The 56,098-nt window shown below is 65.0% G+C and carries 51 protein-coding genes and 1 pseudogene (2 of these 52 only partly in view); 26 read left to right on the top strand and 26 right to left on the bottom strand.

Annotation, left to right across the window (positions count from 1 at the left end; translation table 11 throughout):
* The 8 genes from hflK (POS17_RS30440) to cfaB form a co-directional block, all read left to right on the top strand.
* On the top strand, positions 1-1,123 hold the 3' portion of the coding sequence (gene hflK / locus POS17_RS30440; protein ID WP_060841829.1) for a protease modulator HflK. The gene continues 821 nt to the left of window position 1, outside the view; only the last 1,123 of its 1,944 coding nucleotides appear in the window; the start codon falls outside the window, past its left edge; the stop codon is at positions 1,121-1,123.
* On the top strand, positions 1,120-2,160 hold the full coding sequence (gene hflC, locus POS17_RS30435; protein WP_060841828.1) for a protease modulator HflC: 1,041 nt from the start codon (positions 1,120-1,122) through the stop codon (positions 2,158-2,160). The genes hflK (POS17_RS30440) and hflC overlap by 4 nt, the downstream gene beginning before the upstream one ends.
* Entirely contained in the window at positions 2,157-3,215 is a 1,059-nt protein-coding gene (hflK, locus tag POS17_RS30430; RefSeq protein WP_060841827.1) for a protease modulator HflK, read from the top strand. Before hflC ends, hflK (POS17_RS30430) begins: the two co-directional genes overlap by 4 nt.
* Positions 3,212-5,113, top strand: a complete 1,902-nt coding sequence (locus tag POS17_RS30425) for a cation-translocating P-type ATPase (protein WP_060841826.1) — start codon at positions 3,212-3,214, stop codon at positions 5,111-5,113. The genes hflK (POS17_RS30430) and POS17_RS30425 overlap by 4 nt, the downstream gene beginning before the upstream one ends.
* A 139-nt stretch (positions 5,114-5,252) precedes the next feature.
* On the top strand, positions 5,253-5,504 hold the full coding sequence (gene bufA2, locus POS17_RS30420; protein ID WP_016966257.1) for a BufA2 family periplasmic bufferin-type metallophore: 252 nt from the start codon (positions 5,253-5,255) through the stop codon (positions 5,502-5,504).
* A 65-nt stretch (positions 5,505-5,569) separates the two neighbouring features.
* Positions 5,570-6,415 (top strand): MNIO family bufferin maturase, encoded by an 846-nt coding sequence (gene bufB / locus POS17_RS30415; RefSeq protein ID WP_060841825.1) that lies wholly within the window; start codon positions 5,570-5,572, stop codon positions 6,413-6,415.
* Positions 6,406-7,194, top strand: coding sequence for an HvfC/BufC N-terminal domain-containing protein (locus tag POS17_RS30410; RefSeq protein WP_060841824.1), 789 nt, complete (start codon positions 6,406-6,408; stop codon positions 7,192-7,194). Before bufB ends, POS17_RS30410 begins: the two co-directional genes overlap by 10 nt.
* Before the next feature lie 85 nt (positions 7,195-7,279).
* On the top strand, positions 7,280-8,467 hold the full coding sequence (cfaB, locus tag POS17_RS30405; protein ID WP_060841823.1) for a C17 cyclopropane fatty acid synthase CfaB: 1,188 nt from the start codon (positions 7,280-7,282) through the stop codon (positions 8,465-8,467).
* A 19-nt stretch (positions 8,468-8,486) separates the two neighbouring features.
* On the opposite strand, the gene cls is transcribed toward cfaB, so the two are convergent.
* Complete coding sequence (cls, locus tag POS17_RS30400) at positions 8,487-9,926, bottom strand: cardiolipin synthase (RefSeq protein ID WP_060841822.1); 1,440 nt, start codon at positions 9,924-9,926, stop codon at positions 8,487-8,489.
* Between the two features lie 132 nt (positions 9,927-10,058).
* On the opposite strand from cls, the gene POS17_RS30395 reads away from it, so the two are divergent.
* A complete protein-coding gene (locus tag POS17_RS30395; protein ID WP_016966262.1) occupies positions 10,059-10,583 on the top strand; it encodes a DUF3617 domain-containing protein in 525 nt (174 codons plus the stop codon).
* Between the two features lie 82 nt (positions 10,584-10,665).
* On the opposite strand, the gene thrS is transcribed toward POS17_RS30395, so the two are convergent.
* The 8 genes from thrS to folE2 are packed head-to-tail and all read right to left on the bottom strand — an operon-like array spanning position 10,666 to position 18,229.
* Entirely contained in the window at positions 10,666-12,555 is a 1,890-nt protein-coding gene (gene thrS, locus POS17_RS30390; protein WP_060841821.1) for a threonine--tRNA ligase, read from the bottom strand.
* A gap of 26 nt (positions 12,556-12,581) precedes the next feature.
* Entirely contained in the window at positions 12,582-13,916 is a 1,335-nt protein-coding gene (locus POS17_RS30385) for a dihydroorotase (RefSeq protein ID WP_060841820.1), read from the bottom strand.
* A gap of 2 nt (positions 13,917-13,918) precedes the next feature.
* Positions 13,919-14,479, bottom strand: coding sequence for a gamma carbonic anhydrase family protein (locus POS17_RS30380; protein WP_060841819.1), 561 nt, complete (start codon positions 14,477-14,479; stop codon positions 13,919-13,921).
* Complete coding sequence (gene hisI / locus POS17_RS30375) at positions 14,469-14,912, bottom strand: phosphoribosyl-AMP cyclohydrolase (RefSeq protein WP_060841818.1); 444 nt, start codon at positions 14,910-14,912, stop codon at positions 14,469-14,471. The genes POS17_RS30380 and hisI overlap by 11 nt, the downstream gene beginning before the upstream one ends.
* The gene (locus POS17_RS30370) at positions 14,909-15,793 is read right to left on the bottom strand and encodes a metal ABC transporter substrate-binding protein (protein ID WP_060841817.1); all 885 of its coding nucleotides are present in this window, start codon (positions 15,791-15,793) and stop codon (positions 14,909-14,911) included. Before POS17_RS30370 ends, hisI begins: the two co-directional genes overlap by 4 nt.
* 11 nt (positions 15,794-15,804) lie before the next feature.
* Positions 15,805-16,671 (bottom strand): metal ABC transporter permease, encoded by an 867-nt coding sequence (locus POS17_RS30365; RefSeq protein WP_060841816.1) that lies wholly within the window; start codon positions 16,669-16,671, stop codon positions 15,805-15,807.
* Positions 16,671-17,336 carry a metal ABC transporter ATP-binding protein gene (locus POS17_RS30360; protein WP_060841815.1) on the bottom strand — a complete coding sequence of 222 codons (666 nt, stop codon included), beginning with the start codon at positions 17,334-17,336 and terminating at the stop codon, positions 16,671-16,673. The genes POS17_RS30365 and POS17_RS30360 overlap by 1 nt, the downstream gene beginning before the upstream one ends.
* Positions 17,336-18,229 carry a GTP cyclohydrolase FolE2 gene (gene folE2 / locus POS17_RS30355; RefSeq protein ID WP_060841814.1) on the bottom strand — a complete coding sequence of 298 codons (894 nt, stop codon included), beginning with the start codon at positions 18,227-18,229 and terminating at the stop codon, positions 17,336-17,338. The genes POS17_RS30360 and folE2 overlap by 1 nt, the downstream gene beginning before the upstream one ends.
* A 129-nt stretch (positions 18,230-18,358) precedes the next feature.
* Between folE2 and POS17_RS30350 the strand changes: the two genes are divergently transcribed.
* On the top strand, positions 18,359-19,582 hold the full coding sequence (locus POS17_RS30350; protein WP_060841813.1) for an N-acetylmuramoyl-L-alanine amidase: 1,224 nt from the start codon (positions 18,359-18,361) through the stop codon (positions 19,580-19,582).
* 83 nt (positions 19,583-19,665) lie between these two features.
* On the opposite strand, the gene POS17_RS30345 is transcribed toward POS17_RS30350, so the two are convergent.
* Positions 19,666-20,046, bottom strand: a complete 381-nt coding sequence (locus POS17_RS30345; protein WP_060841812.1) for a hypothetical protein — start codon at positions 20,044-20,046, stop codon at positions 19,666-19,668.
* A gap of 120 nt (positions 20,047-20,166) precedes the next feature.
* Here POS17_RS30345 and dksA point away from each other — a divergent pair, with 120 nt between their 5' ends.
* From dksA to POS17_RS30325, 4 genes are all read left to right on the top strand, one after another.
* On the top strand, positions 20,167-20,571 hold the full coding sequence (gene dksA / locus POS17_RS30340) for an RNA polymerase-binding protein DksA (protein ID WP_060841811.1): 405 nt from the start codon (positions 20,167-20,169) through the stop codon (positions 20,569-20,571).
* 29 nt (positions 20,572-20,600) lie between these two features.
* Positions 20,601-21,809 (top strand): zinc metallochaperone GTPase ZigA, encoded by a 1,209-nt coding sequence (gene zigA / locus POS17_RS30335; RefSeq protein WP_060841810.1) that lies wholly within the window; start codon positions 20,601-20,603, stop codon positions 21,807-21,809.
* Complete coding sequence (locus tag POS17_RS30330; protein ID WP_060841809.1) at positions 21,809-22,516, top strand: DUF1826 domain-containing protein; 708 nt, start codon at positions 21,809-21,811, stop codon at positions 22,514-22,516. The genes zigA and POS17_RS30330 overlap by 1 nt, the downstream gene beginning before the upstream one ends.
* A 168-nt stretch (positions 22,517-22,684) precedes the next feature.
* Positions 22,685-23,647 carry a CobW family GTP-binding protein gene (locus POS17_RS30325; RefSeq protein ID WP_060841808.1) on the top strand — a complete coding sequence of 321 codons (963 nt, stop codon included), beginning with the start codon at positions 22,685-22,687 and terminating at the stop codon, positions 23,645-23,647.
* Positions 23,648-23,654: 7 nt separating this feature from the next.
* On the opposite strand, the gene POS17_RS30320 is transcribed toward POS17_RS30325, so the two are convergent.
* On the bottom strand, positions 23,655-24,047 hold the full coding sequence (locus tag POS17_RS30320) for a DUF3301 domain-containing protein (RefSeq protein ID WP_060841807.1): 393 nt from the start codon (positions 24,045-24,047) through the stop codon (positions 23,655-23,657).
* Positions 24,048-24,164: 117 nt separating this feature from the next.
* Between POS17_RS30320 and pdxY the strand changes: the two genes are divergently transcribed.
* On the top strand, positions 24,165-25,037 hold the full coding sequence (gene pdxY / locus POS17_RS30315) for a pyridoxal kinase PdxY (protein ID WP_060841806.1): 873 nt from the start codon (positions 24,165-24,167) through the stop codon (positions 25,035-25,037).
* A 21-nt stretch (positions 25,038-25,058) separates the two neighbouring features.
* Here pdxY and POS17_RS30310 read toward each other — a convergent pair whose 3' ends face one another.
* Both POS17_RS30310 and POS17_RS30305 read right to left on the bottom strand, forming a co-directional pair.
* The gene (locus POS17_RS30310; RefSeq protein WP_060841805.1) at positions 25,059-26,453 is read right to left on the bottom strand and encodes an APC family permease; all 1,395 of its coding nucleotides are present in this window, start codon (positions 26,451-26,453) and stop codon (positions 25,059-25,061) included.
* 262 nt (positions 26,454-26,715) lie between these two features.
* Positions 26,716-27,201, bottom strand: coding sequence for an acyl-CoA thioesterase (locus POS17_RS30305; RefSeq protein WP_060841804.1), 486 nt, complete (start codon positions 27,199-27,201; stop codon positions 26,716-26,718).
* 288 nt (positions 27,202-27,489) lie between these two features.
* On the opposite strand from POS17_RS30305, the gene POS17_RS30300 reads away from it, so the two are divergent.
* Entirely contained in the window at positions 27,490-29,253 is a 1,764-nt protein-coding gene (locus tag POS17_RS30300) for a cation:proton antiporter (protein WP_060841803.1), read from the top strand.
* A 53-nt stretch (positions 29,254-29,306) separates the two neighbouring features.
* Here POS17_RS30300 and POS17_RS30295 read toward each other — a convergent pair whose 3' ends face one another.
* The 4 genes from POS17_RS30295 to uvrD all read right to left on the bottom strand — a co-directional run bounded on the left by POS17_RS30295 (position 29,307) and on the right by uvrD (position 33,638).
* Positions 29,307-29,714 (bottom strand): SMI1/KNR4 family protein, encoded by a 408-nt coding sequence (locus POS17_RS30295; RefSeq protein WP_007927598.1) that lies wholly within the window; start codon positions 29,712-29,714, stop codon positions 29,307-29,309.
* Between the two features lie 136 nt (positions 29,715-29,850).
* The gene (locus POS17_RS30290) at positions 29,851-30,726 is read right to left on the bottom strand and encodes a Tim44 domain-containing protein (protein WP_047306692.1); all 876 of its coding nucleotides are present in this window, start codon (positions 30,724-30,726) and stop codon (positions 29,851-29,853) included.
* Positions 30,727-30,907: 181 nt separating this feature from the next.
* Entirely contained in the window at positions 30,908-31,348 is a 441-nt protein-coding gene (locus tag POS17_RS30285) for an EamA family transporter (protein WP_060841802.1), read from the bottom strand.
* A gap of 106 nt (positions 31,349-31,454) precedes the next feature.
* Entirely contained in the window at positions 31,455-33,638 is a 2,184-nt protein-coding gene (uvrD, locus tag POS17_RS30280) for a DNA helicase II (protein WP_060841801.1), read from the bottom strand.
* Positions 33,639-33,885: 247 nt separating this feature from the next.
* On the opposite strand from uvrD, the gene POS17_RS30275 reads away from it, so the two are divergent.
* The 3 genes from POS17_RS30275 to POS17_RS31400 all read left to right on the top strand — a co-directional run bounded on the left by POS17_RS30275 (position 33,886) and on the right by POS17_RS31400 (position 38,216).
* Complete coding sequence (locus POS17_RS30275) at positions 33,886-36,750, top strand: GGDEF domain-containing phosphodiesterase (protein WP_060841800.1); 2,865 nt, start codon at positions 33,886-33,888, stop codon at positions 36,748-36,750.
* A gap of 167 nt (positions 36,751-36,917) precedes the next feature.
* Positions 36,918-37,784 (top strand): transcriptional regulator HexR, encoded by an 867-nt coding sequence (gene hexR / locus POS17_RS30270; protein ID WP_011064325.1) that lies wholly within the window; start codon positions 36,918-36,920, stop codon positions 37,782-37,784.
* Positions 37,785-38,003: 219 nt separating this feature from the next.
* A complete protein-coding gene (locus POS17_RS31400) occupies positions 38,004-38,216 on the top strand; it encodes a PA3496 family putative envelope integrity protein (RefSeq protein WP_016966283.1) in 213 nt (70 codons plus the stop codon).
* On the opposite strand, the gene POS17_RS30265 is transcribed toward POS17_RS31400, so the two are convergent.
* Positions 38,158-39,120 (bottom strand): LysR family transcriptional regulator, encoded by a 963-nt coding sequence (locus tag POS17_RS30265; RefSeq protein ID WP_060841799.1) that lies wholly within the window; start codon positions 39,118-39,120, stop codon positions 38,158-38,160. The genes POS17_RS31400 and POS17_RS30265 overlap by 59 nt on opposite strands.
* A gap of 190 nt (positions 39,121-39,310) precedes the next feature.
* Here POS17_RS30265 and POS17_RS30260 point away from each other — a divergent pair, with 190 nt between their 5' ends.
* The 4 genes and pseudogenes from POS17_RS30260 to POS17_RS30245 all read left to right on the top strand — a co-directional run.
* Positions 39,311-40,726 carry an acetyl-CoA carboxylase biotin carboxylase subunit gene (locus POS17_RS30260; protein WP_047306688.1) on the top strand — a complete coding sequence of 472 codons (1,416 nt, stop codon included), beginning with the start codon at positions 39,311-39,313 and terminating at the stop codon, positions 40,724-40,726.
* Positions 40,727-40,826: 100 nt separating this feature from the next.
* The gene (oadA, locus tag POS17_RS30255) at positions 40,827-42,635 is read left to right on the top strand and encodes a sodium-extruding oxaloacetate decarboxylase subunit alpha (protein ID WP_060841798.1); all 1,809 of its coding nucleotides are present in this window, start codon (positions 40,827-40,829) and stop codon (positions 42,633-42,635) included.
* 270 nt (positions 42,636-42,905) lie between these two features.
* Positions 42,906-44,180: a type II toxin-antitoxin system HipA family toxin gene (locus tag POS17_RS30250; RefSeq protein ID WP_082729965.1), complete on the top strand. Its 1,275-nt coding sequence runs from the start codon at positions 42,906-42,908 to the stop codon at positions 44,178-44,180.
* A pseudogene (locus POS17_RS30245) lies at positions 44,177-44,440 on the top strand (helix-turn-helix domain-containing protein); the annotation flags it as partial. The gene POS17_RS30250 and the pseudogene POS17_RS30245, both read left to right, overlap by 4 nt.
* Positions 44,441-44,530: 90 nt before the next feature.
* On the opposite strand, the gene POS17_RS30240 reads toward POS17_RS30245, so the two are convergent.
* Both POS17_RS30240 and POS17_RS30235 read right to left on the bottom strand, forming a co-directional pair.
* Positions 44,531-45,367, bottom strand: coding sequence for an amino acid ABC transporter permease (locus POS17_RS30240; protein ID WP_060841795.1), 837 nt, complete (start codon positions 45,365-45,367; stop codon positions 44,531-44,533).
* Positions 45,364-46,185 (bottom strand): ABC transporter substrate-binding protein, encoded by an 822-nt coding sequence (locus POS17_RS30235; protein ID WP_047306683.1) that lies wholly within the window; start codon positions 46,183-46,185, stop codon positions 45,364-45,366. Before POS17_RS30235 ends, POS17_RS30240 begins: the two co-directional genes overlap by 4 nt.
* A gap of 110 nt (positions 46,186-46,295) precedes the next feature.
* On the opposite strand from POS17_RS30235, the gene POS17_RS30230 reads away from it, so the two are divergent.
* A complete protein-coding gene (locus POS17_RS30230) occupies positions 46,296-47,195 on the top strand; it encodes a homocysteine S-methyltransferase family protein (protein WP_060841794.1) in 900 nt (299 codons plus the stop codon).
* A gap of 184 nt (positions 47,196-47,379) precedes the next feature.
* Here the strand turns inward: POS17_RS30230 and POS17_RS30225 are convergent, their stop codons facing one another.
* The 3 genes from POS17_RS30225 to POS17_RS30215 are packed head-to-tail and all read right to left on the bottom strand — an operon-like array spanning position 47,380 to position 49,171.
* Positions 47,380-48,051, bottom strand: a complete 672-nt coding sequence (locus tag POS17_RS30225) for a GNAT family N-acetyltransferase (protein ID WP_060841793.1) — start codon at positions 48,049-48,051, stop codon at positions 47,380-47,382.
* Between the two features lie 19 nt (positions 48,052-48,070).
* Complete coding sequence (locus tag POS17_RS30220; protein WP_060841792.1) at positions 48,071-48,517, bottom strand: GNAT family N-acetyltransferase; 447 nt, start codon at positions 48,515-48,517, stop codon at positions 48,071-48,073.
* Between the two features lie 30 nt (positions 48,518-48,547).
* Positions 48,548-49,171, bottom strand: a complete 624-nt coding sequence (locus POS17_RS30215; RefSeq protein ID WP_060841791.1) for an FMN-binding negative transcriptional regulator — start codon at positions 49,169-49,171, stop codon at positions 48,548-48,550.
* Positions 49,172-49,274: 103 nt separating this feature from the next.
* Between POS17_RS30215 and pdxR the strand changes: the two genes are divergently transcribed.
* Both pdxR and POS17_RS30205 read left to right on the top strand, forming a co-directional pair.
* Positions 49,275-50,825: a MocR-like pyridoxine biosynthesis transcription factor PdxR gene (gene pdxR, locus POS17_RS30210; RefSeq protein ID WP_060841790.1), complete on the top strand. Its 1,551-nt coding sequence runs from the start codon at positions 49,275-49,277 to the stop codon at positions 50,823-50,825.
* A gap of 40 nt (positions 50,826-50,865) precedes the next feature.
* Positions 50,866-52,077, top strand: a complete 1,212-nt coding sequence (locus POS17_RS30205) for a YeeE/YedE family protein (protein WP_060841789.1) — start codon at positions 50,866-50,868, stop codon at positions 52,075-52,077.
* 169 nt (positions 52,078-52,246) lie between these two features.
* Here POS17_RS30205 and POS17_RS30200 read toward each other — a convergent pair whose 3' ends face one another.
* The 3 genes from POS17_RS30200 to POS17_RS30190 form a co-directional block, all read right to left on the bottom strand.
* Positions 52,247-53,347, bottom strand: a complete 1,101-nt coding sequence (locus tag POS17_RS30200; protein WP_060841788.1) for a polyamine ABC transporter substrate-binding protein — start codon at positions 53,345-53,347, stop codon at positions 52,247-52,249.
* Between the two features lie 12 nt (positions 53,348-53,359).
* Positions 53,360-54,391: a histone deacetylase family protein gene (locus tag POS17_RS30195; RefSeq protein ID WP_060841787.1), complete on the bottom strand. Its 1,032-nt coding sequence runs from the start codon at positions 54,389-54,391 to the stop codon at positions 53,360-53,362.
* A 163-nt stretch (positions 54,392-54,554) separates the two neighbouring features.
* A protein-coding gene (locus POS17_RS30190) for an ankyrin repeat domain-containing protein (protein WP_060841786.1) crosses the window boundary here: on the bottom strand, positions 54,555-56,098 show its 3' portion. The gene runs 382 nt beyond the window's last position; only the last 1,544 of its 1,926 coding nucleotides appear in the window; its start codon lies beyond the right edge, outside the window; its stop codon occupies positions 54,555-54,557.

The raw sequence follows: 56,098 nt of genomic DNA, 5'->3' as shown, positions 1-56,098 counted from the left end.
ACCGCTGCTCAGTCTGCAGCATGAGTTGCACAACCGGTTCGGCATCGATCTGCGGCAGATCTGGGCGTTTACCTACATGCGCCGGGCACTGTTGCCGGTGCTGGCGGTGGTGCTGGCAATCGCTTGGCTGTTGACCGGCGTTCATGAGCTTTCGCTGCAAGATCGCGGCATTTATGAGCGCTTTGGCAAGCCGGTGCAAGTCTTCGGCCCAGGCCTGCATGTGGGGCTGCCCTGGCCGCTGGGCCGGGTCATCAGGGTGGAAAACGGCGTGGTCCATGAGTTGGCCACCAGCGTCGGCGACAGCCCGCAGCCGGTCCAGCTGACCCCGGCCGAAGGCCCGGCGCCAGCAATTGCCAACCGCCTGTGGGACGCCAGCCACGTGAATGACAAATCCCAGGTCATCGCCAGTGGCAGCGGCCAGCAGCAGAGCTTTCAGATCGTCAACATGGACGTGCGCTTTGTCTACCGCATCGGCCTGGATGACAGGGCGGCGCTGGCCGCGACCTACAACAGCAGCGATGTGCCGACCTTGATCCGCAGCACCGCCAGCCGGGTGCTGGTGCACGACTTCGCTTCGCGCACCCTCGACGGCCTGTTGGGCGAGGACCGCACCGGGCTGGCGGACGACATCGGCAAGGCCGTGCAGGCCGACCTGAGCCAGCTGGACAGCGGCGTGGAAATCCTCGCCACCGTGGTGGAGGCCATCCATCCACCGGCCGGTGCCGCCAATGCCTATCACGGCGTGCAAGCGGCGCAGATTGCTGCCCAGGCGCTGATCTCCCGGGAGCGGGGCTCGGCCGCCGAGCAAACCAATCAGGCGCAATTGCAGGCCAGTGTGGCGAATGACCAGGCCCGGGCCGATGCCCGTGAAGTGCAGGCCACGGCCCAGGCCGCCGACCTGCGCTTTGCCGCCGAGCAGCAGGCCTACGCCAGCGCCGGGCAGGCCTTCGTGCTGGAGCAATACCTGAGCCAGCTGAGCCTGGGCCTGAGCCAGGCCAAATTGCTGATTCTCGATCATCGTCTGGGGGGCGCCAGCGCGCCGACCCTCGATCTGCGTACATTCACCCCGCCCGCCGACCCAATGGCGCGGGGCAAAGCCGCTCAGCCAGGAGCCGTCCATTGAGCCAGTCTGCCCACTCCCACGATCACGCCGCTCATGACCATGGGCACGGCCATCATCACCATCATGGTCATCACCACCATCATCACGGCGCGCCGGCCGAGGCCGGGCCCTTCCCCTGGCGGCGCATGAGCTGGGCGCTGCTGCTGGTGCTGTTCGCCGTCGCCGCCGCGAGCCTGGTGCAGGTGCGCTCCGGCGAGGCCACGGTGATCACCCGTTTCGGCAACCCGGCACGGGTGCTGCTGGAACCGGGCCTGAGCTGGCGCTGGCCGGCGCCGTTCGAAGCGGCGATTCCGGTGGATCTGCGTCTGCGCACCACCTCCAGCGGTTTGCAGGATGTGGGCACCCGCGACGGTTTGCGCATCATCGTCCAGGCCTATGTGGCGTGGCGGGTAAAGGGCGACCCGGACAACGTGCAGCGCTTCATGCGTGCCGTGCAGAACCAGCCCGATGAAGCGGCGCGGCAGATCCGCACCTTCGTCGGCTCCGCGCTGGAAACCACCGCCAGCAGTTTCGATCTGGCCAATCTGGTGAACACCGATGCCGGCCAGGTGCGGATCGCTGACTTTGAAGCGCAATTGCGCAAGCAGATCGATCAGCAACTGCTGGCGACATATGGCGTGCAGGTGGTGCAGGTGGGCATCGAGCGCCTGACCCTGCCGTCGGTGACCCTCACTGCCACGGTGGATCGCATGCGCGCCGAGCGGGAAACCATCGCCACCGAGCGCACCGCCATTGGCAAGCGTGAGGCGGCGCAGATCCGTTCCGCTGCCGAGCGCGATGCACGGATTGTCCAGGCCGATGCGAGGGTGAAAGCCGCGGATATCGAAGCCCAGTCGCGGGTGGAAGCGGCGCAGATCTATGGTCGCGCCTACGCCAGCTCGCCCCAGCTGTACAACCTGCTGCGCTCCCTGGACACCCTGGGTACCGTGGTGACGCCGGGCACCAAGCTGATCCTGCGCACCGATGCCGCGCCGTTCCGGGTACTGGTGGACGGCCCGCCGAGCCTGCCGAACAAAGCCTCCGGATCGCAGCCATGAACAAGGTTCCACGTGGAACAAATGAACTGAGCAGCCCGTGGATCCAGGCTGGTCGTCTGGCGTTTATCGCGCTGTACGTGGTCACGGTGCTGGCGGCGGTGGCCTGGGCGATATCCAATGTGCGGCAGATCGATCCGCAGAACCGGGCCCTTGTGTTGCACTTTGGCGCGCTGCAGCGGGTGCAGAACGCCGGTTTACTCCTGGCCTGGCCGCAGCCCTTCGAACAGGTGGTGCTGTTGCCCGCCGCCGACCGGGTGCTGGAACGCCGGGTCGAAGGCTTGCTGCGTTCCGACGCTGCCCTGGAAGGGGACCGGGTGGCGAGTCTGGCCACCCCCTTGAACGACGCCCTGGCCGGTTCAGGCTATCTGCTTACCGGCGATGCCGGGGTGGTGCAACTGGATGTGCGGGTCTTCTACAAGGTCAGTGACCCTTTCGCCTATGTGCTGCAGGGCGAGCATGTGCTGCCGGCCCTGGATCGCCTGGTGACCCGCAGCGCCCTGGCCCTGGCCGCCGCCCGTGATCTGGACACCATCCTGGTGGCGCGTCCGGAGTTGATGGGCACGGACAATCAGGCTGCCGAACGCCGTGAGCGGCTGCGGGGCGATCTGTTGCAAAGCATCAACCAGCGGCTGGCGCAACTGACCGCCAGCGGCCAGGGCATTGGCCTGGAAGTGACGCGGGTGGACGTGCAGTCGAGCCTGCCACAACCGGCGGTGAGTGCCTTCAATGCGGTGCTGACCGCCAGCCAGCAAGCCGACAAGGCAGTGGCCAATGCCCGTACCGAGGCCGAGAAGCTGACCCAGAGCGCCAACCAGCAAGCCGATCACAGCCTGCAGGTGGCCCATGCCCAGGCCAGCGAACGCCTGGCCCTGGCCCGGGCCCAGACCGCCACGGTGCAGAGCCTGGCCCAGGCACAACGCGATGGCACCGATCCGGAAATGCTCCTGCGCATCTACCGCGAGCGCCTGCCGAAGATTCTCGGGCAGGCCGGCTCGCTGACCACGGTCGACCCCAAAGACGATTCCCGCCTGATCATTCAGGGAGCCGAACAATGACTGCTTCAACCCAGGCGGCCCCCGCCAGCATGCTGACCACCGCCGAGCAACGCAGCGCCGCGCGCCAACTGACCCTGGCCATGCTGGCCCTGGGGCTGTTGGGGCTGGGACTGCTGTGGCGCTGGCAGGCCCCGCAGCAGGAGGGCGTGAGCCAGTTGCTGCTGGGGGTGGCGTCCTTGCTGGTGGCGGTGCCGGTGATGCGCTCGGCCTGGTTCAGCCTGCGTTATCCCAGCCTGCACGGCATCACCGATCAACTGATCGCCCTGGCCATGCTCGGCGCCTGGGCCACCGGCGATCTGCTGACCGCCGCCTTGCTGCCGATCATCATGATCTTCGGCCACGTGCTGGAGGAGCGCAGCGTGATCGGCTCCCAGGAAGCCATCGACGCCCTGGGACGCCTGACCCGCAGCCTGGCGCGCAAGGTCCAGGCCGACGGCAGTGTGCTGGAAGTGGACAACGCCAGCCTCAAGGCCGGTGATCGGGTGGAAGTGCGCGCCGGCGACCGAGTGCCTGCCGACGGCGTGGTGCTGTCCGGCCAGGCCAGCCTGGACACCGCGCCGATCACCGGCGAGTCGGTGCCCCTGGAAGCCACGGTGGGCATGCAGGTATTCGGCGGGGCGATCAACCTGGATGGCTTGTTGCGCCTGCAAGTGACCCGCACGGGTGAAGAGTCGACCCTGGGCAAGGTCATCGGCCTGATGCAGAGCGCTGAACGGGCCAAGCCGCCCATCACCCGTTTGCTGGAACGCTATGCCGGCAGTTACCTGGTGCTGGTGCTGCTGTTGGCGGCGGTGACCTGGTTCATCACCCGCGATGCCCAGGCCATGCTCGCGGTGCTGGTGGCGGCTTGTCCCTGTGCCCTGGTGCTGTCGGCACCGGCCACGGCCATTGCCGGGATTGCCGTGGCCGCGCGCCACGGCATCCTGATCCGCAGTTCGGCGTTTCTTGAAGAACTGGCGGACCTGACCTCCCTGGTGGTGGACAAGACCGGCACCCTGACGTTCGGCACCTTGCGCCTGCAGGCCATCGACAGCCCTCGGGAAGACCAGCGAGGCCTGCTCAATCTGGCCGCCAGCCTCGGCTCGGCCAGCAGCCACCCGGTCAGCCGGGCCTTGGCCGGGTTGGTGCCCCAGGAAGACCAATGGCCGCTCGGCGACATCCATGAACGCCAGGGCCTGGGCGTGGTGGCCCGTACCGGGGAGGGCGAAGCGGCCCTTGGACGCCCGGAGCTGTTCAGCCAGTTGAGCATCACTACCAGCCCGGTGCCGAGGCATGACGGACCGATTGCCGGGCTTGCGCTGAATGGCGAGTTCCTCGGTTGGCTGCTGCTGGCCGACAGCGTCAAGCCCGAGGCTCAGCATGCGCTGGAGGAGTTGCGCGAGCTGGGACTGGGGCGGCAGTTGCTGCTTACCGGCGACCGGCAGAGCGTGGCGGACAGTCTGGCCCTGGAGGTGGGGATCAGCGATGTCCAGGCCCAGGCCCTGCCGGAAGACAAACTCAAGCGCGTGCTGGGGGAGATCGACAAGGGCTTCCGGCCGATGGTGGTGGGGGACGGCATCAACGATTCCCTGGCGCTGAAAGCCGGGGTGGTGGGCGTGGCCATGGGGGCCGGTGGCGCCGACATCGCCCTGGCTTCGGCGGACGTGGTGCTGATCGGCAGCGACCTGCGACGCCTGGGCACCTGCGTGCGCCTGAGCCGCGAATGCCGGCGCACCTTGCAGGTCAATGTGATCATCGGCCTGGGCTGGACCCTGGCCATCGTCGCCTTTGCCGCCTTTGGCTGGTTGGGAGCGGCGGGGGCCATGATCGCTGCGCTGCTGCATAACCTCAGCACCTTGCTGGTGCTGGGCAATGCCGGTCGTCTGCTGCGGTTTCAGGAGCCGCTGCTCAAGCTTTAGCCGCCGGCTTGCCGGCGAAACGCGGCTGTGCAGTTTTTTTTCATCCCGGCTGTAACGCCGGGATGCCTCCTCTCTCTAGTGCTATGACGGGATTGCACAAGCTGCCCGTCGCCCCCTTGCGACTATTGAGGAATAAAAAATGAACATGAAGAAAACCGCTGCCGGTGCTGCCCTGGCCTTTGCTGCCGCCACCATGTTTGCCGGTGTCGTGACTCAAGTGTCTGCTGCCGATGCCCAGGTGCACTGCTACGGCGTCAACGCCTGCAAAGGCCAGAACGACTGCAAGACCAAGGACCACGCCTGCAAAGGCATGGGCGCCTGCAAGGGCCAGGGGTTCAAGGCCATGACTCAGGCGGCGTGCGAAAAAGCCGGCGGCAAAGTCGGCGAGTAAGCGGCGAATCCGTGCTGCCGCAGTGGGGCTGACCACCACTGCGGCCACGTTGCGAGGAGTTCGCTATGTCTGACCTTTCTTCCTGCCTCGGCTACGGCCTGGGTTTGCGCAGCGCCTACTACCAGCAGATTCTCGAAGAAGCACCGGACGTCGACTGGTTTGAAGTGGTGTCCGAGAACTTCATGGTCGAGGGCGGCAAGGCTCTGTATTACCTGGACGCCATTGCCGAGCGTTACCCCATCGTGATGCATGGGGTGTCGCTGTCCATTGGCGGCCCCCATGCCCTGGACCTGGACTATCTCAAGCAACTCAAGCAACTGGCCCGACAGGTGGACCCGGCCTGGGTCTCCGATCACCTGTGCTGGAGCCGGGGCAACGCTCATCAGTTGCACGATCTGCTGCCCTTGCCCTACACCGAGGAAAGCCTGGAGTACGTGGCGGGTCGGGTGCGTCAGGTACAGGACGTGCTGGAGCGGCCCCTGGTGCTGGAGAACGTCTCCAGTTACGTGCGCGCCGCGGCCGATCAATTCAGCGAATGGGAGTTTCTCGCGGCCTTGAGCCAGCTCAGCGGCTGCGAGCTGCTGCTGGACGTGAACAACGTCTATGTCAGTGCGCGCAATCACGGTTTCGATCCCTGGCAGTTCATCCAGGGGTTGCCGGCGCAGCGGGTGCGGCAACTGCATCTGGCCGGGCACCAGGACCATGGCGATTACGTGATCGACACCCACGACCATCCGGTGTGCGATCCGGTCTGGGCACTGTATCAACGCACCCTTGAACACCTGGGGCCGGTGGCGACCCTGCTGGAGCGCGACGATCATTTTCCACCCTTGCAAGAGCTGCTCACCGAACTGCACAAGGCCCGCGCGCTCGGGCAACAGGCTCTGGCCGGGAGGCAGCGATGCGCCTGAATGATTGGCAACGGGCTTTCGAAAGCTATCTGCTGGGTGAACAGGCCCAGGCTCGCGCGGCTCTGCAAGAGAGCCTGATCGGTGGCCCGACCCTGGATGTCGAGACGGGCCTGGCGATCTATCACAACGCCTACCTGGCCCGGCTGCAGGAGGTCATGGGCAGCGACTTCCCGGCCATCTGGCACTGGCTGGGGGACGCTGAATTCCAGGCGCTGACCGGCGCCTATATTCGCCAATGCCCGTCCCGGCATTTCAGCCTGCGCTGGCTGGGGCAGGGTTTTGCCGAGTTTATCCAGGGCCATCTGGTGCCGGAGCAGGGCGCGCCCCTGGCGGAACTGGCACGCCTGGAATGGGCCTTCACCCTGGCCTTCGATGCCGCCGAAGCCCAGGTGCTGACGGTGGCCGCCATGGCCGGGCTGGAGGCCGAACAATGGCCGCTGCTGCAACTGCGCCTGGCGCCCTGTGTGCAGTGGCTCGACTGTCGCTACAACAGCCTGGCCCAGTGGCGCGCGGTCAAGGAGCAGGGGGATTTCCCCGACAGTGCCTTACTCGATCAGCAACAGGTGTGCCTGGTCTGGCGAGCGGAGCGGGTCTGCCGGTATCGCAGCCTGACAGCCGAAGAAGCCGCAGCACTGCGGGGCATGATCGAGCAACAGTGGAATTTCGCGGAACTCTGCGCCGAGCTGGCCGTCACTTGCTCTGAGGGGGCCCCGTTGCAGGCGGTTACCTGGCTGAAACAGTGGGTCGAAGAGGGCCTGGTGGTTCGCCGCGAATCCTGAAAAAAACGCTGGAAATTCGATAGCCAGCTATTTTTTCAAGATGGTCTACCCTCATTTCAGACGTCTGAAACAGGGGGGATTTTTCATGCTCGCGCAACTTCCACCGGCCTTACAGAATCTGCAATTGCCCTTGCGCCTGCGGCTTTGGGATGGCCATGAATTCAATCTTGGGCCGGAGCCCAGCGTCACCATCGTGGTCAAGGACCCGCAGCTGGTCGCGCAATTCACCCATCCCAGCCTCGATGCGCTGGGGGGCGCCTTTGTCGAGGGCAAGCTGGAACTCGAAGGTTCCATCAGCGAAGTCATCCGGGTCTGCGACGAGCTGAGCCAGGCCCTGCTGGATGAGGACGGCGACAATCAGCCGGTGCGCACCCTGCACGACAAGGCCACGGACGCGGCCGCCATTTCCTATCACTACGACCTTTCCAACGCCTTCTATCAGCTCTGGCTCGACAGTGACATGGCCTATTCGTGTGCCTATTTCGAGACCGGCAGCGAGTCCCTGGAGCAGGCCCAGCAAGCCAAGTTCCGCCATCTGTGCCGCAAGCTGCGCCTGCAACCGGGGGACTACCTGCTGGATGTGGGTTGCGGCTGGGGCGGACTGGCCCGCTACGCGGCCCGCGAGTTCGGCGCCAGGGTCTTCGGCATCACCCTGAGCAAGGAGCAACTGGCCCTGGCGCGGGAGCGGGTGAGTGCCGAGGGCCTGGACGATCTGGTGGAACTGCAGCTGTTGGACTATCGCGATCTGCCCCAGGATGGCCGCTTCGACAAGGTGGTCAGCGTCGGCATGTTCGAACACGTGGGCCACGCCAACCTGGCGCAGTATTGCCGGACCCTGTTCAACGCGGTGCGCGAAGGCGGCCTGGTGATGAACCACGGGATCACCGCCAAGCACATCGATGGACGTCCCGTGGGCCGGGGCGCCGGTGACTTCATCGAGCGTTATGTGTTCCCCAATGGCGAGCTGCCGCACCTGGCGATGATCTCTGCGCAGATCAGCGACGCCGGGCTGGAAATCGTCGATGTCGAAAGCCTGCGCCTGCATTACGCCCGCACCCTGGACCACTGGAGCGAACGCCTGGAAGACAACCTGGAGGCCGCCGCCCGGCTGGTTCCCGAGCAGGCGCTACGGATCTGGCGACTGTACCTGGCGGGGTGCGCCTATGCGTTCGCCAAGGGCTGGATCAACCTGCACCAGATCCTCGCGGTCAAGGCTCATGCCGATGGCAGCCATGAGTTGCCCTGGACCCGCGACGACCTCTACCACCCTTAGGCCGACCCTGAGCGGCGACTTACAGAATCGGTGAAATCAGCCGCGCGACCCGCATGCCCAGTTGTTGCAGGCGGTGGGTCTGGCGGCTTTCTTCCTTGGCGACTTCCCGGGCCTTGGCGAAGTCGGCCTTGAGCATGTCTTCCACCTCGGTGGCGAAGTCGTCGTCCACGGTGAGCAACATCACTTCGAAATTCAGGCGGAAGGAGCGGTTGTCCAGGTTGGCGCTGCCAATGGCGCTGATCTCGTTGTCGATCAACACCACTTTTTGATGCAGGAACCCGGGCTGATAACGGAAGACCCGGACCCCGGCGCGCACCGCCTCGAAGGCATAGAGGCTGGAGGCGGCGTAGACGATGCGATGGTCCGGGCGCGCCGGCAGCAGGATGCGCACGTCCACACCGCGCAGCACCGCCAGGCGCAGGGCGGCGAACACCGCCTCGTCGGGAATGAAGTACGGGCTGGTGATCCACACCCGTTCGCTGGCGGCGTGGATCGCCTCGACGAAGAACAGCGAGCAGGTTTCGTAGGCATCCGCCGGGCCGCTGGCCAGCAGTTGGCAGAGCACGCCGCCGTCGGGGTAGGCGTCCGGCAGGATCAACGGTGGCAGTTGCCGCGCGGCCCAGAACCAGTCTTCGGCAAAGGACTCCTGCAGGCAGGCCACCACCGGGCCGCTGACCTGCACGTGGGTATCGCGCCAGGGGGCCAGGGGCGGCTTCTTGCCCAGGTATTCGTCGCCGACGTTGTGCCCGCCGACAAACCCCAGCATGCCGTCTACCACCACGATCTTGCGGTGGTTGCGGAAGTTCACCTGAAAGCGATTGAGCCAGCCACTGCGGGTGGCGAAGGCGTGCACCTGAACCCCGGCGTCGCGCAGGGTCTGCACGTAGCTGGCGGGCAGGGAGTGGCTGCCGATACCGTCGTAGAGCAGGTGGATCGACACGCCTTCGGCGGCCTTTTCCAGCAGCAGGCGTTGCAGGCGCCGGCCCAACTCGTCGTCGTGGATGATGAAGAACTGGATCAGCACCGCCGTGTGGGAACGGCGGATGGCGTTGAAGATCGCTTCGAAGGTGGCATCGCCATTGACCAGCAGGCGCAGCCGATTGTTGGCCAGGCACGGCATGCGACCGAGCTTGGGCATGGCCCGCAGCGAGGCATAGGCCTGGGAGGCCCGGGCGGTCAGGGCTTCTTCGACCCAGGGGCGCCAGTTCAGCTCGTTGATGGCCTTGTGCATTTCCACGTTGGCCTGGCGCCGGGCCTTGATGTAGGCGTCGAAGGTGCTGCGGCCGAACACCAGGTAGGGGATCAGGGTCAGGTAGGGCATGAACATCAGCGACAGGGCCCAGGCAATGGCGCCTTGGGCGGTCCTGACGGTGAACACCGCGTGGATCGCGGCGATCAGCCCGAGAAAATGCAGCAGCGCAATGAGATAGCCGAAGATGTGCGGGCCAAAATAATCCATGGGGGCAGCCTTGCTCCTGAAGATTCAATGCCTAACAGACCATGTTCCACGGCGAATGTCGCTATTTTATTCTGCATGCAACGCCGTGCCTTGCTTGAAGTCTAACGGCCACTACTGTCTAGGAGTCATTCGATGAAACTTCGTTTACTGGGTTGGGCGTTGGCGGCGGGAATGGCGCTGCCACTGGCGGCGCAGGCGCAGATGCTGCAACCGGGCTTGTGGGAACTGACCAGCAGCAACATGAAGGTCGATGACCAGAACCTGCCGGATCTGTCGCTGATCCTCGGCCAGTTGCAGCAGCAGATGACCCCTGAGCAACGGGCCATGCTGGAGAAACAGGGAGTGACCATGGGCGGCAAGGGCATTCGCGTGTGCCTGACGCCGGATCAGGTCAAGTCCGATACCATTCCGCTGCAGGACCCGCAGTCGGGCTGCCAGCAGCAGGTCACCGAGCGCAACGGCAACCAGTGGAAGTTTCGCTTCAGTTGTCCCAAGGCCCAGGGCAACGGGGTGGCCAGGTTCATCAGTGATCGCGAGTTCACCACCAACGTGATCGGCACCTTCAATGCCACCGGCATACAGCAAAAAGGCAGCATGGACACCCGCGCCGTGTGGCTCGGCCAGGACTGCGGCACGGTCAAGCCCCGGGCTTCCTGATCCCGCCCCGTAGCCGGTTTGCCGGTGCAGGCGCCCGCCAGAAACCGGGCGCCGGGCCCTGGCCGACAAGCCGGCGCCACGCCTAGACCATGCGTTGCACCGCCTGCTCCAGGGTCAGTTGCCCCAGGTCTTCGCCCTTGCGGCTGCGCAGGCTGACATAGCCTCCGGCTTGCTCCTTGTCCCCGATCACCAGCAGATAAGGCACTTTCTGCAGGCTGTGCTCGCGGATCTTGTAGCCGATCTTTTCGTTGCGCAGGTCGGCACGGGCCCGCAGTCCATGCCGGCGCAGGCGTTCGGTGATGGCCTGGGCATAGTCCGCCTGGGCCGCGCTGATGTTCAGCACCGCCACTTGCTGCGGCGCCAGCCACAGGGGCAGGGCACCGCCATGGTGCTCGAGGAGAATGCCGATAAAACGTTCCAGGGAACCGAACAGCGCTCGGTGCAGCATCACCGGCTGGCGCCGTTCGCCGTGGTCGTCGACGTAGCTGATGGCAAAGCGCTCGGGCAGGTTGAGGTCCACCTGCAGGGTGCCGCACTGCCAGTCGCGGCCGATGGCGTCGCGCAGTACGAACTCCAGTTTGGGACCGTAGAAGGCGCCTTCTCCCGGGTTGAGCCGATAGTCGATCCGCATGCTTTGCAGGGCACCGATCAGAGCGCCTTCGAGCTGGTCCCAGACGTCATCGCTGCCGATGCGATGGGCCGGGCGGGTGGAGAGTTTCACCGCCACCTCGTCGAAACCGAACTCCTTATAGATGTCGAACACCAGGGCGATGGTGCGGGCGCATTCGTCCTGCATCTGTTGCGCGGTGCAGAAGATGTGGGCGTCGTCCTGGGTGAAGTGGCGCACCCGCAGCAGGCCGTGCAGCGCCCCCGAAGGTTCGTAGCGATGGACCTTGCCGAATTCGGCGAGGCGCAGCGGCAGGTCGCGGTAGCTCTTGCTGCCGTGGCCGAAGATCGCCACCGCGCCGGGGCAGTTCATCGGCTTGAGGGCGAAGGTGCGCCGGTCCTCGGTGCTGGTGGTGAACATGTGGTCGCGGTAGTTCTGCCAGTGCCCGGAGGTTTCCCAGAGGCTGCGGTCCATCACGTCCGGGGTGTTCACTTCCTGGTAGCCGGCCTGTTCCTGGCGTTGGCGCATGTAGCCGATCAACTGCGTGAACAGGGTCCAGCCCTTGGCGTGCCAGAACACCGAGCCGGGGGCGCAGTCGTCGAAATGGAACAGGTCCAGCTGTTGCCCGAGCTTGCGATGGTCGCGTCTGGCCGCCTGTTCCTGGCGCGCCAGATAGGCGTCCAGATCCTGACGGGTGGCCCAGCAGGTGCCGTAGATTCGTTGCAGCGGTACGCCGTCGGCGTCGCCACGCCAATGGGCGCCGGCCACCTTGGTCAGTTTGAAGGCGCGCAACTGGCCGGTGCTGCGCACGTGGGGGCCGCGACACAGGTCTTCGAAGTCGCCCTGACGGTACAGCGACAGCACGGCGTCCTCGGGCAGGTCGCGGATCAGCTCGACCTTGTATGGCTCGCCCTGGTCCTGGAAGTGTTGCAGCGCCTGCTCCCGGGACAGCTCGCGGCGGTGCACGCGGTGGTTGGTGGCGGCCAGGCTGTGCATGCGCGCCTCGATCAGCGCCAGGTCTTCGGGGGTGAAAGGGCGTTCATGGGCGAAGTCGTAGAAGAAACCGTCCTCGATCAGTGGCCCGATGGCCACCTGGGCCGTGGGATACAGCTGCTTGACCGCCATGGCCAGCAGGTGGGCGCAGGAGTGGCGCAGCACCTCCAGACCCTCGGGATCGCTCGCGGTGACGAGGCTCAGCCGCGCGTCGCCGGTCAGCAGGTGGTCGCAGTCCACCAGGCGGCCATCGACCCACCCGGCCACGGCGGCTTTGGCCAGGCCACTGCCGATACTGGCGGCCACCTCGAACACGGACAACGGCTGGTCGTACTCACGGCACGCGCCATCAGGTAGGGTGATGCGGATCATCTTCGGGGGTCCTTGGTATCAGGCGGTTAACGGGTGAAGCGCAGGGGCAGGCCCTGACAGTGGTCGTACAGGCGGCCCTGGTGCCAGGCGAGCTGGCCGGACACCAGGGTGGTGGCGACGCTATGGCGAAAGCGCCGGCCGGCGAACGGCGTCCAGGCGCATTGGGCCAGGATCGGCTGGCTGTCCACGGCCAGCCCTTCGGGTTCGGGACGGATCAGCACCAGATCGGCCCAATAGCCTTCGCGCAGGTAGCCGCGGTCGGGAATGGCGAACAGATCGGCCACCCGATGGCTGGTCTTGGCCACCAGGGTGGTCAGCGGCAGGATCCGGTCGGCCACCAGCTCCAGCAGGGCCGGCAGGGCGTGCTGCACCAGGGGCAGGCCCGCTGGCGCGCGGGTGTAGGGCTGCTGCTTCTGCTCCCAGGTGTGGGGCGCGTGGTCACTGCCGATGACGTCCAGGCGCTCGCTGTTAAGGGCCTGGCGCAGGGCATCGCGATCGGCCTGGGTCTTGATCGCCGGGTTGCATTTGATCAGGTGGCCCAGGCGCGGATAGTCGCGGTCATCGAACAGCAGGTGGTGCAGACAGACTTCAGCGGTGATGCGCTTTTGCGCCAGTGGCCGATCTTCGAACAGCGCCAGTTCCCGGGCGCTGGTCAAGTGCAGCACGTGCAGGCGGGTGCCGTGTTTCCTTGCCAGTTCCACCGCCAGGGACGAGGAGCGGTAGCAGGCCTCGGCGTCGCGAATGCGCGGGTGGGCGGCGGCGGGAATCTGTTCGCCGTAGAGTTGCTGCCAGCGTTGTTGCACGACCTGGATGCTCGGGGTGTGTTCGCAGTGGGCCAGGAGCAGGGTTGGCACCTGGCGAAACAGCCGGTCCAGTACCTCGGGGTCGTCCACCAGCATGTTGCCGGTGGAGGCCCCCATGAACACCTTGACCCCGGCGACCTGGGTCGGGTCCAGAGCGGCGACGGTGTCCAGGTTGTCGTTGCTGACGCCGAAGTGAAAGCCGTAGTTGGCCACCGAGGTGGCCGCCGCGCGACGCTTCTTGTCCGCCAGGGCGGCCAGGGTCAGGGTCGCCGGTGAGGTGTTGGGCATGTCCATGAAGCTGGTGATGCCCCCGGCCACCGCTGCCCGCGACTCGCTGTGGATGCTGCCTTTTTCCGGCGCGCCGGGATCACGAAAGTGCACCTGATCGTCGATCATTCCCGGCAGCAGCCAGTGGCCCCGGGCGTCGATTTCCAGGTCGGCGCTGAGGTGGTCGAGGCTGCCGATGGTGTCGATACGCCCATGGCTGACCAGCAGGTCGGCGTCGAATTCGCGCCCTTCGTTCACCAGCCGGGCATTGCGGATAAGGATTCGGCTCATGCTCAGAACTCGTTCTGCAGGGCCTTGTAGCCACGCACCAGATCGACGTTGGTGCGGGCCACGTCTTCGGAAAACTCCGAAGCGCTGATGCTCACCGGAGGGAATTGCGCCAGATCGGTCTTGGGTCCGATGCGGGTGGTGGAGGGCACATAGAAGCCCGGCGGCAGGTCGCGACCGTCCACCACCGAGTTGTGCCGGACCACGCTGCCGTCGCCCACCTCGCAGTTGAACAGCACGCTGTTGAAGCCGATGAACACCCGGTCGCCGACCACGCAGGGGCCATGGACGATGGAGCGGTGGGCGATGGAGGTGTGCTGGCCGATGGTCACCGCCGCACCGGATTTGGAGTGGATCACCACGCCGTCCTGGATGTTCGAGTTGGCGCCGATGGTGATGGCGTGCATCTGGCCGCTGGCGTCCACTTCATCGGCGCGGATCACCGCGTAGGGGCCGACGAACACGTTGTCGCCGATCACCACCTTGCCGCAGATGATGGCGGTCTTGTCGACGTAGGCGGATTCAGCGATCACCGGCAGGTCGCCGGAAGGGTTTTTACGAATCATGGCGCGAGTCCTTCAAGGGGGAACTGATGACTTCCACCGCGCCATCGCGAATGGCGTTGTAGAAACAGTTGGGGCGGCCGGTGTGGCAGGCCGGGCCGTGCTGATCCACCTGCAGCAGTACGGCGTCGCCGTCGCAGTCCAGGCGCGCTTCGATCAGGCGCTGGCGGTGGCCCGAGCTTTCGCCTTTGCGCCACAGGCACTGGCGCGAGCGCGACCAGTAGCAGACCTGGCCGCTGGCCAGGGTTTCGGCCAGGGCCCGGCGGTTCATCCAGGCCAGCATCAGCACCTCGCCGCTGTCGTGTTGCTGGGCGATGGCAGCGATCAGGCCGTCGCTGTTCCAGGGCAGGGCATCGAGCACCGCGGTCAGTGGCCAGCGACTGCCCGTGGCAGCGCTTTCCAGGTCCAGCAGCGATAGCGGCGGGCGCTGGATCATGGCCGGCTCAAGGCGTCGTACAGGGTGTTGAGGTTGTATTCGAACAAGCCGATGAAGGTGCTGGCCGGGCCGCTGGCCGCCAGGGCGTCGGAGTACAGGGTGCCGCCGATGCGGGCGCCGCTTTCCTCGGCGATCTGCTGGAGCAGGCGGGCGTCCTTGATGTTTTCCATGAACACCGCCTTGACCTTGGCGTTGCGGATCTGGGTGATCAGCGCCGCGACTTCGGCGGCCGAGGGTTCACGCTCGGTGGACAGGCCCTGGGGCGCCATGAAGTCGATGCCGTAGGCCTGGCCCAGGTAGCCGAAGGCGTCGTGGGAGGTGACGATCTTGCGGTTGCCCGCAGGCAGGGCGCCGAGCTTGGCCTTGGCTTCGGCCAGCAGGCGATAGATCTGTTGCAGGTAGGCCTGGCTGTTGCGCTGGTAGTCGGCCTGGTGGGCCGGGTCGGCGGCGATCAGCGCCTGGGTGATGTTGTGCACATAGAGTTCGCTATTGGCCAGGTTGTGCCAGGCGTGCGGATCGGGAATCTGTTCACCGTCCTCGTCCAGGGTGCGTGGAATCACCCCGCGACTGGCGGTGATCACTGGCGTCTTGCTGGCCGAGCTGGCCACCAGGCGATCCAGCCAGGGCTCGAAGCCCAGGCCGTTCTTGATGATCAGCCGGGCCTTGAGCAGGGCCTTGGCATCGTCCGGCGTGGGTTCGTAGGTGTGGGCGTCCTCGTCGGCGCCCACCAGGTTGGTGATCTGTACATGCTCGCCGCCGACCTGGCGGGTCAGGTCGGCGAGGATGCTGAAGCTGGTCACCACGGCCAGCTTGTCCGCGGCCTGAGCGCTGGACCAGGACAATGGCAGCAGCAGGCTGAACAGCACGAGTAGAGCGCGCATCGGGAAACACCTCATGGGGATGTGAGCAGGGGTGGGCGGTGCAGCAGGCCGTGCACCGGACCGAACACCACGGACAGCAGGTACAGGCCGCCGGCCACCAGGACGATGGCCGGCCCGCTGGGCAGCGAGTAATGGAACGACAGCAGCAGGCCGAGCCAGACCGACAGGCAGCCGAGCAGGGCGGCGATGCCCAGCAGCCTTGGCAGGCGTCGGCTCCAGAAGCGTGCGGCGGCGGCCGGCAGCATCATCAGGCCGACCACCATCAGCGCACCGATGGCCTGAAAACCCATCACCAGATTGAGCACCACCAGGGTCAGGAACAGGCCATGGGCCAGGGGGCCCAGGCGGCTGACGCTGTGCAGGAACAGCGGGTCGAGGGTGTCGAGCAACAGGGCCTTGTAGATCAGGGCCAGGGCCAGCAGGCTGAAGGTCGAGACCAGGAGCATGCCGTTGAGGGTCGGCCCGTCCACCGCCAGGGCCGAGCCGAACAGCAGGTGCAACAGGTCCAGGCGTTTGCCCGCCAGCCCGAGAATCAGCACGCCGCTGGCTAGGGATATGGGGTAGATAGCGGCGATGCTGGCGTCTTCCCGCAGGCCGGTGCGGCGGGTGATCCAGGCGGCCAGCCCGGCCATGCCCAGGCCGGCGCCGAGCCCGCCGAGGGTCAGGGCCGGGAGGCTGAGGCCGGCGAACCAGAAGCCCAGGGCCGCACCGGGGAGAATGCCGTGGGCCACCGCGTCGCCGATCAGGCTCATGCGCCGCAGGATCAGAAACACCCCCAGAGGCGCGATGCTGCAGGCCAGGACCAGGCCGCCGAGCAGAGCCCGGCGCATGAACAGGAACTCGCTGAAGGGCTGCCAGAAATGCGCGGCGAACTGCATCAAGCCACCTGTGCGCAGGGTGGTTGGGCGATCAGCTCTTGGCTGGGGCCAAAGACGCAGCCGCTGCTTTTTACCAGCAGGGTCCGGGGGATGTGCTGGCGCACGGCGGCCAGGTCATGGCAGACCACCAGCAGGGTCCGGCCCTGAGCGTGCCAGTTGTGCAGGTGGCGCCAGAGCAGGGCCTGGCCTGTTTCGTCGAGGGCGGCGTGGGGTTCGTCCAACAGCAGTATCGGTGCTTCGGTCAGGCTCAAGCGGGCGAGCAGGGCGCGTTGCAATTCGCCGCCGGAAAGGGCCATCAACGGGCGTTTTTCCAGGCCGCTCAGGCACCAGTCTTCGAGTACCGTGCGCAGCTTTTCTCCCCGGGCCCTGGCCGGTTCACGTTTGCCCCAGAAGCCACCGGCCACCAGTTCTTCCAGGCTGATGGGGAACTGCCGGTCCAAGTGTTGCTGCTGTGGCAGGAATGACAGACCGCCGCGCGGCGTACCCAGGTGGACCTTGCCCGAGAGTGGCTTCTGCAACCCGGCGAGGACTTTCAGCAAGCTGCTCTTGCCCGACCCGTTGGCGCCGATGATCGCGCTCAGGCTGGCCTTGGGCAGGTGCAGATCCAGCGCCGGGGTCAGCGGTTGCCCCGGGGCGCCCCAGCGCAGGTTTTCGCAGCGGATCATCAGGCCTCCCAGTTCCAGCGGCTTTCCGCCACGGCGTCATGGGCGTGCAGGCTTTCGGCATGCACCACCCGCAGGTGGAAGGCGTTGATTCCGGGTGAGCGACGCAGGGCCAGGTTCAAGCGGCGGGCGGCGTCTTCGCAGAACATCAGGTTCTGTCCGTTGGCCAGGGCAAAGGCTTGCTCATCGGCGCGCTTGACTGCGGTTTGCACAGCGGTGCCCAGGGCGCTTTCTGCATCGTTGATCAAGGCCATTAGCGGCAGTTCGTCAATGAAATCATCCAGGCGCAAATGCAATGCCGCGTTGCTGCGCTGGCTGTGGGGCGTGGCGACGATGCCTTGGGACGAACCCAGCCAAGCCAGGACGTCGGTGTGTTGCAGTGGCCGATCGGCAAAATCATCAATGAATTGCTGCTGGATCAGTTGCCGCGCCAATGCCGCCGAGCAGGGGCAGGTTGAGGAATAAGGCACGTCGATTTTTAGTTCCACGTGGAACATCGCGTTTTTCAGCCGCGCTTCAATGCTCAGCGGGTAGCTTTTCCAGCCGGCCAAAGGGCTGACCAATGCCGGGCGTTTCAGCAGCAGATCCAGCTTAATGCTCAGGTAGGCGCTATGCGCCAGACCTTCATGGCTATCAAGGAAACGCTGCAAAACCCGGCGCAGCAGCGCCGGGGTGAGGCTTTCCTGTTCGAGCATTTCCAGGGCCAGGTACAGGCGCGACATATGAATGCCTCGCGCTTCGCCATCGTCGAGGCTGACACCGGCATCGGCCTTGGCAGCGGTTCGCTGGCCGTCGATCACTACAGGTAAGGCAATGCCGCACATGCCCACCCATTCCAGGGGCAAGGCTTGGCGTGAGGCCTGCGCGGCGATATCCGGCAGAGTCAGCGCGTTCATGGACAGGTCCGTCGTGGGAAATAATTCGACATGTTATATTATAACAATACGTCCGATGGGAAGTTTTTCCTCGACGGTTGTTCATCCTGCCTTGTGAGTACGGACGCTCCTTTTTTTGCGGTATTTGCCATGCACAGACGTCAATTGCTCAACCTGCTGTTGGCCGGTACGGCCCTGATGTTTCCCTGGAGTGTTCACGCCGCGCAGATTCGCCATGCGCGTTTGTGGAAAGACGCCGAAAAGCTGCGGCTGGTGCTCGATCTGAGTGGCCCGGTGCAGTACAAAACCTTCAGCCTCAGCGCCCCGGAGCGTCTGATCATCGATGTCGGCAGCGCTCGCCTGGAGGGTGACTTCAGCCAGTTGAACCTGGCCAACACCCCGATCCGCGCGATCCGCTCCGGGCCTTTTGGCCGGGGCGACACGCGGATCGTCCTTGACCTGACTCAGCCGCTGCAGCTCAACAGCTTTCTCCTCCCGCCCCAGGATGGGCAGGGGCACCGGCTGGTGCTGGACCTGTCCGCCCCCGGCAAGGCAGCGCTGCCGACCGTCGTGGCCAGCGCGCCCGTGGTCAGACCCGAGGCGGCGCCGGGCAAGCCTCATCCCAAGCGCGACATCATCGTGGTGGTGGACCCCGGCCATGGCGGCAAGGACCCCGGCGCGGTCGGGGCCAAGGGCGAGCGGGAGAAGGATGTGGTGCTGGCCATCGCCCGCTTGCTGGCCAAGCGGCTCAAGCGCGAGAAGGGATTCGACGTGAAGCTGGTGCGCAACGACGACTTCTTCGTGCCGTTGCGCAAGCGCGTGGAGATTGCCCGCAAGCATCAGGCCGACATGTTCATCTCGGTGCATGCCGACGCGGCGCCGCGCCTGACCGCGTCCGGTGCCTCGGTGTACGCCCTGTCCGAAGGCGGTGCGACTTCGGCCACCGCGCGTTTGATGGCCCAGCGGGAAAACGGCGCCGATCTGTTGGGGGCGAGCACGTTGCTCAACCTCAAGGACAAGGACCCGATGCTGGCGGGAGTGATCGTGGACATGTCGATGAACGCCACCATCGCCGCCAGCCTGCAATTGGGCAGCACCGTGCTGGAGAGCCTGGCGGGGATCACCACCTTGCACCAGAAGCGTGTGGAACAGGCGGGTTTTGCGGTGCTCAAGTCACCGGACGTGCCGTCGATCCTGGTGGAAACCGGCTTCATCTCCAACAGCCGCGACCGCCAGCGCCTGGTCACCGCGCGGCACCAGCAGGCGCTTGCCGATGGCCTGTTCAACGGCCTGCAACGTTATTTCGAGAAGAACCCGCCGGCCAACAGCTACCTGGCCTGGCGCCAGGAAACCGGGAACACCCGCCCCGCGTAGCGAACAGGCCGGTGCGTGTTGGGTCGTTGCCGAGTTTGCCTGCGCTGGCCCGCCGGCTCCGCCAAAGGGGCGGGTCAGGGCCGCTAGCACCCGCTGATACGGCTGCAGGTGAACTGGCCGCGGCTGCCGCCGGAGCTGGAGAAACGGTTGCGAGTGGTCCAGCCCACGCGCTGGCTGTAGCCCACCCAGGCTTCGCCATCGGAAGCCAGGCCGGTGAAGAAGGTCAGTTGGCCGTAGCGGCTGTTGGTCTGCACCCAATAGCGTTTGCCGATCACCTCGAACCCGCGCAAGTAGGTGGTGCTGCCTGCCGTGGCGACGCTGTAGGCATTGCCCAACGGATCGACGCAGGCCAGCAGGGTAGCGCTGCGGGTGCAAGTGGCCAGGGGGTTGGGCACGGCTGCACCGGCCTGGCCGGCAAACGTCAGGATCAGGCTGGAAAGCAGGAGCGGCAGGGCAAGGCGCATGGCGATTCTCGTGGCGGCAGGGGCGCAGCATCGCGCCCTTCGTCGTGGGCGGCAAGGGAGGGTTGGCTAATTCGAGTTGTTATAATATAACATTAAATAAAGCCTGATCCGTGACCCGCCATGACTGAACAAGAGCTCCTCGCCGAACCCCAAGCGCACTACATGAACGAGGCCCAACAGGGCTTCTTCCGCGAACGGCTGCTGGCCCAGCGCACTGAGCTGCAGGAGCGCATCGCCGCAGAGTTCGACCAACTGCGCGAACAGGAACCCCACAGCGACCCCGCCGACATCGGCAGCGCCGAAGAGCAGCGCCAGTGGCAACTGCGCCTGCTGGAGCGGGAAAAGAAGCTCCTGGACAAGATCGACGAGGCCCTGGAGCGCCTGGCCCGTGGTGAATACGGCTGGTGCGCCGACACCGGCGAGCCCATTGGCCTGCAGCGCTTGCTGCTGCGACCCACCGCCACCCTGTGCATCGAAGCCAAAGAGCGCCAAGAGCTGCGCGAACGTCACCAACGGGCGCCTTGACCCGCCGCGAACCTGATGAGGAATCCCCCATGACCGAGCGTCTTCCCGTTACCGTGCTGTCCGGCTTTCTCGGCGCCGGCAAGAGCACCCTGCTCAATCACGTCCTGCGTAACCGCGACAACCTGCGGGTGGCGGTGATCGTCAACGACATGAGCGAAATCAACATCGACGGCAGCGAAGTGCAACGCGATGTCAGCCTCAACCGCGCCGAAGAAAAACTGGTGGAAATGAGCAACGGCTGCATCTGCTGCACCCTGCGCGAAGACCTGCTGCTAGAGGTGGGCAAGCTGGCCCGCGACGGGCGTTTCGATTACCTGCTGATCGAGTCCACCGGGATCTCCGAGCCGCTGCCGGTGGCGGAGACCTTCACCTTTCGCGACGAGTCGGGCCAGAGCCTGGCCGATATTGCCCGTCTCGACACCATGGTCACCGTGGTCGACGGCATGAACTTCCTGCTGGACTACCAGGCGGCGGAAAGCCTCGCCAGCCGCGGTGAAACCCTGGGCGAGGAGGACGAGCGTTCGATCACCGACCTGCTGATCGAGCAGGTGGAGTTCGCCGACGTGATCCTGGTCAGCAAGATCGACCTGATCGGCAGCGCCGAGCGCGAGGAGCTGCTGGCGATTCTGGCGCGGCTCAACGCCCAGGCAGAAATCATCCCCATGGTCATGGGCCAGGTGCCCCTGGCCAAGATCCTCAACACCGGGCGTTTCGACTTCGAGCGGGCGGCCCAGGCGCCGGGCTGGCTGCAGGAACTGCGCGGCGAACATGTGCCGGAAACCCAGGAGTACGGCATCGCCTCCACGGCGTACCGCGCCCGGCGTCCCTTTCATCCGCAGCGCTTCTTCGACTTCATCAACCGGCCCTGGGTCAACGGCAAGCTGCTGCGCTCCAAGGGCTTCTTCTGGCTGGCCAGCAAGTACCAGGAGGCGGGCAGCTGGTCCCAGGCCGGGGGCTTGATGCGCCACGGCTTTGCCGGGCGCTGGTGGCGCTTCGTGCCCAAGCAGCAATGGCCCCAGGACGAGGAAAGCACCGCCGCGATCCTGCACAACTGGACCCCGGCCACGGGCGACTGCCGCCAGGAGCTGGTGTTCATCGGCCAGAACATCGACTTTGCCCGGCTTTGCGCCGAGCTCGATCTGTGCCTGCTGGATGACGACGAAATGGCCCTCGGCACCGAGGCCTGGAGCCTCATGAGCGATCCTTTCGGTCCCTGGCATGCAGAGGAGGCGGCCTGATGCTGACCCTGAATTCACCGGTGACCCCGCTGGACAAGCCGCTGCCGGCCAGTTGGCTGCTGCTGCCCGGCGTGGTGCCCCTGGTTTCTCGTCGCCAGGCCATCGGCAGCACCCCGGCGGTACTGGCCGAGGTGTTGCAGGACGAGGTCAACCTCGGCCTGTGGCAGCGGCGGTTGCCGGCGCATATCGCCGATTTCGGCGAGTTGCTGCTGTCCCTGAACCAGCCATTGGCGGAGTCGCTGGCGCTGGATCTGCCGGACGAGGAGGCCCTGCCGAACCTGCAGGGCCTGGCATCGGGCTTCAGTGATTTGCACGGTTATGACGGCTTTATCGCCGACGCTTCCTGGCTGGTCAGCGCCTTTGCCTGCCTGTTGGGCGCCAAGCGCGTGGGTTTGCGCCTGCGGGTTCTGGACAAGGCCATGTGCCCGCGCTTTCACGTCGACCATGTGCCCGTGCGCCTGATCACCACCTACGCCGGGATTGGCAGCCAGTGGTTGCGCGAAGGGGCGATGGACCGTCGGCAACTGGGACAGGCCAGTGCTGAACCCCGTGACCCGACGCTGATCCAGCAGATCGGCAGCGGTGAGGTGGCGCTGTTCAAGGGCGAGAAGTGGCACGGCAACCAAGGGTTCGGCCTGATCCACCGCTCGCCGCAACCGGCGCCGGGGGAGCGCCGGCTGATCCTTACCCTTGATTGGCTGGGTTGATCCAGGCGTGTAGCCGCTGCCGAGCCTGCGAGGCTGCGCCAAGGTCCGCAGGACCCTCAGTGCGCTCAAGAACGGCGTCTGCTGCGGCGTCGTTCTTGAGCGCGCGGATTTTCGCCCTGCTCGGGAAGGGCGTAGCATCACTTCACAGGCTTTCCGGACCCCCTTCCCATGCTGCAGAACATTCCCACCCATGTGATCGCCGGCCCTCTGGGCGCCGGCAAGACCAGCCTGATCCGTCACCTGCTGAGCCAGCGTCCGGCCGAGGAGCGCTGGGCGGTGCTGATCAACGAGTTCGGCCAGATCGGCCTGGATGCGGCCTTGCTGACTCGTGATGAAGACGGCATCGCTCTGGGCGAAGTGGCCGGTGGATGCCTGTGCTGCGTCAACGGCGCACCGTTTCAGGTGGGGCTTGGGCGGCTGTTGCGCAAGGCCCGGCCGGACCGTTTGTTCATCGAGCCTTCCGGCCTTGGTCACCCGGCGCAGTTGCTCAAGCAACTGAGTGTTGCACCCTGGAAAGGCGTGCTGGCGCTGCAGCCCTGTGTGCTGGTGCTGGATGCCCAGGCCCTGGCCGCCGGCAAGCCGCTGCCCCAGGCGCAACAGGACGCCCTGGCCAGCGCCGGTTTGCTGGTGTTGAACAAGGACGAACTGCTCAGCGACAGCGATCGGCTGCGGGTACTGGAGCAACTGCCGGACCTGCCGCTGTTCTGGACTCGCCACGCCGCCTTGCCCCTGGCCGAGTTGCCGGGCCTGGAGGTCAGCGCCGGGGCGGCGCTGGAGCAACTGGATGTTCCCCAGGGCCTGGCACAGTTACCGGCGGTGTGGAGCGATCCGACGCAGCCGATCTGCCTCAGTCAGTCTCAGCAGGAGGGCTGGAGCATTGGCTGGCGCTGGCACCCGAGCCAGCGCTTCGATCTGGTCCGGGTCGAGCACTGGTTGCAGAACCTCGACTGGCGTCGGGCCAAGCTGGTGATCCACAGCGACCAGGGCTGGCGCTCGGGCAACGGGCTGGATAATTCGCCGCTGAACTGGCTGCCCAGCGAATGGCGCCGGGATTCGCGCCTGGAGCTGATCTTCAGCACCCCTCAGGACATGGCGGCCCTACAAGCCAGCCTCGCTGCCTGCCGCCTGTAGGCGCATCTCACGGTTTGAACTTGCGATGCTCTTCGCGCCACTGGCTCAGCTCGATCACCTCGGCGCTGGGCAGCGGCTCCTTGGCCTCGAACGGATAAGGCGCCAGCTCGATATGGGCGCTGTGGGCGCCGAACTGGGTGATGGTCCCGGCGTGGCGGGTTTCGCCGGTCACGGTGAATTCGAAGTTGTAGATTCGCGCCAGGCGCCGGCGACCATTGGCGTCCTTGACCAGGCCGATGCGCTTGAGCGCGACGTTGCCGTCCAGCAGCTCGATATCGAGCCGCGCGCAGTGCTGCTTGACCCGCTCCAGCGCCCGCTCGCGCAGGCCGTGGTTGTGCCACAGCCAGGCGGCGCCGGTCGCCAGGAGCATCAGCACAAAGATGTTTCCAAGGGTCAGCATGAAGGTTTGCTCCAACGAAGTGGCATCAGCTTAACTGCGTCTCCGGTCTGTCGTACAGGCTGCGTTTAGTCGCATACTGCGCGGCTTGAATTCCACCGGTTTTATGGAAAATCCTGCATGAAACGTACGCCCCACCTGCTTGCGATCCAGTCCCATGTGGTTTTCGGCCACGCCGGTAACAGTGCTGCGGTGTTCCCCATGCAGCGGGTCGGGGTGAATGTCTGGCCCCTGAATACCGTACAGTTTTCCAACCACACTCAGTATGGCCACTGGGCCGGAGAAGTGCTGGCGCCCCAGCAGATTCCCGAGCTGGTGGAAGGCATCGCCGCCATCGGCGAGCTGGGCAACTGTGACGCGATCCTCTCCGGCTACCTGGGCAGCGCGGCCCAGGGCCGGGCGATTCTCAGCGGCGTGGCGCGGATCAAGGCGATCAATCCCAAGGCCCTGTACCTGTGCGACCCGGTGATGGGCCATCCGGAAAAGGGTTGCAGCGTACCGGCGGAAGTCAGCGACTTCCTGCTGGACGAGGCGGTCGCCATGGCCGACTTGCTGTGCCCCAACCAGCTGGAGCTGGACAGCTTTTGCGGGCGCAAGCCGCAGTCGCTGTTCGATTGCCTGGGCATGGCCCGTTCGCTGCTGGAGAAAGGCCCCAAGGCCGTGCTGGTCAAGCACCTGGACTACCCGGGCAAGCTGGCGGAAGGCTTCGAGATGCTGCTGGTGACCGCCGAGGGCAGCTGGCACCTGCGGCGTCCGCTGCTGGCGTTTCCGCGGCAGCCGGTGGGGGTGGGCGACCTGACGTCGGGTCTGTTCCTGGCCCGGGTGCTGTTGGGTGACAGCCTGGTGGCGGCGTTCGAATTCACCGCCGCGGCGGTGCATGAAGTGCTGCTGGAAACCCAGGCCTGCGCCAGCTACGAGTTGGAGCTGGTGCGGGCCCAGGATCGCATTGCCCATCCGCGAGTGCGGTTCGAGGCCACGCCGATCGGTTTCTGACTTGAACGGCGGGTCGCTGTGTCAGGCCTGCTCGGAGAACTGCACCGTCGGCGCCGGCTGTCGGAAGCCGCGGGTGTGCGCCGCCAGGTACAGCGCGCCCAGGGCGAACCAGGCCAGGCCAATCCCCAGGGTCAGGGCCGAAAGGCTGGTCCACAGCCAGACGATCAGGCCAAAGCCGATCAGCGGCAGCAGGCCGTATTGCAGCAGCCGTGCACCGGTGCGCGGCTGACCCTGTCCCAGATGGCTCTTGATCACCGCCAGGTTGACCACCGAAAACGCCACCAGTGCGCCGAAGCTGATCATCGACGCCAGGGTGGTGAGGTCGATGACCACGGCCAGCAAGGACACCAGCGACACCAGGACAATGGCCAGCACCGGGGTCTTGTAGCGCTCGGACAAGGTGCCGAACATTCGCCGCGGCAGGATGCCGTCGCGGCCCATGCTGAACAGGATGCGCGACACCGAGGCCTGTGACGCCAGGGCCGAACCGGCGGCGCCGGCGACATAGGTGGCGGTGAAGAACATCTCCAGGAAGCGTCCGCCGGCGTGCAGCATCACCTCGCTGGCCGCCGAGTCGGCGTCCTTGAAGCTGCTGCCGGGGAAGGCCAGCTGGCTGGTCATGGCCAGCAGGATGAACAGCAGGCCCGCGCCCAGGGTGGTGATGACGATGGCTCGGGGGATGTCGCGGCGCGGGTCGCGGGTTTCCTCGGCCAGGGTCGATACCGCGTCAAAACCGAGGAACGACAGGCACAGCACCGCCGCCCCGGCCATCAATGGCAGCAGGCCGCCCTGACTGCCGTCGCCGACCCAGGGCGCGCTCAGGTCCAGGCTATCGGCCCCGGCCAGCTGACGAATCACCAGGGCCACGAACACCACCACGAACACCATCTGCGCACAGACGATCAGGTTGCTCATGCTCGATACCGAGCCGATGCCGCGAATGTTCAGTAGCGTCACCAGGCTGATGGTCGCCACCACGAAGACCCAGGCCGGCACGGCGGGAAAGGCCAGGTTGAGAAACAGACCGATCACCAGGTAGTTGATCATCGGCAGGAACAGGTAATCCAGCAGCAGCGACCAGCCGGCAAGAAAGCCGATGCCCGGTCCGAAACTGAGGCTGGCGTAGGAATAGGCCGAGCCGGCAATCGGGTATTTTTTCACCATGACGCTATAGGACAGGGCGGTGAAGAGCATGGCCAGCAGAGTCACTACATAGGCAGCGGCGGTCCTGCCGCCGGTGATCTGGGTGACCACGCCGTAGGTGGTGAAGACGGTCAGCGGGACCATGTACACCAGGCCGAAGAACACCAGGGCCGGCAGCCCGAGGATGCGGCGCAGGGAGGTGCCCTGGGCACTGTGGGTGAAATCGCCGGGGACGAGGGCGGGATTGTCGGAGAGTGTATTGGCGCTGGGCATTGTTATTGTTCTCACGCGTTCGTGGGTTCGAAGGCTCCCCAAACGGGGAGTGCGCTTGTGCCTTGCCCAGCGATTCTGGCAGCGGCGCCTCCGGGGCATAACTCTCTATGTGGTCAAAAAGGGATGGATGTGGCCATTCGGGATGACCGCAGAAGACTGCCTGAAGCGACAGGGGTAGAGCAGGGCGAGCGCAGGAGGCTCAGCAGGGGCGTGGTGATGGGACCGTCCGTGGTCCGGCTGAATCAGCGCGTGTGCCTGAGGGTCACGGGCCGTCGGCCTTGATTTCCTGGTAGCGCTTTTCCAGTTCCTGGCGGATCTGCCGGCGCTGCTGGGCCTGGATATAGCGACGCTTGCCATCGGCCGTTTCCGGCTGCAGCGGCGGCACCGGAGCCGGTTTGCGCTGGTCGTCCACCGCCACCATGGTGAAGAAGCAGCTGTTGGTGTGGCGCACCGAGCGCTCGCGAATGTTCTCGGTCACCACCTTGATGCCCACCTCCATGGAGGTGTTGCCGGTGTAGTTGACCGAGGCCAGGAAGGTCACCAGTTCGCCGACATGCACCGGCTCGCGGAAGATTACCTGGTCCACCGACAAGGTCACCACGTAGCGACCGGCATAACGGCTGGCGCAGGCATAGGCGACCTCATCGAGGTACTTGAGCAGGGTGCCGCCGTGCACATTGCCAGAGAAATTGGCCATGTCAGGGGTCATCAATACCGTCATCGACAGCTGGGCGTTTCCGGGTTCCATAGCACGCTCACGGTTCTGGGCAGGGGTTGCTGGAGCACCTCTGCGGGTGCTGGGTTCAAGGGTTTTCAAACCATCGATAACGGGACGCCGGGCCGGGCCACGCCGTCACGCCCCGGTGGATCTGTTTCCTAATATTGCACCGCCTTTCTGCCGGAAGTCGCGGTGTTAACCTGCAAAACACCCGTTCCAGGGCATTTTCCGACACTCCTTAAGGATTTTTCCTACTGCCGATCAGAGCTTTCTAATGTGGCGATCTGCGCCGCCCAGCTTTCAAGGAGAACCCTGGCCATGCATGCCATCAGCTTCATTCAGGACCTGGCCGTGATCATGTTGGTCGCAGGCGTGGTGACCATTCTCTTTCATCGACTCAAGCAACCGGTGGTGCTGGGCTATATCGTCGCCGGTTTCCTCATCGGCCCGCACACGCCGCCCTTCGGCCTGATCCACGATGAGCAGACCATCAAGACCCTGGCCGAGCTGGGGGTGATCTTCCTGATGTTCTGTCTGGGGCTGGAATTCAGCCTGCGCAAGCTGTTCAAGGTGGGGGCCACGGCCTTTATCGCAGCCTTCCTGGAAATCGTCCTGATGATCTGGATCGGCTATGAAATTGGCCGCTGGTTCGACTGGAGCACCATGGACTCGCTGTTCCTCGGGGCGATCCTGGCCATTTCCTCCACCACCATCATCGTCAAGGCGCTCAATGACCTGAAGATGAAGAACGAGCGCTTCGCCCAGCTGATCTTCGGTGTGCTGATCGTCGAGGACATTCTCGGCATTGGCATCATCGCCTTGCTGTCGAGCATCGCGGTCAGCGGCACGGTGAGTTCCGGCGAGGTGTTCTCCACGGTCGGCAAGCTCTCGCTGTTCATGATCGTGGCCCTGGTGATCGGCATTCTGCTGGTGCCGCGCCTGCTGGCCTACGTGGCCAGATTCGACAGCAACGAGATGCTGCTGATCACCGTGCTGGGGTTGTGTTTCGGCTTCTGCCTGCTGGTGGTCAAGCTGGAGTACAGCATGGTCCTGGGGGCCTTCCTGATTGGCGCGATCATGGCCGAGTCCCGCCAGTTGCTGAAGATCGAGCGCTTGATCGAACCGGTTCGCGATCTGTTCAGCGCGATCTTCTTCGTGGCCATCGGTCTGATGATCGATCCGCAGATTCTCCTGCAATACGCCTGGCCCATTGCGGTGATCACCGTGGCGGTGGTCCTGGGCAAGCTGTTTTCCTGCGGTATGGGGGCCTTTATCGCCGGCAACGACGGCCGAACCTCGTTGCGCGTGGGGATGGGCCTGTCCCAGATTGGCGAGTTTTCCTTCATCATCGCCGCCTTGGGCATGACCCTGCAGGTCACCAGCGACTTTCTCTACCCGGTGGCGGTGGCGGTGTCGGCCATGACCACTTTGCTCACGCCCTATCTGATCCGCGCTGCCGATCCTTTGTCGCTGAAGTTGGCGAGGATTGTGCCCCAGCGCCTGAGCCGGGTGCTGGGGATGTACGGCGAGTGGCTGCGCAGCATCCAGCCTCAGGGCGAGGGCGCGCTGCTGGCGTCGATGATTCGCAAGATCCTCCTGCAAGTGGGAGTGAATCTGGCGCTGGTGGTGGCGATCTTCTTTTCCGGCGGCTATTTCGCCAGGCGCATTGGCGCTTACCTGGAGGGCTGGGTCAGTGATCCGAGCTGGCAGAAGGCGTTGATCTGGGGCGCAGCCCTGCTGCTGTCGCTGCCGTTCCTGATCGCCGCCTATCGCAAGCTCAAGGCACTGTCGATGCTGCTGGCGGAGATGGGGGTCAAGGCGGAGATGGCCGGGCGCCATACCCAGCGGGTGCGGCGGGTCATCGCCGAGGTGATTCCGATCCTGTCGCTGCTGGTGATCTTTCTGCTGTTGGCGGCGCTGTCGTCGAGCATCCTGCCGACGCTGGAGTTGCTGGTGCTGATTGCGGTGGTGGCGGCGGCGGTGGCCGCGGTGCTGTGGCGCTGGTTCATCCGGGTGCACACGCGAATGCAGGTGGCGCTGATCGAAACCTTCGATCACAGCAAGGACAACGGCGGGCATTGACCTTGCCGCTCGCCAGCAGGGCGCTGGCGAGCCTGTTCATGCCTTTAGCCGGCTCAGCTTTCCAGCCAGACGTCCCGCGCCCAGTGCCACACCGATTCCCAGGATTCCTCGGTGATCAGCTCTTCTTCGCCGGACCACAGCACCACGGTGCCGTCCTCTTCGACGCAGTAGTAGTCGTCGCCGTCCTGGCAGATCGGGATCAGCTCGCGCGGCACGCCCATGTCCCAGGCGGTCGCGGCCACTTCCGGCAGGTAAGTGTGGGATTGCGGGTCGGTGACGGTGACCGGCTCCAGGCTGCCGTAAACCACATCGCTGACGGTCAACAGGAACTCTTTGAAGACGAACGGGATATTGATGAACAGCTGTTCCTCAATTTCCACCAGCAGGTCTTCGTCCGGCAGTTCCAGGGGGACGGGTACCGGTTCGTTGGCTTCTCGGAGTTGTTCGATGACTTCTTCCACGGCCTGGGTCCTCTTAGCTCTATGGCGCGGTTGTTTGACGGCGGTTTATACAGTAGCTCGCTATAAGTGCAATCGTGAAATGCAAAACCCCGACTTGAGTCGGGGTTTTGCCTTACTGCTGTGACAACGGCATGAATCAACCGTTCTGGCGGATACCTGCCACCAGCCACGGCTGGTTGTCGCCCTGGGCGCGTTCCATGTTCCAGCTTTCGCTGAACACTTCGCCCTGGTCGAAGCGCGAGGTCTTCGACACACCGCTGAAGGTCAGGGTGGCGATGGTCTTGTCGGCGCGGTCATCCACGCCTTCCAGCTGCACTTGCAGGTTGTCGATGTAGGTGGACTGGAAGCCGTCGCCCAGATCGGCACGTTCCTGCTTGAGGAACTGCAGCATTTGCGGGGTCACGAACTCGGCGATCTTGTCCATTTCATTGGCGTCCCAGTGTTGCTGCAGGGACTGGAAGTGGTTGCGCGCCGCTTCAATGAAGCGTTCTTCGTTGAACCAGGCCGGAGCGTTGATCACCGGGCGCGCGGCAGGGGCTGCCGAGCCACCGAAGATCGAGCCGCCGGCAGGCTGCTGCGGTTCGAACGCCTCGCGCTGCATGGGCGCGTGACCGGCGGGAGCAAACTGCTCCTGCTGCTTGCGGCGACGCGCGGCGATGAAGCGGAAGATCACGAAGGCGATGACCGCCATGATCAGGATGTCGAAGATCTGCATGCCCTGGAAGCCGCCGCCCATGAACATGGAGGCCAGCAGGCCACCGGCCGCGATGCCTGCCAGAGGGCCGAGCCAGCGCGAAGCGCCACCGGCCTTGGCCGCGGCACCTGCAGCACCGGCTGCGCCAGCGGTGGCGGCAGCGGCAGGCGCGCCCGGAGTGGCGGGCGCCGCCTGGCGAGTCTGGTGAGTCGGGGCAGCGCCGGCGCTTTTGCCGCCGCCGAAGCGCTTGGCGTTGGCGTCGAGGCTCATCGTCAGGCCGATGCACAGCGCCATGGCGATGCTAAGAAAACGTTTCATAAAGGGGGTTCCCATTTGTGGATGGCACGCGCGCCATATTGCACAGGTGAAGTGTCAGTAGCGAGCGGCATAATGTTTCGGGCTTTTGCCTGACAGGCTCGGTTCAGCTCCGTTCGCCGGCATGCTCGCCGATAGGTTTTTTGTCCTCAAGGACGCGGCTTTGGTTCAATTGCGTCGCCGTTCAGCGACGCAGTGCCAGGAGCACGACGCCGGCGGTGATCAGGCCGATTCCGCCCCACTGGCGCAGATCGAGTTTCTCGCCCAGCAGGGCCACGCCGATGACTGCGACCAACACCACGCTGAGCTTGTCCACCGGCGCCACCAGAGAGGCCGGGCCGAGTTTCAGGGCGCGGAAATAGCACAGCCAGGAGGCCCCGGTGGCCAGTCCCGACAGCAGCAGGAACAGATAGCTCCTGGTGGAAATCGATCCCAGGGACTGATATTGGCCCGTTGCGTACAAAATCAAGGCCAGGCTGACCAGGACCACCACGGTGCGCAGCAGGGTGGCGAAGTCTGAATTGACGTTTTCTATCCCGACTTTGGCGAAGATCGCCGTCAAAGCGGCGAAAGTTGCCGAGAGCAGCGCCCAGAATGTCCACGAGGAAAAAAAGCCTGAACCCATGTTCGCGCTGCCTTTTCTGCACTGACCTGGCGGAGCCGGCTTGCTGGCGAAGAGGTGGTTCGCCAGTGAGCTTCACCGGCAAGCCGGCGCCTAGGGTCGGGTCGGGTTAGATGGCTTCCAGCTTGGCGTAGCCGAGCATCAGCCATTTGCTGCCTTCGCTGAAGTTGACCTGGACCCGGGCCTGGGCACCGGCGCCTTCGAAGTTGAGGATCACCCCGTCGCCGAACACCGAGTGCCGCACCGCCTGGCCCAGGCTCAAGCCGGTGTCCGGAATCTCGCTGCCGCCGAACAGGCTGCTGGTGCTCTGCGACTGGCCACCGCCGAAAGGCCGGCTGACGCTGTTGGACAGGCGCACTTCCTGAATCAGCCCCTTGGGCACCTCGCGGACGAAGCGCGACACCTTGTTGTAGGTTTCGCTGCCGTACAGGCGACGGGTTTCCGCATAGGTCATCACCAGGTTCTGCATCGCCCGGGTGATGCCGACATAGGCCAGACGGCGTTCTTCCTCAAGGCGGCCGGGTTCTTCCAGGCTCATCTTGTGCGGAAACAGGCCTTCTTCCATGCCCACCAGGAACACGTAGGGGAACTCCAGGCCCTTGGCGCTGTGCAGGGTCATCAGTTGCACGCTGTCTTCATGCTCGTCGGCCTGGGTATCGCCGGCTTCCAGGGAGGCGTGGCCGAGGAAGGCCGCCAGCGGCGTCAGGTCCTCGTCTTCCTCGCTGTTCTCGAAGTTGCGCGCGGCGCTCACCAGTTCCTCAAGGTTTTCCACCCGGGCCTGGCCCTTCTCGCCTTTTTCCGCTTCGTGGTAGGCGATCAGCCCGGACTGCTCGATCACCGTCTGGGTCATCAGGTGCAGGGGCATTTCCAGGGTCTTGGCGGCGAGGTTCTCGATCAGTTCGATAAAGGCCCCGAGGGCGCCTGCGGCGCGACCGGTCAGGCCTTTATTGGCCACCAACTGGCGCATGGCTTCCCACATTGATACGTCGCTGTGGCGCGCGTGTTCGCGGATGGCTTCGACGGTCTTCTCGCCGATGCCCCGGGCTGGAACGTTGATCACTCGCTCCAGGGCCGCGTCGTTGCCACGGCCTTCCAGCAAGCGCAGGTAAGCCATGGCGTTCTTGATCTCGGCCCGCTCGAAGAAGCGCTGGCCGCCATAGATGCGGTACGGAATGCGCTCGCGCAGCAGGGCCTCTTCCAGCACCCGGGACTGGGCGTTGGAGCGGTAGAGAATGGCGATGTCGCTGCGGGCCAAGCCGGTTTTCAGCGCGCTCTCGATGGTTTCCACGACATAGCGGGCTTCATCGTGCTCGTTGAAGGCGGCGTACAGGTTGATGGCTTCGCCATCGCCGCCATCGGTCCACAGTTCCTTGCCCAGGCGCCCGGTGTTGTTGGCGATCAGGGCGTTGGCGGCCTTGAGGATGCCGGCGGTGGAGCGGTAGTTCTGCTCCAGGCGGATCACTTCGGTGTCCGGGAAGTCGGCGGAATACTGGTGAATGTTCTCGATTTTCGCCCCGCGCCAGCCGTAGATCGACTGGTCGTCGTCGCCCACTACCATCAGGCTGTCGCCACCCTGGGCCAGCAGTCGCAGCCAGGCGTACTGCACGGCGTTGGTGTCCTGGAACTCGTCCACCAGCACGTGGCGGAAGCGCTTCTGGTAGTGCGCCAGCAGGCCGGGGTGGTCGCGCCACAGGTCCAGGGCGCGCAGTAGCAGCTCGGAGAAATCGATGACCCCGGCGCGCTGGCAGGCGGCCTCGTAGGCCTCATAGATGCTGCGCATGGTGGCCAGGAACAGGTCGCCACTGGCCTGGATATGTTGCGGGCGCAGGCCTTCGTCCTTCTGTCCGTTGATGAACCACTGGGCCTGACGGGCCGGCCAGCGCTGCTCGTCCAGGCCCAGCTCGCGGATCACCCGCTTGACCAGGCGTTGCTGGTCGTCGCTGTCGAGGATCTGGAAGGTCTGGCTCAGGCCGGCTTCCTGCCAGTGGGCCCGCAGCAGGCGGTGCGCCAGGCCGTGGAAGGTGCCGACCCACATGCCTGCCGGGTTGATGCCCAGCAATTGCTCGATGCGGTGGCGCATCTCGGCGGCGGCCTTGTTGGTGAAGGTCACCGACAGGATCGAGTGGGGCGAGGCGTTCTCGACCTGGATCAACCAGGCGATACGGTGCACAAGCACACGGGTTTTGCCGGAGCCAGCACCGGCCAGGACCAACTGACGACCCACGGAGGCGGCTACGGCCTGGCGTTGGGCATCGTTGAGGGAGTTCAACAGGAGGGAGAGATCATCGCGCATCGGGGCATTCTAGGGGCCCGCGTCACCCCGGGCAAACCCGGCTTTGCATTAGCCGATAAAACAACCGCGGGTGACGACCGGTCGGTCACAGGTCCCAGCCTTCGGCTCTTCAAGTCCGGGCTGTTGCGCTGTGGATTGATGGGGGATCGGTTTTATCGATTTTATGACTTGGAGCAGTTTGGCTCGCGCCTTTGCTTGTGTATGCTCCGCCGACGTTTCGGGCTCAACCATTATAAGAACACTGCCTATGACCCATAATCCCGACCTGTCCGGCCCCTTGGTGGAACCGCGGGTTATCCTTCTGCGCTACGCCGTCGAGATGGCGGTGGAACGCACGCGTCTGCTGTATCAGGGCTCGCTGCTGCCGACGCTGTTCATGCTGCTCAATGGTCTGGTGTGCACCTGGCTGCTCTGGAGCCCGGCGCGCTATCTGTTGCTCAGCGTGTGGATGGTCTGGCTGCTGGCCCTGGTGGCCTTGCGGGTGATCCAGGTGGCGGCCTTCGACTCGGCCATCCCCAGCCGCCAGGCGCAGCCGGTCTGGCAGCGCATGTTTCTTCTGGGCTCGACGGTCAGCGGCCTGACCCTGGCCTGTGCCGGCATCGCTCTGGTGCCCACCGACAGTTTTCTCCAGCAGGCGTGGGTCTTCGGCCTGATCGGCGCGGCCATTCTTTCGGCCAGCGTGGCCTATGCGGTCAGCCTGCAGGCCTTTCTTTCCTTCACCTTGCCGTGCCTGCTGCCGGCGATTGCCTACCTGTTCTGGGGCGGCGACGAGCAGCAGCGGGGCTGGGGCTGGCTGGGGCTGATTCTCCTGGTGTCCTTGAGCGTGGTGGCATGGCAGGTCAATCGCCTGATCCAGCGCGGCTTGCTGCGACGCTTTCAGAATCAGGCCCTGATCGAGCACCTGCAGGACGCCCAGAGCCGCAGCAACCAGCTCAACCGCGAGCTGGCCCGGGAAGTGGAGCAGCGCCGCCGCGCCGAGGAGCAGTTGCGCGAGGCCCAGGCCGGGCTGGAGCAGCGGGTGGCTCAGCGCAGCCTGGAGCTGGACGCGGCCAACCAGGCCCTGAGCAAGAGCGAGGCACGCCTGGCCCTGGCCCTGGACGCCAGCGAGCTCGGACTGTGGGACTGGAACCTGCAGACCGACGAGGTCCATCACACCCAGCTCAAGGAGCTGTTCGGCCTGGAGCCGGAAGACGTCACGGCGATGCTCAGCCACCTCAAGCCGCGGCTGCATCCCGAGGATCTGCCCGTGCTCAAGCGTGCCCTGGTGGAGCACCTCAAGGGCCGCAGCGAGGACTATCAGGTGGAATACCGGGTGCGCCATGGCGATGGCCGCTGGGTGTGGATCGAGGACCGTGGTCGGGCGGTGGAACGCAGCCCCGACGGACGGGTGCTGCGCATGGTGGGCACGCGGCGCGATATCAGTGCCGACAAGGAGCTGGAAGTGCAGCGCGACCTGGCCGCCACGGTGTTCGAGGCGGCCAGCGAAGGGATAGTCATCCTTGACCCCGATTACGCCCTGATTGCCGCCAACCAGGCCTTCAGTCTGGTCACCGGCTATCAGGTCGAAGACATGCTCGGGCGCAATGTGGTGGAGCTGTCCTGCAGCCGCGATGCCCGTCGTCACTATCCGATGATTCACCAGGCCCTGGAGCAGCACGGCAGCTGGCAGGGCGAACTGGTGGAAACCCGCAAGAATGGCGAGCTTTATCCGCAGTGGCTGCAACTGAACGTGGTGCGCGACAGGCGGGGAAAAGTCCGGCATATCGTGGGCTTCTTCGCCGATCTGTCGGCTAGGCGTGAATCCGAGGAGCGCATGCGCTACCTCACCCACTATGACGAGCTCACCGGGCTGGCCAACCGCTCGCTGTTCCGCGAGCGCCTGCGCGAGGCCCACCAGCGGGTGCGCCAGGGCAGCCGCAGCCTGGCCTTGCTGCACATCAATCTGGATCGCTTCAAGCTGCTCAATGACAGCCTCGGCCATGAAGTGGCCGACCAGCTGTTGCAGAAAATGGCGCGACGGCTGGTCAATGCGCTGCCGGAAGCCGACACCATCGCGCGCTTGTCCGGTGACGAGTTCGCCGTGCTGTTCGATGCCTACGGCAGCCTGTCCAGCCTGACCCGGGTGGCGACCCGCTTGCTCAGCAAGTTGCGCCTGCCGATCACCGTTGAGGGCCACGAACTGGTGGTCAGCGCCTCCATGGGCATCAGCATGCTCCCGGACAGCGCCCGGGAGATCGCCGCCCTGGTCAGCCAGGCGAACATGGCCATGGCCCACGCCAAGCACCTGGGCGGCAACAACTTCCAGTTCTATACCGAAAGCCTGCAAGCCAGCACCCTGGAGCGGCTGCAACTGGAGAACCAGTTGCGCAAGGCCATCGAAGAAGACCAGCTGATGGTCTTCTACCAGCCCAAACTGTGCCTGGCCACGGGCCGGCTGAATGCCGCCGAGGCCCTGGTGCGCTGGGACCACCCGACCATGGGCCGGGTGCCGCCGGGAGACTTTATCGGGCTGGCGGAAGAAACCGGGCTGATCGGTCCCATCGGCGAATTCGTCTTGCGCCAGGCCTGCCGACAGGCCTGTGAATGGCAGCGCCAGGGCCTGGAGCCGATTCGGGTGTCGGTCAACCTGTCGGTGTATCAGTTGCGCCAGGGCAAGCTGGTGAGTCTGGTGCGCCAGGTGCTGGAGGAGACCGGCCTGGAGCCGCACCTGCTGGAGCTGGAGCTAACCGAAAGCCAGTTGCTGGACAGCGTCGAGCACATCATCGCCACCTTCCGGCAACTGCGCGCCCTGGGGGTGAAGCTGGCCATTGACGACTTCGGCACCGGTTATTCGTCCCTGAGTTACCTCAAGCGGATTCCGGTGGACTACGTGAAGATCGACCAGGCCTTTATCCGTGGGCTGGCCGACGGAGGCGAGGACGCCGCCATCACCCGGGCGATCATTGCCATGGCCCACGGGCTGTCGCTGAAGGTGGTGGCCGAGGGCGTCGAAGAGCCCGGTCAACTGACGTTCCTGCGGGCCGAGCACTGCGATGAAGTGCAGGGCTATCTGATCAGTCGCCCGGTGAACGCCGAGGGCCTGGCGCTGCTGTTGCAGGCCCAGACTCGCTAGCCTTTATCGGCGTGCGCCACAACGGCTACATAAGTCGTACCCGGCTGAAAATGGGGGGTAGGCCGGCAACTTCGTGATGCATTGAGCAGGCAAAAAGACGATTCCTGTAGTATAACTACAAGCTTGCTACATCTCCGGCGTCAGCCAATAACAATGAGTCCAGCCCTTTGAACCTGTTGCAGCACATTGCCCAGTCACGTCATTTGTTACGCAAATCGGAACTCAAGGTCGCCGATCACGTGCTCCTTGATCCTGCGGCGGTGATGCACAGTTCCATGGCGGACCTGGCCCACAGCGTGGGCATCAGCGAACCGACCATCGTGCGCTTCTGCCGGGCCATCGGCTGTTCCGGTTTCCAGGACCTGAAGCTCAAGCTGGCGCAGAGCCTCGCGGCCGGGGCCAGTTTCGGCCAGTTCGCGATCCATGAAGACGATTCCGTCGCCGACTACAGCCTGAAGATCTTCGACACCACCCTGCACACCCTGATGGAGGTTCGCGAGAAGCTCGATCCGGTGGCCCTGCAGCAGGCGGTGACCGCCATGTCCCAGGCCCAGCGCGTGGAGTTCTACGGCTTTGGCGCCTCGGGCGCAGTGGCGGCGGACGCCCAGCACAAGTTCTTCCGCCTGCTGCTGACCGCGGCGGCCTATTCCGACCCGCACATGCAGGCGATGTCGGCGGTGACCCTTAAGCCCACCGACGTGGCCATCTGCATTTCCCAGTCCGGGCGTTCCAAGGACCTGCTGATCACCGCCAACCTGGTGCGTGAAAGCGGCGCCTCGCTGATCACCCTGTGCCCGAGCCAGACGCCATTGGCCGAGCTGTCCACGGTCAACCTGGCCATCGACGTCCACGAAGACACCGAGATCTACACCCCGCTGACCTCGCGCATCGCCCACCTGGTGGTGATCGACGTGTTGGCCATGGGCGTGGCGATGGCCCGCGGGCCGAGCCTGGTCAACCACCTCAAGAGCGTCAAGCGCAGTCTGCGCAGCCTGCGCCTGTCGCCCAAGTCGGTCAAAGCCCTGGACGATTGAGCCTGCCTGTCAGGAGCGGCTGGGCGGGTTTGCGCTGGCTGGGGACAGGGGCTTGGGTGACCCACGCTTTCGCCGCCAAGCCGGCTCTTGCGCAAGCCAGCCAGTGCCCAGAGCGGTGTTGGGCAGGCGAATGTTCATCGTCCTGTAACCGAGTCGCCGCCAAACCGTAACTGCCGACGTCCATCGTGAAGCTTCCGTACTCGCATTGGGAGACTCGAAATGGCCCGGCCTTACGAAGAGAGCAACAGCGCCGTCAAGACCCGTCGTCAGCAGGAAGACCAGCGCCGCATGGAATTTCGGCGTGCGATCGAACACCGCTTCGAGCTGCGTCAGTTGCAGCAGGAAATCAACGATTACCCCGAGCTTGAGGCCGTCAATTACTGGCAGGCGGCACCCGCGGCTTCCCGTCGAAGCGTTCAACCAGCCCGCTGATCTGCACCCGTTCGCTGCGGATGAATCCCAGGAACGCATGCGCTACCGGTGACAGGCGTTTGGCTTTGGCCTGCACCAGGCACCAGCTGCGAAGCAATGGCAGCTCTTCGACCGGCAACTCGATCAACCCGCCGGTCGCCAACTCAAGGTTCAGGGCGTGGCGCGTCAGCAAGGCCACGCCCAGGCCCGCACGCACGCACTCGCGCTGAGCCTCGGCCGACGACACTTCGAGGACCTGGGTGAAGTGCACGCGCTTCTCCTTGAAGTACTCCTCGCAGGCCAGGCGCGTGCCCGAGCCCGGTTCGCGCAGCACCAGGGTGTAGGGCTCCAGGTCCTGCAGGCGCAGCGGGCCCATGTGGCTCAGGGGATGATCCGGTGGCGCTACGGCGACGATGGGGTTGTTGAGAAACGGCAGGAATTCCAGCTCCATGTCCTGGGGCACCATGGACATGATCACCAGGTCGTCACGGTTGTCCGAGAGGCGGCGGATCACCTGGGCGCGGTTGACCACGGTCAGCTGCAGGTGGACTTCCGGATGCTGGCGCTTGAAGGCGGCGAACAGGTGCGGGACGAAGTACTTGGCGCTGGATTCCACCGCCAGCTTGAGCTGGCCCTGCAGCGAGCCCTGCATGTCCGAGAGCTGCATGTCGAGGTTTTCCAGGCGTCCGAAGATGTCCCGGCTGGCCCGTTGCAGGGCTTCGGCGGCTTCGGTCATGTAGAGCTTCTTGCCGACGTAATCGAACAGCGGTTGGCCGATCAGTTCCTCCAGCTGACGGATCTGCAGGCTGACCGCCGGCTGGGTGAGATTCATTTCGTCGGCGGCGCGGCTGTAGGAGCGCAGATCGCAGACTTCATTGAAAATCTGCAACTGACGCAATGTCAGTCTCATCAAGGACTTACGCATTTCTGGAGTGCTCGCGCCTGGGGCTTGTGGCACGACTATAAGTCTTTACTTATGCCCAACCCAATAATTATTGATTTTTGTTAATCCCTCTTCAGAGCTAGTGTGACGCGGCGACTGACCTGAAACATTTGGTCACGCGCCGACTCGGTCTAGCGGGTCGTTTGTTCCAACGGCTCAAGGGAACCTCCAAGTGATAAAAAAGATCCTGATCGCCAACCGTGGTGAGATCGCCGTACGAATCGTGCGTGCCTGCGCCGAGATGGGCATCCGTTCGGTAGCGATCTTCTCCGACGCCGATCGCCATGCCCTGCATGTGAAGCGCGCGGATGAGGCCCACAGCATTGGCGCCGAGCCGCTGGCCGGCTACCTGAACCCGCGCAAACTGGTGAACCTGGCGGTGGAAACCGGCTGCGATGCCCTGCATCCCGGCTATGGCTTCCTTTCGGAAAATGCCGAACTGGCAGACATCTGTGCCGAACGTGGAGTCAAGTTCATAGGTCCTTCGGCGGAAGTCATCCGTCGCATGGGCGACAAGACCGAAGCCCGCCGCAGCATGATCAAGGCCGGCGTGCCGGTGACCCCGGGCACCGAAGGCAACGTTGCGGATATCCACGAAGCCCTGGCCGAAGGCGACCGCATCGGCTACCCGGTGATGCTCAAGGCCACCTCCGGTGGTGGCGGCCGCGGCATTCGTCGCTGCAACAGCCGTGAAGAGCTGGAGCAAGCGTTCCCCCGAGTGATTTCCGAAGCCACCAAGGCCTTCGGTTCGGCGGAAGTGTTCCTGGAAAAATGCATCGTCAATCCCAAGCACATCGAAGCGCAGATCCTCGGTGACAGCTTTGGCAACGTGGTGCACCTGTTCGAGCGCGACTGCTCGATCCAGCGCCGCAACCAGAAGCTCATCGAGATCGCCCCGAGCCCGCAGCTGACTCCGGAACAGCGCGCCTACATCGGCGACCTGTCGGTGCGCGCGGCCAAGGCCGTGGGCTACGAGAACGCTGGCACCGTGGAGTTCCTGCTCGCCGAGGGCGAGGTGTACTTCATGGAAATGAACACCCGGGTGCAGGTGGAACACACCATCACCGAGGAAATCACCGGCATCGACATCGTTCGCGAGCAGATCCGCATCGCCTCGGGCCTGCCTCTGTCGGTGAAGCAGGAAGACATCCACCACCGTGGTTTTGCCCTGCAGTTCCGGATCAACGCCGAGGACCCGAAGAACAACTTCCTCCCCAGCTTCGGCAAGATCACCCGTTACTACGCTCCCGGCGGCCCCGGCGTGCGCACCGATACGGCGATCTACACCGGCTACACCATTCCGCCGTTCTACGACTCCATGTGCCTGAAGCTGGTGGTCTGGGCCCTGACCTGGGAAGAAGCGATGGACCGTGGCCTGCGCGCCCTTGACGACATGCGCCTGCAAGGGGTCAAGACCACCGCCGCCTACTACCAGGAAATCCTGCGCAATCCGGAATTCCGTAGCGGTCAGTTCAATACCAGCTTCGTTGAAAGCCATCCGGAACTGACCAACTACTCGATCAAGCGCAAACCCGAAGAGCTGGCCCTGGCCATCGCCGCCGCCATCGCCGCCCACGCAGGCCTATGAATAAGCAGCCGCAAGCTGTCAGCGACAAGCGCCAAGTAGAAGCGGATCGGCTTTTACTGGCGGCTTGTAGCTTGGAGCTTGCCGCCATGAGGAGATACCAATGACTAAAAAGATCTTCGTTACCGACACCATCCTGCGTGACGCCCACCAGTCGCTGCTGGCCACCCGCATGCGCACCGAAGACATGCTGCCGATCTGCGACAAGCTCGACAAAGTCGGCTACTGGTCCCTGGAAGTCTGGGGCGGCGCCACCTTCGACGCCTGCGTGCGCTTCCTCAAGGAAGACCCGTGGGAGCGCCTGCGCAAACTGCGCGCGGCGCTGCCCAACACTCGCCTGCAGATGCTCCTGCGCGGGCAGAACCTGCTGGGCTACCGCCACTACAGCGACGACGTGGTCAAGGCCTTCGTGGCCAAGGCCGCGGTCAACGGCATCGACGTGTTCCGCATCTTCGACGCCATGAACGACGTGCGTAACCTGCGGGTCGCCATCGAAGCGGTGAAGGCCGCCGGCAAGCACGCCCAGGGCACCATCGCCTACACCACCAGCCCGGTGCACACCATCGAGGCCTTCGTGGCCCAGGCCAAGCAGATGGAAGCCATGGGTTGCGACTCGATCGCGATCAAGGACATGGCCGGCCTGCTGACCCCTTACGCCACCGGCGAGCTGGTCAAGGCGCTGAAGGCCGAGCTGTCGCTGCCGGTGTTCATCCACTCCCACGACACCGCCGGCCTGGCTGCCATGTGCCAGCTCAAGGCCATCGAGAACGGCGCCGACCATATCGACACCGCCATCTCCAGCTTCGCCTGGGGCACCAGCCACCCGGGCACCGAGTCCATGGTCGCGGCCCTTAAAGGCAGCGAGTTCGACACCGGCCTGGACCTGGAGCTGCTGCAAGAGATCGGCCTGTACTTCTACGCCGTGCGCAAGAAGTACCACCAGTTCGAAAGCGAATTCACCGCGGTCGATACCCGGGTGCAGGTCAACCAGGTGCCGGGCGGGATGATTTCCAACCTGGCCAACCAGTTGAAAGAGCAGGGCGCGCTGAACCGCATGGGCGAAGTGCTGGCCGAGATCCCGCGGGTGCGTCACGACCTGGGCTACCCGCCGCTGGTGACCCCGACCTCGCAGATCGTCGGCACCCAGGCGTTCTTCAACGTCCTGGCCGGCGAGCGCTACAAGACCATCACCAACGAAGTGAAGCTCTACCTGCAGGGCGGCTACGGCAAGGCCCCGGGTCAGGTGGACGAAAACCTGCGGCGCCAGGCCATCGGCAGCGAGGACGTGATCGACGTGCGTCCGGCCGACCTGTTGAAGCCGGAAATGACCAAGCTGCGCGGCGAAATCGGTGCCCTGGCCCATTCCGAGGAAGACGTGCTGACCTACGCCATGTTCCCGGACATCGGGCGCAAATTCCTCGAAGAGCGTGAGGCCGGCACCCTGGTTCCGGAAGTGTTGCTGCCGATCCCCGAAGCCGGTGGCGTCAGCAAGCCGGGCGGTGAAGGCGTGCCTACCGAGTTCGTCATCGACGTCCACGGCGAAACCTACCGCGTCGACATCACCGGTGTCGGGGTCAAGGCCGAAGGCAAGCGTCACTTCTACCTGTCCATCGACGGCATGCCGGAAGAAGTGGTGTTCGAGCCGCTCAACGAATTCGTCGGCGGCGGTGGCAGCAAGCGCAAGCAGGCCAGTGCGCCGGGCCATGTCAGCACCACCATGCCGGGCAACATCGTCGATGTGCTGGTCAAGGAAGGCGACGTGGTCAAGGAAGGCCAGGCGGTACTGATCACCGAAGCCATGAAGATGGAAACCGAAGTCCAGGCCGCGGTGGCCGGCAAGGTGGTGGCGATTCATGTGGCCAAGGGCGACCGGGTCAACCCGGGCGAAATCCTGATCGAGATCGAGGGCTGAGTTCAGGCCCTCATCGGCAACGGTTTACCTCGGGGGAGCTACGGCTCCCCTTTTTTTTGGCTTTTTTGAAGTGTCATTTAATGCATTTTATGCAGCCAATAGTTCATTGAAATGCATTTAGATGCACTTATTGGCTCGGAGGCTTGGGATAACTGCAATATAATGCACGGATGATTGAGGCGGAGTCTCTATACACGTGCAGCAAATACAGGTAACCCAATGCTCCGGCTGACGTTGCAGCTCTACGGCGCAGGGGCGTGGACCGATGCCATGACCCTGAGTTTCGACAACCCCGAAGCGGGCTTTGCCAGCCCTTGCAGCTTTGGTTATGTCCCGCAGTACCTGGTGGACAACCTGGACGCGGTTGCCAGCCCGCTGAGCCGCTCGGTCAGTGCGCAGATACCCTTGGGCTGGGAGCCCTGGCGAGAAGAGCGGGCGCCGGCCTTTCTTTATGACCTGGTCGCCACGCCGGCGGCGCGCCGCTTTTTGCTGCGGCAGATCGGCCATGAGCGGCCCGATGGCATGGGCAGCGAGCTGTTCCTCCTGGCCCGAAGCACCGCGGCGCCCATTGGCCATCTGCGGATCAAGGAGTCCCTGGCAGGGCTGCACAGGCGTCCGGCCCTGGGTTTTACCCGGGAACAGGTGGTGACCCTGGATAACCGTTTTCTGGAATACGCCCATGAGCAGGCAGCGGCCTTTGGTGGCACGGCGAGCATCGGCGACGAAGCGCCCAAGCTGTTGCTGACGGAAAACCGCGAGGGCTTGTTGTACCCCGATGCGCTGATCGATGACGCCCATGCCGCGCGTCACTGGTGGGTGAAGTTTCCCCGTAACCCGGCTTCGCCGAATGCCTGCGACATCCTCAGAAGCGAGTTCCATTACTACCGGGCACTGCAGCAGCTGGGTATCGAGACGTTCCCGGCGCCTGGGCTGGCGCTGGAAGAGGGGCGTCGGCCAAGCCTGTGGATGCAGCGTTTTGACCGCCAGCTGACGTCCGCCGGGGTTGAGCGTCTGGCGGTGGAGTCGATCTATTCCCTGGCCGCTCTGGTGGGCCATGGCCAAGGCATGCGCCATACCGAGGTCCTGGGGATCCTCGCCGAACTGTGGCGCGCCGCCGGCCAGGAGGCGTCGATCCCCGAGCTGGTGGCGGACTACCTGCGGCGCGACCTGCTCAACAGGATCCTCGGCAACACCGACAATCATGGGCGCACGCTGTCGGTGCTGCGCACTGAGGCTGGGGTGCGCCTGGCGCCGATCCATGACCTGGCGCCCAAGGTCATGGATGACCAGGGGATTGCCCGCACCACCAAATGGCCCGGGCGCATGGAAGTGGCCGGTGAGGTCGACTGGCGCCTGGTGTGCGCCAGCCTCAAGCCGCTGCTCGATCCCGAGGCTGCCCTCACGCGCCTGCGCGCAGACGCCGAACAACTGCGGGCCCTGCCGGACCTGCTGAGTGCCGGCGGCCTGCCCGAAGCCACCTTGAATCATCCGCGCATTCACCTGCGCCACCTGGATCGACGCCTGCAGGAGTGGGGATTGCGATGAACATGACGCTGGAAGAACGCGGGGCCCTGATCGACGACATCCAGCAGGAAATGGCGGCCGGTCGCCTGCCGATTGGCGAGGCGGTCAAGCGCCTGCGGACTGAAGTCACGGGGCTGCATCAGAGCCAGTTCGCCCGCATGTGCCGGATCTCCCTGCGCACCCTGATCCACATCGAGCACGGTGACGGCAACCCGACCCTCAAGTCATTGACCGCGGTGTTCAAGCCATTCGGCCTGCAGATGGGGGTGGTGAAGGTGCAGAAGACCAGCCGCGCCCGTTCGCTGCTCGATGAGCCGGAGCGGGGGCAAAGGGGCCCGGGTGCTCCCGGGCCTTCGGCGCTCGCCTGAGCCTCAGCCGCGCTTGGCGTAACCCTTGCCGTAATGCCTTTCCATCCGCGCCTGGATCAGTTCCAGGCCGATGGACAGCAGCCAGTAGATCAGCGCCGCGGTGCTCAGCATCTCGATGTAGCGGTAGCTGGAACGGCCATAGGACTGGGCCAGGAACATCACTTCCCAGACCCCCATCACCGAGATCAGCGACGAGTCCTTGAGCATCGAGATGAACTGGTTGGTGGTCGGCGGAATGATGGTGCGCATGGCCTGGGGCAGGGTCACCTGCCAGAAGATCACGCTGTCGCTCATGCCCAGGGCCAGGGCCGCCTGGCGCTGGCCGTGGGGCACGCCGAGGAGGCCGGCGCGGAAGATCTCGCTGAGGTAGGCGCCGTAGTTCAGCGACAGGGCGATGATCCCGGCGGTGATGGCGCCCGGCACCACGCCCAGTTGCGGCAGGCCGAGGTAGATCAGCAGGATCTGGATCAGCAGCGGCGTGCCGCGAAAGAACGAGGCGTAGAAGCTGGCGATGCCGAACGCCACGGCGCTGGACGACAGGCGCGCCAGGGCGGTGACAAAGCCCAGCAGCGACGAGGCGACGATGGAGCAGGCGCAGAGGAACAGGGTCAGCGCCGCGCCCTGGAGAAAGCCGCTGGGCGACAGGTGCAGGCCCAGCAGGTTTGGCAGCTTGTCGAGGATGATCGAGAACTTCAGGTCGAAGCTCAGGAAGAAGCTGGCGAACAGCCCCAGCAGCGCCGTCCAGGTCAGGTACAGGCGGCTGCGAAAGCCCAGCAGGCGCTTGAGCAGCGGTTCAGCCACCGCTTGTGGTGGCTGCGGCGGTGGTGTGTAGGCAGTCATTGGCTGATGTCGGCGCCGATCCATTTCTGCGACAGCTTGCTCAGGGTGCCGTCCTGCTTCAGTTGGGCGAAGACTTCACGCACCTTGGCGTTCCACTGCGCATCGCCTTTCTCGATGGCCACCGAATTGGGCTCGGCGTACAGCGGCTCGCCGGCCAGCTTGAAGCGCGCATCCTGGGTCAGCCGCGGTTGCGCGGTGACCAGGTTGGTGAGGATCGCATCCAGGCGCACGCCCGGGCCCAGGCCGAGGTCCTGGAAGGCCACGTTGTCGGTGTCGTAGGGGGCGATCTGCACGTTCTCGAAGGGGTATTGCAGCTGGGTGTCTTCCGCGCCTTCGATCACCAGGTTCTTGTTCAGGTAGCTCTCGTAGCTGGAGGCGGCGGTAAGGCCGACCTTCTTGTCGCTCAGGTCCTTGGCGCCGTGGATCCGCTCATCCTTGGCGTTGACCACGATCACCGCCGGCGAGGCGTAGTACTGCACCGGGAAGTCGAAGACCTCGGCGCGAGCCTTGCTCGGGGTCATGGAGCAGATGCAGATGTCATAGCGCCCGCTCCAGCGTCCGGCGGCGATCACGTCCCAGGACGGGGTTTCCAGGCGCAGCTTGACCCCGAGCTTGTCGGCCACGGCCTTGGCCACGTCGACGTCGAAACCGTCCAGCTGGTTCTGCTCATTGAGGAAGGAGAAGGGCGGGTAGCTTTCCATCAGCACCCCGACCAGTTCCTTTTTCTGCTCGATACGCTCCAAGGTGGCGCCGGCGAAGGCTTGGGAGGAGGCGGCAAGTACGGTCAGGCCGAGGGCCAGCAGCGGTTTGAAATTCATCGGAATCCTGACTGAAAAAGAGTTGTTATTAACCGAATGGTGCGTATTTAATAGTTATAAGAACGACTCCGGTAGTGAGTTATTTTCATAAGCATATGAGTAAAAAGCATATGGGCGCAGTTAGCACGGTAATTCTGGATGGCGGTATGGGTCGTGAGTTGCAGCGCCGTGGTGCGCCGTTCCGGCAGCCCGAGTGGTCAGCCCTGGCGTTGAGCGAAGACCCCCAGGCGGTGGAGGCGGTGCATGCGGCCTATATCGCCAGCGGTTCCAACGTCATCACCAGCAACAGCTACGCCGTGGTGCCGTTCCACATCGGTGAAGAGCGCTTTGCCGCCGAAGGCCAGGCCCTGGCGGCCCTGGCCGGTGAGCTGGCGCGCCGCGCGGTGGAGGCCTCCGGCAAGCCGGTGCGGGTGGCGGGTTCGTTGCCGCCGCTGTTCGGCTCCTATCGCCCGGACCTGTTCGATGCGTCCCGGGTCGAGGAAGTGCTGAGCCCGCTGGTTAAAGGACTGGCGCCGTTCGTGGACCTGTGGCTCGCAGAAACCCAAAGCTCGATCGCCGAAGCGCGAGCCATCCACGCAGGATTGCCCAAGGACGGCAAGCCGTTCTGGCTGTCCTTCACCCTGAAGGATGAAGACGTCGATGAAGTGCCACGCCTGCGTTCCGGCGAGCCGGTGGCTGACGCGGCGGCGGTGGCGGCGCAACTGGGGGTGCAGACCCTGCTGTTCAACTGCAGCCAGCCGGAAGTGATAGGCGCGGCGGTGGATGCGGCCCGTGACACCTTCGAGCGCCTGGGGGTGCAGATCCATATTGGCGTGTACGCCAACGCCTTCCCGCCGCAACCCGAGGATGCCACCGCCAACGACGGCCTGTGCCCGCTGCGCGAAGACCTGGATCCGCCGGGTTACCTGCGATGGGTAGCGGACTGGCACCAGCGCGGTGCCAGCCATGTCGGCGGTTGCTGCGGCATCGGCCCGGAGCACATTGCGGTGCTGGCGCAGAAGCTGGGCTGACCCCTGTAGCCGCTGCCGCAGGCTGCGCCAAGGTCCGCAGGACCTTCCGAGGCCTTCAACGGCGGCGCCCGCTGCGTCGGAGTGCCGCCCAGCCTGGTCGCAGCCTGCGGCAGCGGCTACAGGTCTTCTACCAGGCCGGGTCCACCGCTCTCTTTTCGGCGCCGGCTTGCCGGCGAATCCCCGGTTACCCGCGACACTCCGCCAGAGACTTGAGCTGCCCCGAGCCGCTCTGGTTCTCATCGCTGAGCCATTGCTCGAAGCCCTTGGCGATCGCCGGCCATTCCCCATCCAGGATCGAGAACCACGCGGTATCGCGGTTCTGCCCCTTGGCCACCATGTGCTGGCGAAACACCCCCTCGAAGCTGAAACCCAAACGCTCGGCGGCATAGCGCGAGCGGGCGTTGTCGTTGTTGCATTTCCACTCCAGGCGCCGGTAGCCCAGGGCGAAAGCTTCCCTGGCCAGCAGGTACACCGCCTCGGTGCTCTTGGGCGAGCGCTGCATCGGCGCGCCGAAGGTGACGTGGCCGATCTCGATGCGGCCCTGGGCCGGAACGATGGACATCAGGCTGATCAGGCCCTGGGCCTGGCCACTGGCGCGGTCGATCACGGTGAAGAAATACGGATCGCTGGCCAGGGCATGATTGCCGAGCCAGGCGTCGAACACCGCGCGCTCGGGGAAGGGGCCGTAAGGCAGGTAGTTCCACAGCACCGGGTCGGCGCCGGGGCCTTGCAGCACCTGGAACAGCTGATCGCCGTGGCGCGCCGGGTCGAGCCTTTCCAAACGGATGAAGCGCCCTTCAAGCAGGGTGGCCGAAGGGGCGGGGACGCCTTTCCAATCGGCGAGAGAAATCGACATGCAGTGGCTCCTTGCGGGTTCAGAGGGGTTTGCGGAACTGGATAAAGCCCGGACGCTCGGCGATGCGCTCATACAGCTGGATGGCCGTGGCATTGGTTTCGTGGGTCAGCCAATGCACCTTGGCACAGCCGTCCTGCTTGGCCCGGGTGTAGACGAACTCGATCAACTGGCGGCCGACACCGGTGCCGCGCTGGTCCGGAGTCACCAGCAGGTCCTGCAGGTAGCAGGCATTCTCGATGCTCCAGTTGGAGCGGTGGTAGATGAAATGCACCAGGCCCACGGCGCGCTCGCCGTCCCAGGCCAGGGCGGCGTGGGTCGGTTCGCGGGTATCGAGAAAACGCTGCCAGGTGCTCTGGGTCACGGTGTCCGGCAGTTCGGTTTCGTAGAAGCGCAGGTAGGCCTGCCACAACGGCAGCCAGGCGGCGTGGTCGGCAGCGGTGACGGGGCGGATCTGGATCTGGCTCATGAAAGCTCCTTTATTGTTCTGGACGGGCACTCAGCCCATCAGTTGCGACAGTTGCTGGTCACGCGGGTCGGCGCTGGCCGCCAGGCCTTCACGGACCCCGGCGATGTCTTCGGCATTGCGGTTCTGGCTGAGCTTGCGCTTGCCCTCCAGGCGCTGGATCGGCAGGGCGAAACCGACAATCGCCTTGAGCATGCCATCGACATAGTCGGCCGGAGCATCGGCCACCTTCCACGGTTGCGGGCGGCCGGCCTCATGGCGTTCGGTCAGGCCCTCGACCACCTGCAGCAACCGCTGCGGGTCGCTGAATATTTCGGGCTGGCCATAGGCGTGCACTGCCACGTAGTTCCAGGTGGGCACCACTTTGCCGTGTTCGGCCTTGCCCGGATAGAACGACGGGCTGATGTAGGCGTCTTCGCCGCTGAAAATCACCAGGGCCTCGGCACCGCTGGCCAGCTCGGCGCATTGCGGGTTGGCCTTGGCCAGGTGCCCATAGAGCGTGCCGCTGGCACCTTGCCCTGGGTCCAGCAGCAACGGCAGGTGGCTGGCTTGCAAGCCCAGGGCGCCCCAGGTCACCAGGGTGGCCAGACGGCTGTGATGCATCACGCCGTGGAGGCGGGAAAGGTCTTCATCGACGAAAGCGCGAGGCAGGTACATGGAAAAACTCCTTGGCGAGTGGCTGCATCCTAGGCAGGCTAATGGTTCGTTGTAAGAGCCATCTCTGGTCTATTTCATAGGTCCAATTCCCGGGTGCCCCGCGATGAACAGTGCCTTGCCTCCGCTGTCTTTCAACCCTGCCGGGATCCAGCTGGATCGGCGCCAGGGCCTTAGCCGCCAGCTGTACCAGGCCCTGCGCCTGCGGGTGCTGGACGGGCGCCTGGCCAGCGGCACGCGCTTGCCGGCCAGCCGCGACCTGGCGGCGGCGCTGGGGATTTCCCGCAACAGCGTGGTGCGCGCCTATGACCAGCTGTATGCCGAGGGGTTTATCGAAGGGCGGGTCGGCGATGGCACCTACGTGGCCCAATTGCCGGAAACACGGTTACCCATCAAAAAACTATCCACAAAAGTATCCACAGGGTTGTCAACAGGCTTGCCCACAGGGTTATCCACAAAATCGACGGAAATAACTGGTGATGCATCCAGTAAAGTTATCCACAGCAGTGGTGTGCAGCGCCTGCAAGAGCACCATCTGAGTACGCCGCCCAGTGGTCCGCCGCGGGCTTTTCGGGTCGGCGTGCCGGCTTTCGATCTGTTCCCGTTCGAGGTCTGGGCCAAGCTGAATGCGGCTTTCTGGCGCAGGCCGAACCTGCACCAGCTGTGCTACGGCGACTCCGCCGGCGATTCGCGGCTGCGCGGCCTGATCGCCGCTTACCTGCGCAGTGCCCGAGGGCTGCAGTGCACCGCTGAACAAATTGTGATCACCAGTGGTGCGCAACAGGGCATCAGTCTTTGTGCACAGCTGCTGGTGGAGCCCGGTGACGTGGTGGCTGTGGAAAACCCCGGCTATCGGGCGGCGGGTCACGCCTTTGCCGTGGCCGGGGCGCGACTGCAGGGCGTGGCGGTGGACCAGGAAGGCATCGACTGCCGTCAGCTGGAGCAACTGGAGCACTGCCGCCTGGCCTATGTCACCCCGTCCCATCAGTACCCCACCGGGGTGATCATGAGCCTGGCCCGGCGCCTGGAGTTGCTGGCCTGGGCCGAGCGCAGTGGAGGCTGGATCGTCGAGGACGACTACGACGGCGAATACCGCTACAGCGGCGCGCCCCTGGCCCCGCTGGCGGCGCTGGACCGGCAGGGACGGGTGATCTATGTCGGCACCTTCGGCAAGGTCGCGTTCCCGGCACTGCGCCTGGGCTACCTGGTGTTGCCGCCGCATCTGGTGCAGGCCTTTGCCCGGCGCCGGGCGGTGGATGTGCGCCATTCCGAAGTCAGCACCCAGGCGGTGATGGCCGAGTTCATGGCCGCCGGGCACTTCCAGCGGCATATCCGGCGCATGCGCCGCGCCGCCCTGAGCCGGCGCAACACCTTGCTCGCCGGCTGGCCCGAGGCGATCCCGGGCGTCGGGCCGCTGCCCACGGTGGCCGCAGGTTTGCACCTGACAGTGCGCGTGGACAGCCTGGCCCGGGAGCAGCAACTGCTGGAGCAGGCGGCCAGTGTCGATGTCGAGGTCAACGGCCTGAGCACCTACTGGTTGCCGCAAACGGCCTTGCCCGAGGATCGGCGGGCCGGACTGGTGCTGGGTTTTGCTGCGGTGCCCGAAGCCGATATCCAGGCTGCGCTGGGGCGTTTGCGCCAGGCCTGGAGGGTTTGAGCGGGTATACTCGCGGGTCCTTTCCTGCCCGAGCATTCCCATGAGCCAGACCCTCTCCCTGGCGCCTGAACGCAAGTTCGGCGCCCCGCTGTGCGCCTTGCTGCTGTTGGTGCTTGGCGCCTTGTTCCTGCAGGTCCAGGTCGGGGCTCGGCAGGTGCTGCTGTTGCTGCTGGGGGCGGCCCTGGGGTTGACCCTGTATCACGCGGCCTTTGGTTTCACCTCGGCCTGGCGGGTGTTTATCCGTGATCGGCGTGGCGCCGGCCTGCGGGCGCAGATGGTCATGCTGGCCCTGGCGGTGTTGCTGTTTTTCCCGGCGCTGGGGGCGGGCAGCCTGTTCGGCCAGCCGGTGGTGGGGCTGGTGGCGCCGGCCGGGGTGTCGGTGATCGTCGGCGCCTTTATCTTCGGTATCGGCATGCAACTGGGTGGCGGCTGCGCGTCGGGCACCCTGTTCACCGTCGGCGGCGGCAATGCGCGGATGCTGGTGACCCTGGCGTTCTTCATCTGCGGTTCGCTGCTCGCCACCCAGCATGTGGACTGGTGGTTCGCCCTGCCGTCGCTGCCGCCGATTTCCATCGTCCAGAGCTTCGGCGTCGGCCCGGCCCTGGGCTTGAGCCTGTGCCTGTTCGCGCTGATCGCCTTGCTCACCCAGACCCTGGAAAAGCGCCGCCATGGCCGCCTCGAAGCCCCGGTCGCCAGCCCGCACCAGGGCTGGCGCCGCCTGCTGCGCGGCCCCTGGCCGCTGGTCTGGGGCGCGGTGGCCCTGGCGTTGCTCAACTTCGCCACCCTGGCCCTGGCCGGGCGCCCGTGGGGCATCACCTCGGCGTTCGCCCTGTGGGGGGCGAAAGTCGCCAGTGGCTTGGGCGTGGACGTGGGCAGTTGGGTGTTCTGGCAGAGTGCGGCGAATGCCAAGGCCCTGGCGGCCCCGGTGTGGCAGGACATCACCAGCGTCATGGACATCGGCATCGTCCTGGGGGCCTTGTTGGCAGCGGGACTGGCGGGACGTTTTGCCCCGAGCCTGAAGATCCCCGCCCGTTCCCTGGTGGCGGCGGTGATCGGCGGGCTGCTGCTGGGCTACGGCTCGCGCCTGGCCTATGGCTGCAACATCGGCGCCTACTTCAGCGGCATCGCCTCCGGCAGCCTGCATGGCTGGCTGTGGTTGGTGGCGGCCTTTATCGGCAACGGCGTCGGCGTGCGCCTGCGGCCCTGGTTCTTCGCCGCAGAGCGCAGCCCCCAAGGCCTCAGCGGCTGCTGAGCACTTTTCGTGGCGAGGGAGCGTGCTCCCGCTCGGCCGCGCAGCGGTCGTAAAGCCGGCTGTGCGGTGTATCAGGCAGAACCGGGAAACCGCTCTTGGGCTTGCTGCGCCATCCAGCGCGAGCAAGCTCGCTCGCCACAGGGAGCGCGGTTCCCGTCCTGGATGAGGGTCAGGTGCCGGACTTGATCTTGGTCCAGGCCCGGGTCCGCGCCCGCTCCGCATCACGGGGCAGCGGCTGCAGGGTATACAGGGTGTTCATCGCCGCTGCTGTCGGATACAGGTTGGGGTTGTTGCGGATCGAAGGGTCCACCAGCTCCGTGGCGTCCTTGTTCGGGTTCGGGTAACCGACAAAGTCGCTGACCGGGGCGATCACCTGGGGTTGCAGCAGGTAGTTGATGAAAGTGTAGGCGTCTTGCGGATCCTTGGCGCCCTTGGGGATCGCCAGCATGTCGAACCAGATCGGCGCGCCTTCCTTGGGCAGGCGCATGTCCACGGTCACGCCGTTCTTGGCCTCCTTGGCGCGGTTGGCGGCCTGGGAGAAGCTCCCCGAATAACCCACGGCCACGCAGATGTCGCCGTTGGCGATGTCGGCCATGTACTTGGACGAATGGAAGTAGGTGATGTACGGGCGAATCTTCATCAGCAGCGCTTCAGCTTTCTCGTAGTCCGCCGGCTTCTTGCTGTTGGGGTCCAGGCCCAGGTGCTGCAGGGCCAGGGGCAGGATTTCCGACGGCGAATCCAGCAGGGCCACGCCGCACTGCTTGAGCTTGCTGATGTTCTCTTCCTTGAAGATCAGGTCCCAGCTGTCCACCGGCGCCTGGTCGCCCAGGGCGGCCTTGACCTTGTCCGGGTTGAAGCCGATCAGGATGGTGCCGTACATGTAGGGCACGGCGAATTGGTTGCCCGGGTCGTTGGCCTCGATCAGCTTCATCAGCTTGGGGTCCAGGTGGTTCCAGTTGGGCAGCTTGCTGCGGTCCAGGGGCTGGAACACCCCGGCCTCGATCTGCTTGGCCAGGAACACGTTGGACGGCACCACCACGTCATACCCGGAGTTGCCGGTCAGCAGCTTGGCCTCCAGGGCTTCGTTGGTGTCGAAGATGTCGTAGACCAGCTTCACCTGGCTGTTCTGCGCCTTGAAATCCTCCAGGGCCTTGGGGGTGATGTAGTCGAACCAGTTGTACACCCGCAGCGTGCGCTCTTCGGCGTGGGCGGCGGTGCCCAGCAGGCTGGCGCACAGGGCGGGAATCACTAAGCGTTTGAGTCTTTGCATGATGCGAATCCCTCACTGGGCGCTTTGAAAACCTTCGAGAACGTTCACGGCGTTGATGCCGATTTCTGCTACCGCGTAACCGCCTTCCATGACGAACAGCGTCGGCTTGCCGAGGGCGGCGATGCGCTTGCCCATGGCCAGGTAATCCGGGCTGTCGAGTTTGAATTGCGAGATCGGGTCGTCCTTGAAGGTGTCCACGCCCAGGGACACCACGATGATGTCGGCGCCAAAGCGCTGGATCTCGTCGCAGGCCTGCTCCAGGGCCGCGCTCCACAGGTCCCAGCCGCTGCCGGCGGCCAGTGGGTAGTTGAAGTTGAAACCTTCCCCGGCGCCTTCGCCGCATTCGTCGGCATAGCCCAGGAAGAACGGGAACTCGGCTTCCGGGTGGCCGTGGATCGAGGTGAAGAGCACGTCGCTGCGCTCATAGAAAATCGACTGGGTGCCGTTGCCGTGGTGGTAGTCGACATCGAGGATCGCGACTTTCCGGTGGCCCTGGTCGAGGAACGCCTGGGCGGCGATGGCAGCGTTGTTCAGGTAGCAGTAACCGCCCATCAGGTCGCTGGCGGCGTGGTGTCCCGGTGGCCGGCACAGGGCGAAGGCGCTGTGGGCGCCGTTCTGGATATGGGCCTGGGCGGTCAGCGCCACCTGTGCTGCGCTGTAGGCCGCCTGCCAGGTGCCGGCGGTGATCGGCGCGCCGCCGTCGAAGCTGTAGTAGCCCAACTGGCCGTGGAGGCTGGTGGGAATCACGCTGCGCAGGGTGCGCGCCGGCCAGGTGTAGGGCAGCAGGTCGCCGTCGATGCCCTGTGCCGCCCAGCGTTCCCAGGCGCCCTTGAAGAAGTCCAGGTAGGCCCGGCTGTGGATGCGCTCGATAGGCTCCAGGCCGAAGTCCCTGGGTGCCTCGACCGGACCGAGGTTGCGCTGTTGCACCCGGTCCAGCACGTGGTCGGCCCGGGAAGGCATTTCGAAACAGGGCATCAGTTGCCCGTCGATGAGTTCACAACGGCCGTGGTGCAGGTGGTGATCGTCCGAGTAGATCGTCAGCATTTTCTTGTTCTCCGCAGGCTGATTCGGTGGCTCACAGTCTTGCGGGGCGCGGGGTTTCGGAGAACGGCAGGAGCGGCCAAAAGGGGATCGATCTGGCCAAAGTGTTTGACCGAAATTCGCCCCTTAAAGAGGCGCGGCGCCCCATTGCGGGGCGCCACGGATCTCAGCCGGCAGGTGGGGCGGGAACGTAGCGCTGCAGCACCTTGAGCATGTCCTCGCGTTTGTTCCGGGCGATGGCTTCCAGCAACAGGGTGTAGCCCTTTTTCTCGCAGTGCTGGCCGACAGTCGGGTCGGCGCCTTTCTCCAGCAGCAGGGCGAACAGCTCCAGGGTGTCCTGCTGGCTGACGGAGGGCGACTGGGCGTCGGCGGAGGTCTTGTCGGCCACCAGGGTCAGCAGGCTTTCGCCGACGGGCTGGTTGTAGCAGGTGCCGCGGCCGTAGCTCAGGTTGAGGTTGGCACCGGCCTCTATCAGCTGCCTCATGGCCACCTGGTTGTTGCCCGAAAACGCCCGATACAGCGCGGTTTCACCATTGTCGGTTGTGCGCCGGTCGAGGTTTTGCGGGTGTTGCAGCAGCCAAGTGAAGCCTTGCAGGCTGCGCTTGTTCTCGGCCATCTGCATCAGGGGCGTCACGCCCTGGCTGTCGGGTTCGTCGAGGGCGACACCGGCCTTGATGAGGAACTTCAGGCGTCCGCCCTGGCTCAGGTCGGGGCTGTCGCCCAGATCGCGGCGCATGGCCAGGGTCGCCAGGGTGGTCCAGTTGTACAGGCCGCTGGTGTGGGCGCCGTGCTCCAGGAGCAGCCTGGCGATGTCCAGGTGCGGCGCGTCCAGGGCGTGCAACAGGGCGCTGCGGCCATCGTCGGCCATGACCTCGCCGCTGATGCCGCTGGCCAGCAGGCGCTGCACTTGGGTCAGGTCGCCGGCATCCACCGCGTCCACCAGCGGCCAGAAGCCCTGGCACGCCTGTGGGTTGGCGGCGCTCAGGCCCAGGCGCTGCAGGACCCGGGGCGGGATGCTCATCTGGCGTCGCAGGCGCAGGCCGCAATACACCCGATAGCCCTCGATGGCCCGGCCCTGATGGGCGTTGTCCAATGGCCGCTGTTCGAACAGCGCCCAGTCCAGGTCCGCCAGGTTGAGGTAGGTCGGCATGCGTCCAGGGTCGCGGCGCAGCACTTCCTGGAGCCAGGGGCGGGCAGTTTGCAGCTGACCGGCCTGGCTGGCCCAGAAGGCGATGTCATTCAGCAGGCCGGGGTATTCGCGGCGATCGCTGGCGATGCTGCGAAAGTCATGGACGACGAAGAAGTCTTCCACTGCGCGGATGCCCGGCAGTTTGTCCTTGGCCGTGCGCAGTTGTTCGTGCAGCGCGCGGAACTCTTTCCAGAGACTGTCCGGGTTCGAGGCTGGCGCTGGCACATAGGCGTTGATGGTGATCGGCCCGCGGCCTTGGGTGAAGGGGCGGAACCACCGCGGGAATGTCTCCAGGGCCTGCAACCATTGCTGCCCGGTTTCCTCGCTGATGGGTTGCAGGGGGGTGAATTCCATCTGGCTCAGGTCCCGGCGGTGACTGATGGCCAGCAGCGGGTGCTGCGGATCGCGCTGGTCGACCAGCAGGTAGCGCCCGCTAAGTTGCCACTCGGATGGCTCCTTACACTGGAAGCTCAGGGGCGTCAGGCTGATGCCGGGGACCAGGGTGTTGCTCGTGGGCCAGA

This window comes from Pseudomonas sp. Os17 (genome assembly GCF_001547895.1).
Lineage (GTDB): Bacteria > Pseudomonadota > Gammaproteobacteria > Pseudomonadales > Pseudomonadaceae > Aquipseudomonas.
This window is presented reverse-complemented; position numbering and strand designations above follow the sequence as displayed.

Bases quoted from the DNA above. Each gene is read 5' to 3' on its own strand.
- POS17_RS30230 (WP_060841794.1), top strand. From the start codon at position 46,296: ATGGGCGCAGTTAGCACGGTAATTCTGGATGGCGGTATGGGTCGTGAG.
- uvrD (WP_060841801.1), bottom strand. From the start codon at position 33,638: ATGCGCGATGATCTCTCCCTCCTGTTGAACTCCCTCAACGATGCCCAA.
- pdxY (WP_060841806.1), top strand. From the start codon at position 24,165: ATGAAACGTACGCCCCACCTGCTTGCGATCCAGTCCCATGTGGTTTTC.
- POS17_RS30235 (WP_047306683.1), bottom strand. From the start codon at position 46,185: ATGAATTTCAAACCGCTGCTGGCCCTCGGCCTGACCGTACTTGCCGCC.
- POS17_RS30305 (WP_060841804.1), bottom strand. From the start codon at position 27,201: ATGGAACCCGGAAACGCCCAGCTGTCGATGACGGTATTGATGACCCCT.
- POS17_RS30385 (WP_060841820.1), bottom strand. From the start codon at position 13,916: ATGAGCCGAATCCTTATCCGCAATGCCCGGCTGGTGAACGAAGGGCGC.
- POS17_RS30410 (WP_060841824.1), top strand. From the start codon at position 6,406: ATGCGCCTGAATGATTGGCAACGGGCTTTCGAAAGCTATCTGCTGGGT.
- POS17_RS30200 (WP_060841788.1), bottom strand. From the start codon at position 53,347: ATGCAAAGACTCAAACGCTTAGTGATTCCCGCCCTGTGCGCCAGCCTG.
- thrS (WP_060841821.1), bottom strand. From the start codon at position 12,555: ATGATCCGCATCACCCTACCTGATGGCGCGTGCCGTGAGTACGACCAG.
- bufA2 (WP_016966257.1), top strand. From the start codon at position 5,253: ATGAACATGAAGAAAACCGCTGCCGGTGCTGCCCTGGCCTTTGCTGCC.
- cfaB (WP_060841823.1), top strand. From the start codon at position 7,280: ATGCTCGCGCAACTTCCACCGGCCTTACAGAATCTGCAATTGCCCTTG.
- POS17_RS30195 (WP_060841787.1), bottom strand. From the start codon at position 54,391: ATGCTGACGATCTACTCGGACGATCACCACCTGCACCACGGCCGTTGT.
- POS17_RS30330 (WP_060841809.1), top strand. From the start codon at position 21,809: ATGCTGACCCTGAATTCACCGGTGACCCCGCTGGACAAGCCGCTGCCG.
- dksA (WP_060841811.1), top strand. From the start codon at position 20,167: ATGACTGAACAAGAGCTCCTCGCCGAACCCCAAGCGCACTACATGAAC.
- POS17_RS31400 (WP_016966283.1), top strand. From the start codon at position 38,004: ATGGCCCGGCCTTACGAAGAGAGCAACAGCGCCGTCAAGACCCGTCGT.
- POS17_RS30225 (WP_060841793.1), bottom strand. From the start codon at position 48,051: ATGTCGATTTCTCTCGCCGATTGGAAAGGCGTCCCCGCCCCTTCGGCC.
- hflK (WP_060841827.1), top strand. From the start codon at position 2,157: ATGAACAAGGTTCCACGTGGAACAAATGAACTGAGCAGCCCGTGGATC.
- zigA (WP_060841810.1), top strand. From the start codon at position 20,601: ATGACCGAGCGTCTTCCCGTTACCGTGCTGTCCGGCTTTCTCGGCGCC.
- cls (WP_060841822.1), bottom strand. From the start codon at position 9,926: ATGGATTATTTTGGCCCGCACATCTTCGGCTATCTCATTGCGCTGCTG.
- POS17_RS30365 (WP_060841816.1), bottom strand. From the start codon at position 16,671: ATGCAGTTCGCCGCGCATTTCTGGCAGCCCTTCAGCGAGTTCCTGTTC.
- POS17_RS30395 (WP_016966262.1), top strand. From the start codon at position 10,059: ATGAAACTTCGTTTACTGGGTTGGGCGTTGGCGGCGGGAATGGCGCTG.
- POS17_RS30215 (WP_060841791.1), bottom strand. From the start codon at position 49,171: ATGTACCTGCCTCGCGCTTTCGTCGATGAAGACCTTTCCCGCCTCCAC.
- POS17_RS30310 (WP_060841805.1), bottom strand. From the start codon at position 26,453: ATGCCCAGCGCCAATACACTCTCCGACAATCCCGCCCTCGTCCCCGGC.
- POS17_RS30285 (WP_060841802.1), bottom strand. From the start codon at position 31,348: ATGGGTTCAGGCTTTTTTTCCTCGTGGACATTCTGGGCGCTGCTCTCG.
- POS17_RS30345 (WP_060841812.1), bottom strand. From the start codon at position 20,046: ATGCGCCTTGCCCTGCCGCTCCTGCTTTCCAGCCTGATCCTGACGTTT.
- POS17_RS30290 (WP_047306692.1), bottom strand. From the start codon at position 30,726: ATGAAACGTTTTCTTAGCATCGCCATGGCGCTGTGCATCGGCCTGACG.
- POS17_RS30220 (WP_060841792.1), bottom strand. From the start codon at position 48,517: ATGAGCCAGATCCAGATCCGCCCCGTCACCGCTGCCGACCACGCCGCC.
- POS17_RS30205 (WP_060841789.1), top strand. From the start codon at position 50,866: ATGAGCCAGACCCTCTCCCTGGCGCCTGAACGCAAGTTCGGCGCCCCG.
- pdxR (WP_060841790.1), top strand. From the start codon at position 49,275: ATGAACAGTGCCTTGCCTCCGCTGTCTTTCAACCCTGCCGGGATCCAG.
- POS17_RS30370 (WP_060841817.1), bottom strand. From the start codon at position 15,793: ATGCGCGCTCTACTCGTGCTGTTCAGCCTGCTGCTGCCATTGTCCTGG.
- POS17_RS30350 (WP_060841813.1), top strand. From the start codon at position 18,359: ATGCACAGACGTCAATTGCTCAACCTGCTGTTGGCCGGTACGGCCCTG.
- folE2 (WP_060841814.1), bottom strand. From the start codon at position 18,229: ATGAACGCGCTGACTCTGCCGGATATCGCCGCGCAGGCCTCACGCCAA.
- POS17_RS30360 (WP_060841815.1), bottom strand. From the start codon at position 17,336: ATGATCCGCTGCGAAAACCTGCGCTGGGGCGCCCCGGGGCAACCGCTG.
- POS17_RS30380 (WP_060841819.1), bottom strand. From the start codon at position 14,479: ATGATTCGTAAAAACCCTTCCGGCGACCTGCCGGTGATCGCTGAATCC.
- POS17_RS30240 (WP_060841795.1), bottom strand. From the start codon at position 45,367: ATGACTGCCTACACACCACCGCCGCAGCCACCACAAGCGGTGGCTGAA.
- POS17_RS30425 (WP_060841826.1), top strand. From the start codon at position 3,212: ATGACTGCTTCAACCCAGGCGGCCCCCGCCAGCATGCTGACCACCGCC.
- oadA (WP_060841798.1), top strand. From the start codon at position 40,827: ATGACTAAAAAGATCTTCGTTACCGACACCATCCTGCGTGACGCCCAC.
- POS17_RS30265 (WP_060841799.1), bottom strand. From the start codon at position 39,120: ATGCGTAAGTCCTTGATGAGACTGACATTGCGTCAGTTGCAGATTTTC.
- POS17_RS30275 (WP_060841800.1), top strand. From the start codon at position 33,886: ATGACCCATAATCCCGACCTGTCCGGCCCCTTGGTGGAACCGCGGGTT.
- bufB (WP_060841825.1), top strand. From the start codon at position 5,570: ATGTCTGACCTTTCTTCCTGCCTCGGCTACGGCCTGGGTTTGCGCAGC.
- hisI (WP_060841818.1), bottom strand. From the start codon at position 14,912: ATGATCCAGCGCCCGCCGCTATCGCTGCTGGACCTGGAAAGCGCTGCC.
- POS17_RS30320 (WP_060841807.1), bottom strand. From the start codon at position 24,047: ATGCTGACCCTTGGAAACATCTTTGTGCTGATGCTCCTGGCGACCGGC.
- POS17_RS30325 (WP_060841808.1), top strand. From the start codon at position 22,685: ATGCTGCAGAACATTCCCACCCATGTGATCGCCGGCCCTCTGGGCGCC.
- POS17_RS30250 (WP_082729965.1), top strand. From the start codon at position 42,906: ATGACCCTGAGTTTCGACAACCCCGAAGCGGGCTTTGCCAGCCCTTGC.
- POS17_RS30300 (WP_060841803.1), top strand. From the start codon at position 27,490: ATGCATGCCATCAGCTTCATTCAGGACCTGGCCGTGATCATGTTGGTC.